General features: G+C 66.0%; 54 protein-coding genes and 1 tRNA gene (2 of these 55 running past the window's edge). 24 read left to right on the forward strand and 31 right to left on the reverse strand.

What is annotated here, in order from left to right:
* Both G6N18_RS12690 and G6N18_RS12700 read right to left on the reverse strand, forming a co-directional pair.
* On the reverse strand, positions 1–6,029 hold the 5' end (the start) of the coding sequence (locus G6N18_RS12690; protein WP_163689880.1) for a non-ribosomal peptide synthase/polyketide synthase. 23,998 nt of this gene lie to the left of the window's left edge; 6,029 of the gene's 30,027 nt are visible here — the first part of the coding sequence; it begins with the start codon at positions 6,027–6,029; the stop codon falls past the left edge of the window.
* A gap of 372 nt (positions 6,030–6,401) precedes the next feature.
* Positions 6,402–7,253 (reverse strand): class I SAM-dependent methyltransferase, encoded by an 852-nt coding sequence (locus tag G6N18_RS12700; RefSeq protein WP_234806185.1) that lies wholly within the window; start codon positions 7,251–7,253, stop codon positions 6,402–6,404.
* A 129-nt stretch (positions 7,254–7,382) separates the two neighbouring features.
* Here G6N18_RS12700 and G6N18_RS12705 point away from each other — a divergent pair, with 129 nt between their 5' ends.
* Positions 7,383–7,886 carry a DUF2505 domain-containing protein gene (locus G6N18_RS12705; RefSeq protein ID WP_067224311.1) on the forward strand — a complete coding sequence of 168 codons (504 nt, stop codon included), beginning with the start codon at positions 7,383–7,385 and terminating at the stop codon, positions 7,884–7,886.
* A 13-nt stretch (positions 7,887–7,899) separates the two neighbouring features.
* On the opposite strand, the gene G6N18_RS12710 is transcribed toward G6N18_RS12705, so the two are convergent.
* The 5 genes from G6N18_RS12710 to G6N18_RS12730 form a co-directional block, all read right to left on the reverse strand.
* Complete coding sequence (locus tag G6N18_RS12710; RefSeq protein WP_083003090.1) at positions 7,900–8,754, reverse strand: phytanoyl-CoA dioxygenase family protein; 855 nt, start codon at positions 8,752–8,754, stop codon at positions 7,900–7,902.
* 148 nt (positions 8,755–8,902) lie between these two features.
* Complete coding sequence (locus G6N18_RS12715) at positions 8,903–10,120, reverse strand: NAD(P)/FAD-dependent oxidoreductase (protein WP_083003088.1); 1,218 nt, start codon at positions 10,118–10,120, stop codon at positions 8,903–8,905.
* Between the two features lie 4 nt (positions 10,121–10,124).
* Positions 10,125–10,313 (reverse strand): ferredoxin, encoded by a 189-nt coding sequence (locus G6N18_RS12720; protein WP_083003085.1) that lies wholly within the window; start codon positions 10,311–10,313, stop codon positions 10,125–10,127.
* Between the two features lie 37 nt (positions 10,314–10,350).
* Entirely contained in the window at positions 10,351–11,280 is a 930-nt protein-coding gene (locus G6N18_RS12725; protein ID WP_083003083.1) for a metal-dependent hydrolase, read from the reverse strand.
* Positions 11,281–12,168: 888 nt separating this feature from the next.
* Positions 12,169–12,516: a hypothetical protein gene (locus G6N18_RS12730; protein ID WP_083003081.1), complete on the reverse strand. Its 348-nt coding sequence runs from the start codon at positions 12,514–12,516 to the stop codon at positions 12,169–12,171.
* 566 nt (positions 12,517–13,082) lie between these two features.
* Here G6N18_RS12730 and G6N18_RS12735 point away from each other — a divergent pair.
* The 4 genes from G6N18_RS12735 (at position 13,083) to G6N18_RS12750 (ending at position 19,629) form a co-directional block, all read left to right on the forward strand.
* Positions 13,083–14,261 (forward strand): hypothetical protein, encoded by a 1,179-nt coding sequence (locus tag G6N18_RS12735; protein ID WP_133052465.1) that lies wholly within the window; start codon positions 13,083–13,085, stop codon positions 14,259–14,261.
* 1 nt (position 14,262) lies between these two features.
* A complete protein-coding gene (locus G6N18_RS12740; RefSeq protein ID WP_083003060.1) occupies positions 14,263–15,444 on the forward strand; it encodes an SNIPE associated domain-containing protein in 1,182 nt (393 codons plus the stop codon).
* Positions 15,445–15,462: 18 nt separating this feature from the next.
* Positions 15,463–18,549, forward strand: a complete 3,087-nt coding sequence (locus G6N18_RS12745; RefSeq protein WP_133052464.1) for an ATP-binding protein — start codon at positions 15,463–15,465, stop codon at positions 18,547–18,549.
* Positions 18,550–18,684: 135 nt separating this feature from the next.
* Positions 18,685–19,629, forward strand: coding sequence for a toll/interleukin-1 receptor domain-containing protein (locus tag G6N18_RS12750; protein ID WP_083003054.1), 945 nt, complete (start codon positions 18,685–18,687; stop codon positions 19,627–19,629).
* Between the two features lie 15 nt (positions 19,630–19,644).
* Here G6N18_RS12750 and G6N18_RS12755 read toward each other — a convergent pair whose 3' ends face one another.
* From G6N18_RS12755 to G6N18_RS12770, 4 genes are all read right to left on the reverse strand, one after another.
* Positions 19,645–20,511, reverse strand: a complete 867-nt coding sequence (locus G6N18_RS12755) for a hypothetical protein (RefSeq protein WP_083003050.1) — start codon at positions 20,509–20,511, stop codon at positions 19,645–19,647.
* Positions 20,512–20,876: 365 nt separating this feature from the next.
* Entirely contained in the window at positions 20,877–21,107 is a 231-nt protein-coding gene (locus tag G6N18_RS12760) for a hypothetical protein (protein WP_083003046.1), read from the reverse strand.
* A 54-nt stretch (positions 21,108–21,161) separates the two neighbouring features.
* Positions 21,162–21,419 carry a hypothetical protein gene (locus G6N18_RS12765; protein ID WP_083003043.1) on the reverse strand — a complete coding sequence of 86 codons (258 nt, stop codon included), beginning with the start codon at positions 21,417–21,419 and terminating at the stop codon, positions 21,162–21,164.
* Positions 21,420–21,637: 218 nt separating this feature from the next.
* A tRNA-Tyr gene (locus tag G6N18_RS12770) sits at positions 21,638–21,723 on the reverse strand.
* A 117-nt stretch (positions 21,724–21,840) separates the two neighbouring features.
* Here G6N18_RS12770 and G6N18_RS12775 point away from each other — a divergent pair.
* The 8 genes from G6N18_RS12775 (at position 21,841) to G6N18_RS12810 (ending at position 28,372) form a co-directional block, all read left to right on the forward strand.
* A complete protein-coding gene (locus tag G6N18_RS12775) occupies positions 21,841–22,332 on the forward strand; it encodes a YajQ family cyclic di-GMP-binding protein (protein WP_083003039.1) in 492 nt (163 codons plus the stop codon).
* A gap of 215 nt (positions 22,333–22,547) precedes the next feature.
* The gene (locus G6N18_RS12780) at positions 22,548–23,372 is read left to right on the forward strand and encodes an ABC transporter permease (RefSeq protein WP_083003036.1); all 825 of its coding nucleotides are present in this window, start codon (positions 22,548–22,550) and stop codon (positions 23,370–23,372) included.
* Positions 23,351–24,139: an ABC transporter ATP-binding protein gene (locus tag G6N18_RS12785; protein WP_109749483.1), complete on the forward strand. Its 789-nt coding sequence runs from the start codon at positions 23,351–23,353 to the stop codon at positions 24,137–24,139. The genes G6N18_RS12780 and G6N18_RS12785 overlap by 22 nt, the downstream gene beginning before the upstream one ends.
* Before the next feature lie 18 nt (positions 24,140–24,157).
* The gene (locus tag G6N18_RS12790; RefSeq protein ID WP_083003029.1) at positions 24,158–24,868 is read left to right on the forward strand and encodes an ABC transporter substrate-binding protein; all 711 of its coding nucleotides are present in this window, start codon (positions 24,158–24,160) and stop codon (positions 24,866–24,868) included.
* Positions 24,865–25,128 carry a hypothetical protein gene (locus tag G6N18_RS12795; protein ID WP_083003026.1) on the forward strand — a complete coding sequence of 88 codons (264 nt, stop codon included), beginning with the start codon at positions 24,865–24,867 and terminating at the stop codon, positions 25,126–25,128. Before G6N18_RS12790 ends, G6N18_RS12795 begins: the two co-directional genes overlap by 4 nt.
* Positions 25,125–26,078 carry an asparaginase gene (locus G6N18_RS12800; protein WP_083003023.1) on the forward strand — a complete coding sequence of 318 codons (954 nt, stop codon included), beginning with the start codon at positions 25,125–25,127 and terminating at the stop codon, positions 26,076–26,078. Before G6N18_RS12795 ends, G6N18_RS12800 begins: the two co-directional genes overlap by 4 nt.
* Positions 26,075–27,289 carry a M20 family metallopeptidase gene (locus G6N18_RS12805; RefSeq protein ID WP_083003019.1) on the forward strand — a complete coding sequence of 405 codons (1,215 nt, stop codon included), beginning with the start codon at positions 26,075–26,077 and terminating at the stop codon, positions 27,287–27,289. The genes G6N18_RS12800 and G6N18_RS12805 overlap by 4 nt, the downstream gene beginning before the upstream one ends.
* Positions 27,290–27,346: 57 nt before the next feature.
* Positions 27,347–28,372: an NAD(P)H-dependent glycerol-3-phosphate dehydrogenase gene (locus tag G6N18_RS12810; protein ID WP_067224211.1), complete on the forward strand. Its 1,026-nt coding sequence runs from the start codon at positions 27,347–27,349 to the stop codon at positions 28,370–28,372.
* A 4-nt stretch (positions 28,373–28,376) separates the two neighbouring features.
* Here the strand turns inward: G6N18_RS12810 and G6N18_RS12815 are convergent, their stop codons facing one another.
* A complete protein-coding gene (locus G6N18_RS12815; protein WP_083003231.1) occupies positions 28,377–28,955 on the reverse strand; it encodes a hypothetical protein in 579 nt (192 codons plus the stop codon).
* Positions 28,956–29,092: 137 nt separating this feature from the next.
* Between G6N18_RS12815 and G6N18_RS12820 the strand changes: the two genes are divergently transcribed.
* Positions 29,093–30,265 (forward strand): flavin-containing monooxygenase, encoded by a 1,173-nt coding sequence (locus G6N18_RS12820; protein ID WP_083003016.1) that lies wholly within the window; start codon positions 29,093–29,095, stop codon positions 30,263–30,265.
* On the opposite strand, the gene G6N18_RS12825 is transcribed toward G6N18_RS12820, so the two are convergent.
* From G6N18_RS12825 to grcC1, 3 genes are all read right to left on the reverse strand, one after another.
* Positions 30,233–31,297 (reverse strand): response regulator transcription factor, encoded by a 1,065-nt coding sequence (locus G6N18_RS12825; RefSeq protein WP_083003012.1) that lies wholly within the window; start codon positions 31,295–31,297, stop codon positions 30,233–30,235. The genes G6N18_RS12820 and G6N18_RS12825 overlap by 33 nt on opposite strands.
* 110 nt (positions 31,298–31,407) lie before the next feature.
* A complete protein-coding gene (gene htpX, locus G6N18_RS12830; RefSeq protein ID WP_067224204.1) occupies positions 31,408–32,292 on the reverse strand; it encodes a zinc metalloprotease HtpX in 885 nt (294 codons plus the stop codon).
* Between the two features lie 68 nt (positions 32,293–32,360).
* Positions 32,361–33,368 (reverse strand): nonaprenyl/(2E,6E)-farnesyl/geranylgeranyl diphosphat synthase, encoded by a 1,008-nt coding sequence (gene grcC1 / locus G6N18_RS12835; RefSeq protein ID WP_179962304.1) that lies wholly within the window; start codon positions 33,366–33,368, stop codon positions 32,361–32,363.
* Between the two features lie 21 nt (positions 33,369–33,389).
* On the opposite strand from grcC1, the gene menJ reads away from it, so the two are divergent.
* The gene (menJ, locus tag G6N18_RS12840; protein WP_083003008.1) at positions 33,390–34,610 is read left to right on the forward strand and encodes a menaquinone reductase MenJ; all 1,221 of its coding nucleotides are present in this window, start codon (positions 33,390–33,392) and stop codon (positions 34,608–34,610) included.
* Here menJ and G6N18_RS12845 read toward each other — a convergent pair.
* The gene (locus G6N18_RS12845; protein WP_083003005.1) at positions 34,603–34,815 is read right to left on the reverse strand and encodes a hypothetical protein; all 213 of its coding nucleotides are present in this window, start codon (positions 34,813–34,815) and stop codon (positions 34,603–34,605) included. The genes menJ and G6N18_RS12845 overlap by 8 nt on opposite strands.
* A 20-nt stretch (positions 34,816–34,835) precedes the next feature.
* Here G6N18_RS12845 and G6N18_RS12850 point away from each other — a divergent pair, with 20 nt between their 5' ends.
* Together G6N18_RS12850 and G6N18_RS12855 are read left to right on the forward strand one after the other, a co-directional pair.
* Positions 34,836–35,276, forward strand: a complete 441-nt coding sequence (locus G6N18_RS12850) for a GAF domain-containing protein (RefSeq protein ID WP_109749482.1) — start codon at positions 34,836–34,838, stop codon at positions 35,274–35,276.
* A gap of 106 nt (positions 35,277–35,382) precedes the next feature.
* A complete protein-coding gene (locus tag G6N18_RS12855; RefSeq protein WP_133052463.1) occupies positions 35,383–35,625 on the forward strand; it encodes a hypothetical protein in 243 nt (80 codons plus the stop codon).
* Here G6N18_RS12855 and G6N18_RS12860 read toward each other — a convergent pair.
* The 4 genes from G6N18_RS12860 to G6N18_RS12875 form a co-directional block, all read right to left on the reverse strand.
* Positions 35,622–36,677 carry an alpha/beta hydrolase fold domain-containing protein gene (locus G6N18_RS12860; protein ID WP_083003002.1) on the reverse strand — a complete coding sequence of 352 codons (1,056 nt, stop codon included), beginning with the start codon at positions 36,675–36,677 and terminating at the stop codon, positions 35,622–35,624. The genes G6N18_RS12855 and G6N18_RS12860 overlap by 4 nt on opposite strands.
* 46 nt (positions 36,678–36,723) lie before the next feature.
* Entirely contained in the window at positions 36,724–38,505 is a 1,782-nt protein-coding gene (locus tag G6N18_RS12865; protein WP_083002998.1) for a hydroxysqualene dehydroxylase, read from the reverse strand.
* 122 nt (positions 38,506–38,627) lie between these two features.
* Positions 38,628–39,320 (reverse strand): demethylmenaquinone methyltransferase, encoded by a 693-nt coding sequence (locus G6N18_RS12870; protein WP_067224187.1) that lies wholly within the window; start codon positions 39,318–39,320, stop codon positions 38,628–38,630.
* 43 nt (positions 39,321–39,363) lie between these two features.
* Positions 39,364–40,494 carry a glycosyltransferase family 4 protein gene (locus G6N18_RS12875; RefSeq protein ID WP_083002995.1) on the reverse strand — a complete coding sequence of 377 codons (1,131 nt, stop codon included), beginning with the start codon at positions 40,492–40,494 and terminating at the stop codon, positions 39,364–39,366.
* A gap of 132 nt (positions 40,495–40,626) precedes the next feature.
* Here G6N18_RS12875 and G6N18_RS12880 point away from each other — a divergent pair, with 132 nt between their 5' ends.
* On the forward strand, positions 40,627–41,298 hold the full coding sequence (locus G6N18_RS12880; protein WP_067224181.1) for a DsbA family protein: 672 nt from the start codon (positions 40,627–40,629) through the stop codon (positions 41,296–41,298).
* A gap of 15 nt (positions 41,299–41,313) precedes the next feature.
* Here the strand turns inward: G6N18_RS12880 and G6N18_RS12885 are convergent, their stop codons facing one another.
* The 3 genes from G6N18_RS12885 to G6N18_RS12895 form a co-directional block, all read right to left on the reverse strand.
* Entirely contained in the window at positions 41,314–41,799 is a 486-nt protein-coding gene (locus G6N18_RS12885; RefSeq protein WP_083003226.1) for a DUF3592 domain-containing protein, read from the reverse strand.
* Positions 41,800–41,897: 98 nt separating this feature from the next.
* The gene (gene menD / locus G6N18_RS12890) at positions 41,898–43,553 is read right to left on the reverse strand and encodes a 2-succinyl-5-enolpyruvyl-6-hydroxy-3-cyclohexene-1-carboxylic-acid synthase (RefSeq protein ID WP_083003223.1); all 1,656 of its coding nucleotides are present in this window, start codon (positions 43,551–43,553) and stop codon (positions 41,898–41,900) included.
* 2 nt (positions 43,554–43,555) lie between these two features.
* Positions 43,556–44,338, reverse strand: coding sequence for an alpha/beta fold hydrolase (locus G6N18_RS12895; RefSeq protein WP_083002992.1), 783 nt, complete (start codon positions 44,336–44,338; stop codon positions 43,556–43,558).
* A gap of 150 nt (positions 44,339–44,488) precedes the next feature.
* Between G6N18_RS12895 and G6N18_RS12900 the strand changes: the two genes are divergently transcribed.
* Together G6N18_RS12900 and G6N18_RS12905 are read left to right on the forward strand one after the other, a co-directional pair.
* A complete protein-coding gene (locus G6N18_RS12900) occupies positions 44,489–45,667 on the forward strand; it encodes an FAD-binding domain (RefSeq protein ID WP_083002990.1) in 1,179 nt (392 codons plus the stop codon).
* Positions 45,664–46,176: a MarR family winged helix-turn-helix transcriptional regulator gene (locus G6N18_RS12905; RefSeq protein WP_067224173.1), complete on the forward strand. Its 513-nt coding sequence runs from the start codon at positions 45,664–45,666 to the stop codon at positions 46,174–46,176. The genes G6N18_RS12900 and G6N18_RS12905 overlap by 4 nt, the downstream gene beginning before the upstream one ends.
* On the opposite strand, the gene G6N18_RS12910 is transcribed toward G6N18_RS12905, so the two are convergent.
* From G6N18_RS12910 to G6N18_RS12920, 3 genes are read right to left on the reverse strand one after another with little or no spacing between them, the layout of a single operon-like run.
* Positions 46,160–46,660 (reverse strand): nitroreductase family deazaflavin-dependent oxidoreductase, encoded by a 501-nt coding sequence (locus G6N18_RS12910; RefSeq protein ID WP_083002987.1) that lies wholly within the window; start codon positions 46,658–46,660, stop codon positions 46,160–46,162. The genes G6N18_RS12905 and G6N18_RS12910 overlap by 17 nt on opposite strands.
* A 46-nt stretch (positions 46,661–46,706) precedes the next feature.
* A complete protein-coding gene (locus tag G6N18_RS12915; protein WP_083002984.1) occupies positions 46,707–47,435 on the reverse strand; it encodes a DJ-1/PfpI family protein in 729 nt (242 codons plus the stop codon).
* 9 nt (positions 47,436–47,444) lie between these two features.
* Complete coding sequence (locus G6N18_RS12920) at positions 47,445–48,422, reverse strand: GlxA family transcriptional regulator (protein ID WP_083003219.1); 978 nt, start codon at positions 48,420–48,422, stop codon at positions 47,445–47,447.
* Between the two features lie 184 nt (positions 48,423–48,606).
* Here G6N18_RS12920 and G6N18_RS12925 point away from each other — a divergent pair, with 184 nt between their 5' ends.
* The 3 genes from G6N18_RS12925 (at position 48,607) to G6N18_RS12935 (ending at position 52,424) form a co-directional block, all read left to right on the forward strand.
* The gene (locus tag G6N18_RS12925) at positions 48,607–49,239 is read left to right on the forward strand and encodes a TetR/AcrR family transcriptional regulator (protein ID WP_083002981.1); all 633 of its coding nucleotides are present in this window, start codon (positions 48,607–48,609) and stop codon (positions 49,237–49,239) included.
* 62 nt (positions 49,240–49,301) lie between these two features.
* Entirely contained in the window at positions 49,302–50,372 is a 1,071-nt protein-coding gene (locus G6N18_RS12930; protein ID WP_083002978.1) for an oxygenase MpaB family protein, read from the forward strand.
* 24 nt (positions 50,373–50,396) lie between these two features.
* Positions 50,397–52,424 (forward strand): NADPH-dependent 2,4-dienoyl-CoA reductase, encoded by a 2,028-nt coding sequence (locus G6N18_RS12935; protein WP_083002975.1) that lies wholly within the window; start codon positions 50,397–50,399, stop codon positions 52,422–52,424.
* A gap of 5 nt (positions 52,425–52,429) precedes the next feature.
* Here the strand turns inward: G6N18_RS12935 and G6N18_RS12940 are convergent, their stop codons facing one another.
* Genes G6N18_RS12940 through G6N18_RS12950 form a run of 3 tightly spaced genes read right to left on the reverse strand, consistent with a single transcriptional unit; the run spans position 52,430 to position 54,986 of the window.
* Complete coding sequence (locus G6N18_RS12940; protein ID WP_067224154.1) at positions 52,430–53,017, reverse strand: TetR/AcrR family transcriptional regulator; 588 nt, start codon at positions 53,015–53,017, stop codon at positions 52,430–52,432.
* 9 nt (positions 53,018–53,026) lie between these two features.
* Positions 53,027–53,977 carry an oxygenase MpaB family protein gene (locus G6N18_RS12945; RefSeq protein ID WP_083002972.1) on the reverse strand — a complete coding sequence of 317 codons (951 nt, stop codon included), beginning with the start codon at positions 53,975–53,977 and terminating at the stop codon, positions 53,027–53,029.
* Between the two features lie 43 nt (positions 53,978–54,020).
* Complete coding sequence (locus tag G6N18_RS12950; RefSeq protein WP_083002968.1) at positions 54,021–54,986, reverse strand: o-succinylbenzoate synthase; 966 nt, start codon at positions 54,984–54,986, stop codon at positions 54,021–54,023.
* Between the two features lie 79 nt (positions 54,987–55,065).
* Here G6N18_RS12950 and G6N18_RS12955 point away from each other — a divergent pair, with 79 nt between their 5' ends.
* Positions 55,066–55,557: a TspO/MBR family protein gene (locus G6N18_RS12955; protein ID WP_083003216.1), complete on the forward strand. Its 492-nt coding sequence runs from the start codon at positions 55,066–55,068 to the stop codon at positions 55,555–55,557.
* A 55-nt stretch (positions 55,558–55,612) separates the two neighbouring features.
* Here G6N18_RS12955 and G6N18_RS12960 read toward each other — a convergent pair whose 3' ends face one another.
* The gene (locus tag G6N18_RS12960; protein WP_083002965.1) at positions 55,613–57,178 is read right to left on the reverse strand and encodes a long-chain-fatty-acid--CoA ligase; all 1,566 of its coding nucleotides are present in this window, start codon (positions 57,176–57,178) and stop codon (positions 55,613–55,615) included.
* Positions 57,179–57,207: 29 nt separating this feature from the next.
* Positions 57,208–57,280 carry the 3' portion of a YhgE/Pip domain-containing protein gene (locus tag G6N18_RS12965; RefSeq protein ID WP_234806183.1) on the reverse strand. 1,232 nt of this gene lie beyond the right edge of the window, so only the last 73 of its 1,305 coding nucleotides appear in the window; its start codon lies beyond the right edge, outside the window; it ends in the stop codon at positions 57,208–57,210.

Below are 57,280 nucleotides of genomic sequence, written 5' to 3' on the forward strand. Positions count from 1 at the left end.
GCCAACACCGCCTCAACCGCGTCGGAGGGCGCCGAGTACTGCTGCGAGTTCTGGTAGTCGGGGATGGGCAGCGCGCGGGTATCGAGCTTGCCGTTGACGGTCAACGGCAGCGTGTCGAGAACGACGACCGCCGTCGGCACCATATACGCCGGTAGTCTGTCGGCCAGCGCGGGGCGCAGGCTTGCTGGATCTACGCTCCCGCTTGCGGTTTCGGTGATATAGCCCACCAGGCGTCTGATACCGGGCTGGTCTTCGCGGGCGACGACGACCGCTTGCTCGACGCCGTCGAGGGCCGCGAGGGCGGTCTGGATCTCACCGAGTTCGATGCGATAGCCGCGGATCTTGACCTGCTCGTCGGCGCGGCCGAGATACTGCAGCTGGTCGTCCGGACCCCAGCACACCAAATCGCCGGTGCGATACATACGCGTGCCGGGAGGCCCGAACGGGCAGGCGATGAACCGCCCGCCGGTGAGCCCGGACCGGCCGAGGTAGCCGACACCCACGCCTAGTCCGGCGACGTACAGCTCGCCGACCACCCCGACCGGCACCTGGCGCAGCCACCCGTCGAGCACGAACAGCGCAGCGGTCGGCACCGGTGCACCGATCGGCGCCGACCCGGCCCCTGCCTGCAGAGGTGTACTCATCGAAGCGTAAACCGTTGTCTCGGTGGGACCATAGGCATTGACCACCACCCGTCCGGGCGCCCACTGGTCCACCACATCGGCCGGGCACGCTTCGCCACCGAGCAGCACCGCGACGGATTCCAAGCCCTGCGGGCTCAGCGCCGCCACCGCGGATGGAGTCTGGGTGAGCACATTGACCTGTTCGCGCATCAGCAGCGCGTGGAAGTCTTCCGGTGAACCGGTTACCTCTTCGGGCACCACCACCAGCCGGCCGCCACCGAGCAGCGCAGCCCAGATCTCCCATACCGAGAAGTCGAAACCGTAGGAGTGGCACTGCGTCCACACCTGTGCCGCAGGCAGTCCCGGCGGCGTGGACGCGGCGAGATGAGCCAGGTTCTGGTGGGTGATGCCCACCGCCTTGGGAGTTCCGGTGGTGCCCGAGGTGTAGATGACGTAGGCGAGGTCGTCGGGCGCCGGTGACGGCTGGGCCAAGCCGGTTTGGGCGTCCACACCGTGGTCGGCGACATCGATGACCGTGAGGTCGTGGCCGTCGAAGCGTGGCCGCAAACAGGCGGCGGTGAGGGCGGCGACCGGCGCGGCATCGGTGAGCATGAATTCCACACGGGTATCGGGATGCGCCGGGTCGATCGCCAGATAGGCGGCCCCTGTTTTGAGCACCGCCAGCATCGCCATGACCGCCTCGGCGGAACGCTCCAACAGCAGGGCCACCTTCTGACCGGGACGCGCTCCCCCGGCAGAGAGCAAGCGCGCCAGTCGATCAGACGCTTCGTCGAGCTCGCGGTAAGTCCACGAATCCCCTAGGCAACTGACCGCCACCGACTCGGGATGACGCTCCACCTGCTCGGCGATCAACTCTGGGATCGTCACCCTCCGCAACGTGGTGTCAGTCAGCACCGCGCGGTTGCCGATCTCGTCCAGCCGGGCGAGCTCCTCGGCCTCGAGCATGCCGATCGACGACACGCGTGCCGCCGGTTCGGCCGTCATGGCCGTCAACACGCGCTCGAACCGCTCGAGCAACGTGGTGATGGTGTCGGGGTCGAAGACGTCGCTGCGGAACTCCACGGATCCCGAGATTCCGGCCGGCTCAGCGGTTTCCGTCCACTGCTCGGACAGCGAGAAGGACAGATCCATGCGGGCGGTGTGGGTGTGCACGGGAACCTGAGCGACCTCCAGACCGCCCACGGCCAACCGGGCGGCTGGATCGCCGGTGTGCCCGGGTAGGTTCTGCCACGCCAACAGCACCTGCACCAGAGGGTGATGGGTCAGGCTGCGGGCCGGGTTGAGGCGATCGACCAGTACCTCGAAGGGCACATCCTCGTGTTCATAGGCCTCGATGCTGCGCCGGCGTACTTGGGCCAGAAGCTCGTCCACCGTGGGATCGCCGGCCAGATCGACGCGCAACACCAACGTGTTGACGAAGAATCCCACCAGATCGTCGAGGGCTGGATCGGTGCGACCGGCGATCGGAAAGCCCATCGCGACATCGGGATTACCGCTCAGCCGTGACAACAACACGGCCAATCCGGCTTGGACCACCATGAAGCTGGTTGCGTTGGATGCGGCGGCCAACTGACGTACCCGCTGCTGCAACTCGGCCGGCCAGTCCACCCGCACCGTCGCTCCCTGCTGGTCGGCCACGGCGGGATAAGGCCGATCAGTCGGAAGCTGAAGCCGCTCCGGCATGCCCGCCAAAGCGTCACGCCAGTAGGCCAGCTGCGCGGCGATCGGGCTGTGGCCGTCGTCGATATCGCCGAACTGCATGCGCTGCCACAACGCATAGTCGATGTACTGCACAACCAACTCAGACCACTCGGGAGCCAGCCCCCGTCGTCGCGCTTCATATGCCTGGCCCAGGTCGCGTGCCAGCGGCGTCACCGACCAGCCGTCGAAAGCGATGTGGTGCACCACGATACCGAGTAGATGCTGTTGTGGGCCGACGGCGTAGATCTGGGCACGCAGCGGAATCTCAGCCGACAGATCGAACGGGTATCCGGCCAGCCCCGTCAATTCGCCGAGCGCATCGCGCTCCGACATCGTTTCCACGTGGGCGCCGCGGCGTCGCCACATTCCGGCACGGGCCGACAGCACCAGTTGGCTTGGCACACCGTCGGTTTGCGGATAGATGGTGCGCAGCACTTCGTGGCGCGCGATGACGTCGTCAAGGGCGGCGCTCAGCGCCTCGACATCGAGCGGGCCGCTGATCCGAAGCGCGGTCGGCATGTTGTAGGCGCCACCCTGCAATTGGTCTAGGAACCACAGCCGACTCTGGGCGAACGACAATGGGATCACCGCCGGCCGCTGGACGGCAAGCAGAGGGGCACGCCGATCCCCATCGCTCTTGACGTGGGCTGCCAGCAGGGCGACCGTGGGCGCATCGAACAGCGTGCGCACGGTCAGATGGGCATCGACGGATCTGGCGATCGTGCCGATCACGCGCATGGCCGACAGCGAGTCTCCGCCGAGGTCGAAGAACGAGTCGTCGATGCCGACGCGCTCGAGACCCAGTACGTGGGCGAAGATGCCGGTCAGGATCTCCTCGATGTGGTTGGTCGGGGCGCGGTAGTGATCGACACCGACGTATTCGGGGGCTGGCAGGGCGCGGGTGTCGAGTTTGCCGTTGACCGTGACCGGCAGCGCGTCGAGCACCACCACCGCCGCGGGCACCATGTAGGGCGGCAGCCGGTCGGCCAGCGCTTCGCGGGCCTGGGCCGCATCGATGCCACCGGTGACGTATCCGACCAGCCGCTTGTCGCCGGGGCGGTCTTCGCGGGCGATGACGACCGATTGCTGCACTCCGGCCAGTTCGGCCAGCGCGGCCTGGACTTCGCCGAGTTCGATGCGGTAGCCGCGGATCTTGACCTGCTCGTCGGCGCGCCCGAAATACCGCAACTGCCCGTCAGGGGCCCAGCACACCAGATCACCGGTGCGATACATCCGCTGCCCGGGTCCGCCGAACGGGCACGCCACGAACCGTGCCGCGGTCAAACTTGTTCGGCGCCAATACCCGACACCGACACCGCGGCCCGCGACATACAACTCGCCGACCACCCCGAACGGCACCGGCCGCAACCACCCGTCGAGCACGAACAACGCCGACTCAGCCGCCGGCGAGCCGATCGGCGGCGCGCCCGAACCCGCCTCCAGCGGCGCACTCCTGGACGCGCAGATGGACGTCTCGGTGGGACCGTAGCCATTGATCATCACCCGCCCGGGCGCCCACCGATCCACCAACTCGGCGGGGCAGGCTTCACCGGCCACCAACAACGCCATCGAGTCCAGGCCCTCCGCCGGAAGCGTTCCGAGCGCCGAGGGGGTTTGGCTCAGCACGCTGACGTTTTCGGCGGCCAAGAGCGCGTTCAGGTCTCGGGGTGAGCCCGCCACCTCCTCGGGCACGATCACCAGCCGGCCGCCGTGCAGCAATGCGCGCCAGATCTCTTCGGCGGAGGCGTCAAAGCCGTAGGAGTGCCACTGGGCCCACGCCCGCGGAGGCAGGTGCTCGTCGGGCGGAGCCAATAGTTGGGTGAGGTTACGGTGTGTGATCGCAACACCTTTGGGGGCGCCGGTAGTGCCGGAGGTGTAGATGATGTGGGCGATGTCGTCGGCGGCGGGTGGCGGTAGCGGTGTGGTGGGCTGGGTGTCGATGCGCGGATCGGCGACGTCGATGACCGGCAGTCCGCATCCCGCGAGGCGGGAACGCAACTCCGCCGTCGTGATCGCGGCGACAGGCGCAGCGTCACCGATGACGTATTCGATCCGCGCCGCAGGCGACGCCGGGTCGATCGGCAGATACGCCGCACCCGTCTTGAGCACCGCCAGAATCGAGACGATCGCCTCAGCAGATCGCGAAAACAGCAGCGCCACAATCTGTCCCGAGGTCACGCCGCGGGCCGCCAGCAGGTGTGCCAGCCGGTTCGACGCCTCGTCCACTTCGCGATAGGTCCACGAACGACCACCACACACCAGCGCTACCGCATCCGGCGTGCGTGCCACCTCGGTGGAGAAAAGTGCAGGAATGGACGACGGCATGAACCCCGGCCGGGTCAACACCGCACGGTGGCCACTTTCGTCGAGGCGCGCGGATTCACCGACCGAGAGGACGTCGACCGACGGCAGTCGCCGACCGGGATCGGCCGCCATCGTCGTCAACATCTGTTCCAGGCGTCCGGCCAGATCCGAGGGCGCGAAGTTCGCGAACGGTTGCCCGGCCCCCGCCGAGCAGAACGACTGCTGATCACCGACTCCGATGAAGAAGAAACCGAAGTGGCCAACCGGGCCGAACGTCGTGTATTTCGCCGTTGCGGGAACACCGCCGAGGCTCAGGGACAGTCGCGACGGAACGAAGTTGAGCACCACCCGGTTCGGCGCTTGCCGTAAGCCGCAGAGGTCGCCTTCGAGGGATTGGACGGGAAATCGCTGATGGCGCAGGGCTTCTCGGATTCGCGTGTCGACTTGTCGGCAGAAGTCGGCGACCGGCTCATGCGGCGCCGTATTCAGCACGAGCGGGACCACTCCGGCGATCATCCCCGGAAGCGTCTTCGATTCTGCGTCCACCCGCCTGCTGACCGGAAAGTCGAGTACCACCGAGTCGCCGGTGCCGCATCCGCGCACCAGAAGGGCGCAAGCCGCAGTGAGCACCGACGGCCGGCGAACGCCCAGCGCCTTGGCCAAGGCTTTGACGCGGCCCGCGACCGCCGGGTCCAGGTGGACCGGCGGCGACGGCCAATGGTCGCCGGGCCCGCTCGCCGTTTGAGGTGTTCGATACTCCAGCGCGTTTTCCGACGGAAGGATTTCCCTCCAGTACGCGGCGTCGTCCAGATAGTCGGTGGACGCCTCATACTCCACCTCGCTGGTTACGAGATCGCGCAGAGAGCCGAAGAATGCGGGCGAGGCGGCGGTGCCGGCGACAAGCGCAGAGTAGATCGCGGCGATGCGCCGGCCGACCAGCCCCATGCTCATTCCGTCGATGACGATGTGGTGGCAGCAGGCGAACCAGTAGTACTCATCCGGGCGGGTTCGGAACAGCGCGAACTTCATCAGCTTGCCGTCGAACGGCATCGGTGTCCGTTCGATCGATGTCGCTATCTCACGAGCTTCCTGCGCCGCGCGCTCGGAGCCGGTCAGGTCGTAGCGAGCCAGCTCGACGTCGGAGTAGTCGATCGCCCGCTGGAAAACCTGGCCGTCCCGCTCGAAGAAGGCGGCTCTGACCGGCTCGGCCTCCTGCAGCCCCCGTCTGATCGCCTCTTCGAACAAGTCGGGCTCTATGGCGCCGCCGATTTTCACGAACATGCCGAGCTGCCACTCGGTGCCGGAGTGGCCCGACTCCTGGGCAAGCCAAATGTCGAGTTGTCGCCGTGTCAGCGGCAGTCCCTGGTGGTCAAGCTCCATGCGAGCCCCCCGTCCAGAGGGATGTAGAAAGGAGGCCGATCAGGCCCCGTGCGCTGCGAGCTTCATGCGCTTCCAGCCAGCCGGGACCTCGGCGAATGCCGGCCACGGGCTGTGCCGCCCTCGTCGTTGAGCAAGACGAGGCAACCGCCGCTCTCGTCGTCGAAAGGAATGACGACCATCGGTTCTCCCAACCCCCGAGATGAGTGAAACCGTCCTGACGCTAACCCAGTCACATGGGCCGTTCCGCGGTTTCGGCAAAAAATTATCGCTTGCGTCAGAAACGTTGATCAGCGCGTTTGTGGCAACGCGGGCTACCGGGGCGACATCGGCGTGAGGGCGCTCCCCGTGGTCCTGATGTGCCAGGTCAGACGGTCAGAAAGCGTAGCGGAAGAGCCGATCGTAGTTTCGGGCAGCGGGGATTGCTCGCTGCATCCGGTAGAGCAGGCGTGGGCCGCGGAGCGGGATCTTCTCGAACCCCGCGATGACTGAGCGGTCGCCGATGAGGTGCAGCCGGTTGTCCCAGCGGGTGATCTCGCCGCCGTCCCGGGTGCCCCATTTGATGATTCCGGATCTGGACAGCCGCGGCCCCCACGGCGACAGCAGGTCAGCGAGGAGTTCTCCGATATCGAAGCGATCGAGCAGCCGGTGCAGCAGGCTCTTGACCTCCTCCGGTGTCAGATACATCAAGACGCCCTCGGCGACAATCAGGACGGGACCGCCGACGGGAAGCTGGTCGAGCCAACCGCGGTCGGTGATCGACGATCCGATCATCCGATAGTTGCCCGATTCTGGGTAAAGCTGTCGACGCAACGCAATGACTTGCGGGAAGTCGACGTCGAACCATTTTACTGCTGGTGGAACCGTCAAACGCATTGCCCGGCTGTGTAATCCGCATCCCAGGTGCAACACCGTGGCGTCTGGGTGCCCGGTCATGTAGTCGGTGATCAACACGTCGAATTGGGCGCCGCGCAGGGCCACACCGAACTGATTGATCGCCGGGCGTACGGCTCGATGGACGCGCTCCCAGTCGTATTCGATGCGCGCGACGTCATGTGCGGCAAAGTGATCGCCCAGGATGGGGCGGTCCAATCGGCTCTCGCACGAGCGAAGGTAGAGCATGCACAGCAGCGTCCACTCGACCGATCCCCAGCGCACGCCGGTGAAGTCGACCTTGCCGCGAGAGCCGGCCGGGTCCCCCGGTTCCGGCGCTGTTGGATCCGTCACGACTTCCTCCAACTGCGCATCCGCCACGACCTGCGTGCTGCGCGGTCAGCCTAGCGGCTTGTGTCGACAACGGACGGCGCTTGCGCCGAAGGGGCGTCCGTCACCGGGCACAGGCATAACGTGGCTGCCGTGCCACGGTCATTCGACTTCTCGGTCGAATCCTCCGCCACCGTCGAACAGATACATTCGGCGTTCTGCGCGGAGGAGTACTGGCGTTCGCGGCTGGCGGCGTTCGGCGGGTTCGGAAGGTTGGAATCGCTGGCCGTCGGCGCTGATGGCTCGGTCGACATCGAAGTCGTTCAAGATCTGGATCGTGACGGGTTGCCGGGGCTGGTCGCCAGATTCTTTCCCAAGAGCTGGCGAGTGGTGCAGCACGAGACGTGGAGCCCGGCCGACGATGGCGTCGTGCGTGGGCAGGTCAGCGTCGCGACGAGCGGAGCGCCGGGGTCGGGGCTCGGCAAGATCCTGCTGTCACCTACCCCGGCCGGCTCACGGCTGAAGTGCACCGCGACCGTGGAGTTCAAGGTGCCGTTGGTCGGCGGCAAGATCGAAGCCGTCATGGGACGTCTTCTGGTCCAACAGATCTCTGCAATCCAGCGCTTCACCACGAAATGGATTGCGGCACAAAGCTGAACGGGACTGTGCGCTACGGCTGATCGAGCAGGCGCTGCGGGTGCAAGCCGTCGACGGCGCCGACGAACGGTGGATGGATGCTGTAGCCGATCATGCGCCGGATGTCGGCGGAGAGCGTCCGAGCAATGTCGCGTGGGACCGAAAGGGTGAAGGCCTCCATCGGTCGCAGCCACGGTTGGCAGTACTGGGCGGTGACCGCAAGCCGCGCGTGGGCGGTGGTGTTGGCGCCGCCGCCATGCCAGAGGGTGCCGACGAAGAAGACGCAGGAGCCGGCCGGCATGACGACGGGAAGCGCGGGATCGTCTGCGCCGGGCCGACGCCTGCCCCAGCGGTGGCTGCCCGGGTAGAGCACCGTGGCGCCGTTGTCGGCGGTGAAGTCATCGATCGCCCAGATCGTGGCGGCCGCCAAGGGCGGTCGCGGTCGCGGGATCGGATAGAAGCCGTCGTCATGGTGAGCCAGTTGGGCGGACTCGCCGGGTTGAATGTTGATGGCCTGCAGTGCCGACAGCAGGTAGTTGTCCATCAGCAGCCGATCGAGCACAGCCAGCACCCGCGGATGATCGACAAGCCGGTCGCAAACCCGCGTCCTGCTCAGCACGCTGTAGACGCGCTGGGTGCGCCGTCCCTCGAACGAATTGCGTCCGGGATGCGCGAGATGGGGTGCAACAGCGTCGCGGATGTGCTGACACTCGTCGGCGCTGAGCAGGTTCTTCCAGATGACGTAGCCGTCGTTGTCGAGGGCCGCCATGTCGGCGTCGACGATCGTGGGGTCGACCGAGGCGCCGCTGCTGGATGTCCACTTGTACCGGCGCGCCAAATCGCCCCTGAGGTCGTCGAGCGTGGTGACTGGCTCGTCGTCGATGCTCATCAGGAGCCCTCCTGGACCGGCACGTGGGGACTGGGCCGACCTATACGGAACATTGAACCTCGGTGGGCCGCCGGTCAAGGGGCCAGCCTTCGGCGGGTTGGACATCCAACGGGCGTTTTCTGAGCGGACGGTGTTCCTACAGAGGTCGCTAAACAGGCTGCGCCTGAAGGCTTGGCGGAAACGTGGTGCGCTCGGCGATAGCGCTCCGGTAGTCGGCCACCCGACCGGGGATGGTGCTGAGCACCGCGATCGTCGAGCCGCCCTTCCCATATGCGGCGACGAACTGTCGGTCGCGGACATCTCCCTCAATGACTTCGACGCGGTCATAACCGGTCGGCACACCGACCAACTGGAGCTTCACGTCGTATTGGTCGGACCAGAAGTACGGCACCGCGTCATACTCCTCGGCTTCGCCCGGTCCGACCAGCAGGTTCCGCGCAGCCGTGACACCCTGACGAGAGGCCTGATCCCAATGCTCAATGCGCAAATGTTGCTGGTACAGGGGGTGCCACCAGCGTGCGACATCGCCCGCGGCGACGACCCCTATCGCGCCTTCCGCGGCGCCGGTCGCGTCGCACACCACACCGTTGTCCACCGTGATTCCGGCGCCCTGCAGCCAATCGGTGGCGGGCTCCACGCCCAGGCCGATCAGAACCAGATCGGCTTTCACCTTTGAACCGTCGCTTAGTCGAACGGCCTTCACCTGCCTACTCCCGGCGAAGCCGTCGACCTTGACTCCGATTCGTACGTCGACGCCGTGGTCGCGATGCAAATCGGTCCAGCAGTTTCCCATTTCCTGGCCCAGTGCGGTCTGCAGTAGGGCACCGGCCCTAGAAAGCAGAGTCACCTTGTGCCCCAACGAGCACAGGCTCGCGGCGACTTCCGTGCCGATGAACCCTCCGCCGATCACGACGACGCGGGTGTGTTTGCGGAGTTGTGAGCGGATGGCCAGGCAATCATCGACCGTGCGTAGCGACATGACACCGAATGGCACTGGGCCGCCGGGCCATTCGCGAGCGTGCGCACCGCTCGCTATGACGAGTCCGTCGAACTTCAGGGATCGGTGTTGGTTGCCGTCGCGGACCTCAACGGTGTGCGACGTCATGTCCAGCCCGACAGCACGAGCGCTGCGCAGCGTGCGTACATCGAGTTCGTTCTGCGGCGCCATGTCGATGCCCGCACGGTGCACCTCACCGGTGAGCAGCTTCTTGGACAGAGCCGGTCGGTGGTAGGGGGCGTGCCATTCGGCGCCAACCATTGTCAGCTCGCCGTCGTAGCCTTCGACTCTCAGCGTCTGCGCCGCCATGGCGCCCGCGACTCCGCCCCCGACGACGACAACGTGCTTGAGCTGATGACTCGACGGCATCTGTTCAGTCCTTCACCGTGATCGCCTGGGTCGGGCAGGACACTTCAGCGCCGACCAGCTTCTTGCGCAGCTCTTCCCCGGGCTGCTCCTGCAGCAGGTGAAGGCCGTCGTCCCGCAGGTCGAACACCTCGCGGCAGATACTCATGCACACGCCGTTGCCGTCACAGGTATCTAGATCAACCACAACCTCCATCGAAAACTCCTATCCGATCGACTGCCTCACCATCGACTCAGCTGTGGGCTGCCTGGGCCGCCTTCGACCGTTCGTGCGCTTCGGCGCGCTCACGCGCGTCTCGCGCCGCCGGCGAGTACGCGAGGTAGTCCAGGGCCATCTCGGTGTTCGCCTCCGGGCCGGGATGATGGCTCGGACGCATATACCGAAGGGGCACCGTCACCAGGAAGTTCCAGGGGCTGGGCAACAGGTCCTTGCGGGCCGCTCGCCACCAGTCCCGCCACCGCCACTTCGCATCGATCGATTCGTCGCTGGTCATCAGATAACGGGCTCCCGCGATCCACCAGCCGACGAACAACGGTGCAGTCATCAACATCGAAAACGCTCGGATCCAGTAGCTTCCGGACACGTTCTGGTAGACGTCGAACACCAGTGAGCGATGCTCGACCTCCTCGGCGCCATGCCAGCGAAGCAGGTCGAGCATGACCGGGTCGGCGCCCGCCCGTTCCAGCCCCTTGTTCTGCAGTACCCATTGGCCCAACACCGCCGTGAAATGTTCGAGGGAGGCCACATCGGCCAGGCGCCGATAAAGCCACCACCTCTTCAACGGCGGCGGGAAGAATCTTGGGGGATCGCCCAACGTGACCGACAAAGTGCGACCCAGGCGGTCGGTATAGGTAGTCGTGTCGATGCCTTGCTCGGCCAGCCGGTCCAACACCACCTGGTGCGCCCACGCATGCCAAGACTCCTGCTGAATGAATGGCTTGATGGCCGCCTCCAGCTCCGGATCGTCGACGAGTGACGATGCTTCGAGGACAGCTTTGATGAAGTGCCGCTCCCCCTCCGGCAAGAGCAGATGCAGAACATTGATCATGTGTGTCGTGAACGGGTCGCCGGGCACCCAGTGCCGCGGCAGGTTCGACCAGTCGAATCGAACTTGGCGGCGATACGCCGGGTGTCCGTCGTGATGCATCTCCACCTCGGGCATCGCTGATCCTTCCCGGCGTCTTATGCCTACGCTGTTGTGGGCCCTTGGTCGCATGCCTTGGTCGCATGAAACGCTTCGCCGGAACGTCGTAGCCGGGCGGCGCTAGTCACCAGTTGCCTGCCGCCATGGCTCGTCCTCGACGCACCCGCATGCATTGTCAGTAGACAGACTGGTTTGTCTTTAAACCGGCGCCTCGCCGACATTGACGATATTGGCGCCGGCCCGGCAGGGGGCCGGCTAACGGGGGCCGTTGCGCGGCCTTTCGTTCCCAAATCCGTTCACAAGCCTTTGTTGCCGCATGTCAAGCCTGCGGCGGCCACGGGCATCGCAGAATCCCGGGCCGTCCAATGAAATGACACCGATGCAGGGCGGGTACGCGAATGCTCAGCGCGTCTTGGGCTCGAGCTGGAATCGCCCAGAGCGGTGACGATGTGTTGCCCGATCTCGGCGCTCTGAACAGGTCACCACAATCGAGGAAGGATCATGGCTTGTCGATTGCATCCCGGTCGAGTCGTTCCCGCAGTCTTGTTAGTCGGTGTGCTTGCCGGTGCCCCCGCTGCCGTAGCGGGGCAACAGAACCTCGCGACCATGCGGCCTGCCGCACAAAGTGATTGCCCGAACGCGCCGACACACGGTATCTGGTCCACGAACTGTCTACCGAGCGTGGATGTTCCGCCGGAGCACGTCGACCCCCGCGGACCCAACCAGCTGCCGACGCTGGATGGAATTCCATGTTCGCCCGGCGAGTGCATCGGCCGCGCCCAGACTCTCCCCTGACAGCGCGAGGATGCGTCACGCCGGCAAGCCGACGTCACCCACCGGTACCTTCTCGTCGGCGCCGCCGCAGACCTGCGGCAGAGTACTTCAGTCCGGTCGTGTGGGTGCTCCTCAGCAGAACTGCAAGTCGACGTTCCACTGTCCGTAGGCCCGACCCACACTGGGGTCATCGTTGGCCGGGCCGACACGGGGGTTGGTGTAGTAGATCGCGAACGGCCCGCCCAGCCCTTCATTGGCGTCATTGACCACACCATTGCCCGATGCGCCGGGATAGAACGTCTCCCAGGTGATGGACCGCGGCTGCGGTGGGGAGGACGGCGTACATGCGGCTTGGACCTGTTCGTAGACGGCGTACACCGCCTCCTCGGCACTGGCCAGATCTCCGGTGTCGGCATGGGCCATGGGAGCGAGCAGGAGTCCGGCGGCGGTGAGAGCAAACAACGGGGCGGGGTGCTTCATGGCGCTGTCCTTCGTAGGAGTAGAAGCCCACTGCCTTTACGTCCGCGTTAATTATCACACGTGGGTGTCAATTGCAAGGCCTTTCAGCAGATGAAGATCACCGATGGTAACGCTGTGAAACTGCAGGCAATTTGCTTGAAGCTGCGGCCCCGCGCGAAGGCGCAGAGAAGCGTCGCCACTGCCATCGTGTTCGACACAGCGGCTCCTGCGAGCCGGCCAAAGAAGAGGCCGGCGGTCGGCGACACCTCCGCGGTCGTACGCTTGCAACAAGCGTGATCTCGATGCCGTCGACAGTGAGTTGCGGCTCTTGGCTACTGTCCGCCAGTTGATCCGCGAGAATGGCGTTCACCCATCGAGCCGCCAGATCGACCAACTTCTCGATGAACGTGCGGTCATATTCTGCGGGCTAGGGCCTTGGCATTCGCTGGAGTGCGCTAAGTCGCCACAATCTTGTTGGGCTCGTAAGTAAAATCCGCCAAGTGGGGAGACGACGGGGGTTCTTTGCGGAGTTACAGCATCAGCAGCGACTGGCTGAACAGCGGCAACGAAGGCAACACGCGGCCGCGGTGAGGTCCTACAACCATGCCGTCGAAGAGCAGATTCGTGCGCAGATCGCGTACGACCAAGCGGTGTTCGAAGCGGAGATGGCGGCTGACCGTCAACGGTGGGCAGCTGAGCAAGCCGCGAGGGACGCCAAGATCCGTGCGGCGCGAGCGGACGCTGAGGCGCGTACCGCACAAGCCATCGATGCCTTTGAACAGATCGACTCGCTTCTAGCAGCCACCCTCGACGTCGACGACTACGTTGATGTCGACTCGCTGAAGCAGACGGCTGTCCATCCTCCCTTTCCGCGAGAAGAGCTGAAACAACCATCAGCACAGCCTGCGTTGGAAGCCCCGCCGCCGGAACCGCAGTTCGTGGCCCCGCCAGCCCCCACCGGTCTGTCGAAGATGTTCAAAGGTGGGAAGTACTCAGACGAGTACGCCCAGGCGCATGCCGCCTGGACAGAGAAGCAACAGCAGTGGGCGCATTACGTCAAACACGAACTGCCAGCCAAGCATGCGAAGCTCCTTGAGGAGCATGCGGCAGCAGAAGAGGAACGCGCAAGACAACTCGCCGAAGCTTTGGCCGATTACAAGGCTGAGTGTGCAGAGCGAGAACGCGCGGCAGCCGAAGCCAACGAGCGGCTTGAAGTCTTCAAGACGGCTCTCGCAGCTGGCGATCCCGAGGCCATCAACGAGTACATCGGAATCGTCTTGAGCAACTCTGCGTACCCGGAGGCATTCGAGCCTGGCTATGAATGGGAGTTCCATGCCGACCTGCGCGAGCTGGAGATCGTTGTGATCATCCCAGCGCCGTCGGACGTGCCGAACATCAAGGCGTACAAGTACATCGAGAAGACCGGCGAGATCCGCGAAACGCCCTGTACTCAAAAGGAACAGCGCGACAGGTACAACGGCGCCATGGCCGCAATAGCCATCCGAACGTTCCACGAGATATTCGAAAGCGACCGAGCGGGCCGTATTCAAACTATCTCTCTAACCGTTCAAACCGAAACATTAAATCCAGCAACAGGTTTGAACGAAGCATTTCCACTCATTGCTGCGGCTGCCGACCGCGAAGAATTCTCTGGATTCGACTTGCGAAATGTAGACCCGGCCCAGACGCTAGCTCACATGCGAGCTCAGGTGTCTAAGAACGCGTTTGCGTTGAAGCCAATCAGCACTGCTCGCGGAGTTCGTTGATATGCAGCCCGACAACGCAAGCGGCGCAGTCGCAGACATTCCGCTCGAAGACCTCCGCGAACGCTACGAAGATGCGCTGGCTGAGATCGATCTCTTGAAGCGCGATATCGAGGCGCTGCATGACATTGGCATCTACAACTATCGGCATCCGCTCGAAAACGCTGTCGCCTACCAAGATGGGCTGGATTCGATCAGGGCGGACATCAAGAAGTTCATTGCCGAAGGACGGGCGATCGAGGCGTCCACGCGCTTCACATTCGACAACTCTTTGGCCAAAGGCCGCAAGATGACCGCAGAACTCGCAAAGCTCATGCTGCGTGCCTATAACGCCGAGGCCGAAAACTGCGTACGCTACGTGAAAGCCGGCAATCTGCCGTCCGCTGAGAAACGCCTGACCGGAGCCGCAACTTCCATCGCGCGTTACGCATCGATGATGGAAATGCACATCAATCCCGAGTATCACGCCCTACGGCTCCGCGAACTTGAATTGACCGCTGATTATCAGATGAAGGTCCAAGAAGAGCGCGAGGCAGCTCGCGAGGAGCGAGCACGGCTTCGCGAGGAACAGCAGGCCGAACGAGAACTCCGCGCCGAACGCGAACGCCTCGAAAAGGAACGCGCCCACTATGCGAACGTCCTCGCAGCGTTGTCAGACAGCAGCGCCGACCAAGACCGCCGAGAAATCGAAGGCAAGATCGCCGAGATCGACGGGCGGATTGCCGAAAACGACTACCGCACTGCGAATATCCGCGCCGGATACGTGTATGTAATCAGCAATGTGGGATCCTTCGGCCCCAACATTGTCAAGATCGGACTGACGAGGCGGCTTGAGCCGATGGATCGAGTTCGCGAACTAGGTGACGCCTCAGTGCCTTTCGGGTTCGACGTGCACGCCCTGTTCTTCTCAGACAACGCGGTCAGCGTGGAAGCAGAACTGCACCGCCGCTTCGCCCACGCGCGGGTCAACAGGGTGAACCTCCGTCGCGAGTACTTCTACGCCACACCGGCCGAAGTCAAAGCGGCCTTAGTCGAAGTGGCCGGCAACCTCCTCGAATTCACAGAAGCTGCCGAGGCTGAGCAGTATCACGCTAGTGAGTTGGTTCGTGCTGGTGAACGGGGAGCCGAGGGAATCTCGGCCGACAGGATTGACACGGCGATACAGCAAGCTGTCTTAGGCGAATAGCACAGGTGTCGTAGAAGCGTGGTTCTTGAAGAACTCAGTACCCAGGCGGTCCTAGCCCTTGGTTCGAAAATCGCCGGGCCAGACACCAAAGATAAGCTGCTCAAAGCAGCACGCTCACATTCCCAGGCCCCAAAGCTGAAGTGGCAACACCGATTCCGTTTGGCGAAATTGGTTAGCTCCTCTGATGCTGTTGACGCCATGCTGGACGATTCCGGACCGGGCGCGGCCACCTTGTCGGCAATGATCGCTGGAGAAGTCTTCAAGGAGCAAGAAACGGTTAGGTCGACCGTTCTCGCGGCGATTCTCATTGATGTGTTGCCAGAATGCTTGCCGACCGCGGAAGCAAGGACACTCGCGGCATACAGGCTTCGCGTCATCGGTCAGAAGATCGACGGGGTGAGTCAGCAAGTCGGAGAGGTAGCCGACGACGTACGCGAAGTAGGCGGCGGCGTAACGCAGGCCAACCAGACACTCACAGAACTCCGTGATCTAGTCATTGGCCGGGAAAAAGGGGGGCAGCCTGACCCAGACGTGCTGATCAACGGGCCCCTCAGTGCCCTCGGCCTCGAGGAGGAGTACACCGCAATTCGTGCTCTCGAAGCTACTGACCCACGGGCGGCCGCTGCGCGATTGACCCATGTCATATCGCGGGTCGAGACCGCTGGACACGCGAACCAGACGGGGCCCTTCAAGAAACAACGGGCTGAACTACTGTCCAGGGCGGGCGATCCAGGTGCCGCCGATGCGTGGCTGGTGGTGGTAGATGAACGTCTAGCAACAGGCGGCATTCCGGCCCTCCACGAACCATTACAGGCTTGGCGATCGCTGGTGGTCCAGGGAGATTCGCCTAGCTGGCTAGAGGCACGTATAGCAAGCGTTACAACACTCGAAAATTGGCTTCTAGGCGACATTGACGCCACTAATTTCATAGAGCAGGCAGTCAAGGCTGATGACGCCGGCGATCCGGCCGCCATCAAGTGGCTAGTCCACGCCGCGGAAGCATGCCTCACGGACCAGTGCGAGTCTTCGATAGTCGGTGTTCGAGATCGATTAGTCACTGCGGCTGATCGATCCGACGATGCTGCCCTATCGGTTCGCCTCCTTCTCGCCGTAGCAGAGGCGACAGCGGACGAGGATCTATGGAGACGACTTCTTTCTGCCGCTAGTCCCACTGGCGGACGGTACGAAGCAGACGTGTCCGCGCTGATCCACGCGCGACGCGCGCGGAGTCTCTTTTGGTCTGGGCGACTGGCCGATGCACTCACTGAGTATCACAACGCCTACGAGAACGCCGCTCGCGCTCTCAATTGGGAGGATGCTGCAGAGTGGGCTAAAGCGGCGGTGCACGTCATGAACGCCGGCGACACAATCGTGTTAGACGAACTGCAAGCGTTGAGAGATCGCGAATCAGCGTTCCGCGCGGCAGGCGTCGGAAGCATGTTCCCGCTCTCTCTCGCCAACTTGCATCTTTCGGCGTTGGCGCACCTCACCGAATCCCAGGCCAATCAACGAGTCCGCGCGGCGCGGAGCAGCTTGCGTCGGTATCAAAATCACAGTCTGTTAAGTGGCGCGATAACCCACGAGATCGATGCACACGCTCTAACTGGACGATTCTGGGTGCAGCTTGGCGATGCTGATTCAGCGGTCGGGCACTTCATCATCGCTGGCGATTTGACTCAAGCCGCTTCTGCTGCTGCAGAACTCACCGTCTTCCACGACTGCTATGAGTACCTCAGTTCCGGACTGCATCGTCAGCGTGCCGTGGCTCTTCGTGTCGCCGCCGAGGAAGCCGACCTAATCCCCGATGATCAGGTCGCGCGGTGGGCTGCGATCGCACTGACCGAGGCCCGCAAGAAAGAGTCGACACTTTTCGGACCCGATACGTATGTCAACTCGTATAAGCTTATAGAGGGTCTAGCTTCTCGATTCCCCGTGGAGCTAGTCGACGAACTTCTCGCCGAAATTCGCCAAATTCTTCCGAGACCCAAACATATGTATACGACCGTGGACGACCAAGTAGCTCAAATTTTGATTAACCTTGGCGGATCCGGCGTCGGTTCCAGAGAAGTGGTCGCCAACTGCATCGCGATAGCGTTCGAAGAAGCTGACGATATCGCTGTAGACATCGTGTCGTACGCAAGGTCACTGTCAAATGTTCTGCGTCCAGTCCGGGATCGACTGCTTGCTCTCGTAGGCGACGCTACGCCTGCTCCTGGGCAGATCATGCAGTTGATGAACGCCACGATGGCGCTCGTTGAGATCGACGACAGATCGCCTGCCCTACTATCGTCAGCAGATGGCTTTCTGAGCCGGGCACTGAACCGTCCGCCGGCATATTCAAAGGGGTCTATGGCCAGGATCGCGTGGGTTGAAGAGCCCGCGATTATTGCCAAGTGCCTGCCCATCAACCGGCGTATCGAGCTTGCAAACGAGTACGTGCGGAGAGCCTTAGACACAAAAGACATGGAGGCCAATCGCGCTAGCTACGCGGTAGCGTTCGTAAACCTTGGCCCGCATCTTTCGAATGAGTTGCGAGACAGCATTTTCGACCAGCTTTTGCCACTCGCCGGTGAGCCCGCGCAACCCACGAACTTTGTTGATGCAATGCAGCAACGGTTTCGCAACCCTCTCGGCCGGTTGAGGGTCAGTGGGGATACAGGCAGGCTTCGGCGCCACGCACTCAAGGCTCTCGCCGTTCTCGCGACAGATGTCAGCCGTCAGCAAACCGTTTGGCGTACCGCACAGAAGTTGATCGTTTCAGGGCAACGCACCGACTCAGTGGCCGTGGCCTCGGTCGGCTACGAGCTTAGCAAAAGAGGGTTCGCCCCCGAACTTCCTTGGGAATCCATGGCTTACAGCGCGGATCGAGAGATGAGACAACTCGCTGCGGCGCTCATCCCCTTCTTGCCTACGGTCGACGACGAAGGCGTAAGCAATCTAGCTGCAGACGCAGACGCACACGTGCGATGGGAACTTGCGATTGCGTTGAAGAAGCTGACAGAACGTGACGATTTGGAAAGACACGAACGAGAGCGCATCGATGGATCGATTTCTCGACTGCGCGATGACCCAAGTTACCGAGTTCGCTCCGAGTTGCCACGTTGATATGCGCGAGCGCGTTCGGCCGTGGTGCATGTCGCAGCGGCGTATCGGCCTAGCGGGCCGCGCAACTTCTTATTCGTCAGGGTAAGAGTGGTGTTCCGCACCGTCGACAACCCTCTATGTCGCAGAATAGTGCCCGTGAGCGCCGACGTGCCCCGTGTGTTTATGTCCTATTCGCACGACGGCGAGGAGCATGAGGACTGGATTCTGAAGCTCGCCACCAGACTACGTGGCAACGGGGTTGACGTGTGTCTCGACCGATGGGATGTCACTCTGGGCGGCAACCTTTCGCTCTTTATGGAGCGTGCTGCCAGTGAGGATTACCGCGTAGTCGCCGTGGTGTCCGAAACCTACAGCCGCAAGTGCGACGACCGCAGCGGTGGTGCAGGAGTAGAGGCGCAGATGCTTTCGTCCAGGTTGTACGAACAGTTGGATTCCAATGCGGTCATCCCCATCATCAGAAACAACCCCGACGCTGCGCTGCCAGCGTTCCTCAGTGGTCGGCTCTATGAAGACTTTCGGGATTCCAGCGTTGAGGAGTCCGCGTACTTGCGGCTTCTCCGCGACATCCACGGTGTGGCCGTCGACGCTGTACCGCCACTGGGGCCCAATCCATTCGAAGGACGCACAGCCGTGGAGGCAGACCTGGCTATCAGGAACGCGCCTGGCCGTTGGCACAGCCCAGCGTCTCACGGCGATGTCGAATTCGTGTATTCACAGAACAGCGGCAAATGCAGGATCGGCAGTGGGACAGCGGAGTTCACACTGATGCTCCAGTCGTGGCCGAACGGTATACGCGCCTACAACGATCCAATTGCGAACGTCGCAGTCATCAATAGAGTGCGGGAGCGCACAGAGTTGTTGACGGATGTGTCCCAGTTCGACACGAGTAGCCGCGTAGCTCACGTCCAGATCGGCGACGCCCTTGTGCTGCATAACCGCCAAGGGTTCTGGGCGCTGGTATACGTCGACAAGGTGTACGCCCGTCAGGGCGACCTGAACCACGAATCAGTGATCGAGTTCCGATACGCGATACAACCCAACCGCACACCGGACCTGAGCGGATTCACTTTTCCCGAGTGAAGCCGTCCAGCGCAATCACCCGATCGTCCGGATGGACCTCGAACCAGTGGAACGCTGATCGCGGCGCAGTGGCATCCCTGGCAAGCTGCGCCCGCGAAGCTGGCGGCCCTCCAACGTGACAGGGTCGCCGGCCTCGAGCGCAGCGAGCAGCGCAGGGGAATGAGTGCCGGTCTCAACGACGGTGCGCGGCCGACTCGAGTGGGCGTTGAGTTGCGGGAGCGTTCGCGGGTCGATCTCGGCGCATTCCTTGCGCTCACGCTCAAACAGCGCCGCGTACAGGCCCGCCACAACAAGGCCGCGACCGCGGCCCCACCCATCACGCCGTGCCCTGACCATTCCTCCTGCCCCTCCATCGGTTCGGGCTGCCTGACTCGCCTTCTGCGTCGTGCGTGACGGCGGCGCCGGCAAATTCGTCTTGACCTGCTTCAACAACTGTGTGATGTGGGCCTGCAACAGTCGAAGCTCGCCCGAGAGCCTGATGCGCAACTTGGGGTCATCGGTGTCGGCGTACTGCTGCGACAGGTCGACCTTGCGGTCGACCGCGCACGCGATCATCTCTAGCACTGCCCGCTCCGCTGCTGTCCAGTCGCCTTGACCGTCGGCTGGCGGTAGTTCGCCGCGTTCGACCGCGTTCTCCACTGCTTCGCTGTTGAGTTCGGCCAGTAGTGCAACCGCTTCAGCCGAGTGCCCGCCGCCGCCGGCGCCGACAACGATCTTCGGCCCCGTTGTCGTCGAGCGTCGCCGCCGCGGCGCGGAAACTGTTTCACCGGAGCCGCTCCGCGCCCGGTGCGCCCGAAGCCGACACGCGGGCGAGCAGTAGGACGCATTTGACCGACCGATGAACTTGTTGCCGCAGTTCAGGCAGGACTTCTTGGCGGCCACTCACACCACCTCCGACGCCTGGTTTTCGCACCACCCGCGCACCTGGGCCGTTGAAACCGTTTCACGAACTCTGGCGCTATACGTACCGAGGTCGAAGATCACAGGGTGGTGCGGCACCCGGCAGCCCCCCGGTGGGGGGCTCCCGCCCCTAACCTTCGGTGTCGCCGAGGTGGCGGCGCGAGTAGCGGCGCTTGATGCCGAGCTTGCGCTGTACGGCTGCCGGATCTTTTGTGCGCCGGCCAGCGCCGCGGAGCTTGTGCGGCTTGCACATTGCACAGCCTCGCCATGATCGCGAAGGGTGGTGGTTAGGCACGTCGGCCTCCTGGCCGGTACTCCGCGCAAAGGCGAAGGGGTCGACTCTAGTACTAGATGGTCACCAATGTGGCCAGGGTGCCTATAACCTGAATCCCGATGCCGAGGCTGATATAGACGGGCCCGCGGATCTTCCTCCATCCGGTCGGCATGTCGAACTCGTAAAGCAGCCTTCCAGGGCCGATCTCCCATGTGCGGAAGTGCGCTGTACGGCAGATCCCGAACACCTGGAGGCCGGCACTCAGCAGGGTGTAGGCCACGATGAAGAGCGTGTTGTTCGTCATGGTTGCCGATTAGATCGAACGGGGGTGCAGCGTTCCCGTTTGCGCAGTTCATGGTTATGTCAGGGCTCCGATGAGTTCGTCGGTGTCGTGGGATCCGAATGTCGCCTGGATGTGCTCTGCGCTGCGCTTGTCGAGCGGTCGTCGCCGGCTGCGGATCGATGAGATGGCGGCGTTGTATCGCAGTGTGGCGTCGTCCGGTTGTGGTGTCGGCTCGGCGAGCAGTTCAGTGAACCAGTCGGGTCCGCGGGGTGGTGCTGCCGCAGCGGCGACGGCGCGGCAGTGCGCTTCTGAGATGCCGGCGTGTACTGGCACGTCGTGGTGCTGGCTGAAGCGGTGGGCGTGTGGCTCGAGGTTGGCGGGCAGGAATATCGCGAGGATGCGGTAGCGGCGGCTGCGATGGGCACTTGTTCCCCGACGATCTAGACGCGGTTGCGGACGCTTTCGACGCGACCGCGAAATCCACTGCGCACCAACTGCGGACTGGCGCCCGTTTACGCGTCGCAGGGTCAGAGCAAAATGGCGTCTGACCATGGTGGCAGGTGCAGGATTCGAACCTGCGTAGGCGTAAGCCGACGGATTTACAGTCCGCTCCCATTGGCCGCTCGGGCAACCTGCCTGGGTGCTGCACCGCGGGGTGACCCGGTTTGGTGCGACTTGCAGGGTACAACGAGGATGGGCCCAAGACGAAAACGGCACCAGACCATCAGCAGACCATCAAGGAGGAACGGATCCAATGGCGGATTCATCGTTCGACGTCGTGAGCAAGGTCGACCGCCAGGAGGTGGACAACGCGCTGAACCAGGCCGCCAAGGAGCTGGCCACCCGCTACGACTTCCGCGGCACCGACACGTCCATCGAGTGGCAGGGTGAGGAGACGGTCGTCATCACCAGCTCCACCGAGGAGCGCGTGAAGGCGGCCGTCGACGTGTTCAAGGAGAAGCTCGTCCGCCGCGACATCTCGATGAAGGCGTTCGACGCCGGCGATCCGCAGGCGTCGGGCAAGACCTACAAGGTGAGCGGCCAAATCAAGCAGGGCATCACCAGCGAGCAGGCGAAGAAGATCACCAAGCTGATCCGCGACGAGGGCCCCAAGGGCGTCAAGGCGCAGATCCAGGGCGACGAGATCCGCGTCAGCTCGAAGAAGCGCGACGATCTGCAGGCCGTCATCCAGCTGCTCAAGGGCGCGGACCTCGACGTCGCGCTGCAGTTCGTCAACTACCGCTGAACCGGGCGGCTTCGATCAATCTGATCGAAACTCTAGGGCGCGCCAGATGATGGCGCATTGCCGATAACCGCGCGCGTTTGCCCAGGTACGCGCCGCAACCTAACTGGCGCATTCCCTCGATTATCGCCGAGCCCTGATCGAGCGCGCACGCTCCGATCTTGATTTCCCTTTACCGTACGGCCATCGAAGGTCAACGGCGGTGAAGGGACAGGGCGATGGCGGCAGTGCCGACTCTTCGCGCTACAGGAACGCCGAGAACCGCCGGCGTTAGCCGACCGCCGCGCGGCTACTTCTTCGCGTTTCTCGCGGGCCTGAGTCTGCTCGGCGTCGTCGCGCTGTGGGCGCTGCTGGCCCGGTTGCAGATCTTCTCCCCCTCGCTACTTCCGTCTCCCGGCGACGTCGTCGCGGCCACCCGGGAGATGTACGCCCAGGGCACGCTGATCGCCGACGCAGCGGCCAGCTTCCGCCGCGCTCTCAGCGGGTTCCTGCTGGGCTCGACGCTGGCCATCGTCGCGGGCAGCCTGACCGGCCGCAGCCGCGTCGCGCGCGTGCTGCTCGAACCGACCATTCAAGTGGTCCGACCGATCCCGGCGATAGCGCTGGTCCCGCTGGCGATCCTGTGGTTCGGCATCGGTGAGGAATCCAAGCTCTTCCTCACCACACTCGGCGTGTTCTTTCCGGTCTGGGTGAACACCCATGCGGGCATCTCCTCCACCCGCGACGACTACCTGCGCGTCGCGGCCTGCCTCGGGGCACCGCGCCGTCAGGTCTTCACCTATGTCGTGCTGCCCGCCGCGCTGCCGTTCATCCTCACCGGACTGCGGCAAGGCATCGCGATGTCGTTGATCCTGATCGTCGCCTCCGAGCAGGCCGGGGTGACCGAGGGGCTCGGGTTCCGCCTCGACCAATCCCGCTTGTTCAGCCAACCGGACCGACTGTTCGCGTGCCTGATCGCGCTGGGCGTCGTCGGCGCACTGGCCGACCAACTGTTCCACCGCGGAACTCGTCGGTTCGTCCGATGGGCACGGGAACAGTCGTGACCGCGGCGGGCATCGAAATAACCGGATTGGCCGTCGAATACGCAGCCGGCAACCGGGTTCTCGGCGATCTCGACCTGACCATCGAACCCGGCGCCTTCCTCGCGGTGCTGGGCCCGTCCGGTTGCGGCAAGTCGACCCTGCTCAACTGCCTGGCGGGTTTCGTGACACCGACCGCCGGGCAGGTCTCTTTCAACGGCGCCCTGGTGACCGGTCCCGGCCGCGAACGCGGTGTCGTCTTCCAACGCGACGTGCTGTATCCGTGGACATCCGTCGCAGGAAACGTCGCGTTCGCCCTACGCGCCGCGAAAGTGCCTCGGGTGCAACGCCATCAGCGGATCATGGCGCTGCTCGACGCGGTGGGCTTGGCCCGAGACGTCGCCGACAAGCTCCCGCACGAATTGTCCGGCGGAATGCGTCAGCGAGTCGGCATCGCCCGGGCACTCGCCAACAGCCCACAGGTTCTGCTGATGGATGAGCCCTTCGGCGCGCTCGACGCGCTGACCCGCTCACAGATGCAGGACCTGATCATCGACCTCTGGGAGCAGACGGGAACCACCATCGTCTTCGTCACCCATGACGTCGATGAAGCCCTCCGCATCGCCTCGTCGATTGTCGTGATGACTTCCGACGGCGCGATCGCCGACCACCTCGTCAATCCTCTACCCCGACCGCGGCCGGCCAGCCGCGTCGCCGAATTCGCCGACTACGCACCGCTTCGCAGACAGCTGTACGACCTTCTGCGACCCGAGCCCAGCCCGATCGTCTAGCCGCTTACGGAGATACCGATGAAATTGCGACGCCTCCCCGCCGCGATGGCAGCCACCGCGCTTGCCGTAGCCGCGGCACTCACCGGCTGCAGCAGCGCCGAATCCGCCGACGCCGCCGACACTTTGACCGTCGGCTGGGTCGTCGATCCCTGCTGGTCGCAGGTCCCGGTCGCCGAGAAGCTCGGCTACTTCGCCGACTCCGGGGTCAGTATCAAGCTGGTGCCCTTCCCCACCGGCGCTGCCGCCCTCGAAGCGCTCGCAGGCGGTGCGGTCGACGTCGCGAACGGCGGCGACGTGCCGACATCGGCCGCCGCACTGAAGAATCCCGACCTCCGAATCATCGCCGACGGATCACGCTGGGCCGAAGGGCGTTTCGTGGCACGACGATCGGCGGGCATCACATCGATCGACGATCTGTCCGGACGCGCGATCGCGGTTCCGCTGGGCAGCAGCGCGCACTACTTCGCGACGAAGTTCCTCACCGAAGCCGACGTCGAGGCACAGTTGATACAGACCGGCCCCGCCGAAATCCCGACCGCGATAGGCAACGGCAGTGTCGACGCCGTCGCGGTGTTCCAGCCGGCGCTCGCCAAGTCCATCGCTGCGCTCGGCAACGACGCCGTCGAGTTGCAGGGCCGCGACAAGTACAGTCAGCACAGCCTTTACCTGACCGATGCCGAGACGCTGTCCACTCACCAAGGCGCACTGACCCGTTCCTGTCCGCGGTGAAGAAGGCCGACGCCCCGCTGACCAACCGTGAGCCCGCCGCACTGGCCGCGGTGGCCGAGGCGACCGGACTCGATGAGCAACTCGTCGAAGCCGTTGCCGGTGAGTTCCAGTTCCACACAGCGCTCGGCCCCGAACTGGCGGGCGATCTCGCTGATCGTGCGCGCTGGGCGCAGAGCATCGGCCGGGTACCAGCCGACGCCAGAATTCCCGACTACGACGCGCTCATCGTGCGTGCTCCCCTGGACGGCGACACCCGGTGAGCGACATCAGGCTGATCGGATTGGGCGGAACCATATCGATGCGCGAGACCGATTCCGGCGCAGTCCCTTTCCGCGGCGCAACTGCCCTGGCCAACCGGATCGACGGATTCGGCGGCGCGGAGGACCTGGCGTTGGTCGGCGGTTCCGAGGTCGACTTCGGGTTGATGGAACGGCTGGCGCTCCGGATCGGGACGCTGGTGGCCGAGGGAGTCGGCGGCGTTGTCGTGACAACCGGTACGGACTCGATCGAGGAGGTGTCGGCGTGGCTGGCCTATCGCGAATCCTGGCCGGTCCCGGTGGTCGTCACCGGGTCGATGATCGCCGGTGAGCGGCCCGACAGCGACGGCGTGGCGAACCTGGCCGATGCGCTGGCTGTCGCCTCCTCGGGAGCCGAGATCGACCCGGTGGTGGTGTTCGCCGGACGCATCTTCGCCGCAAGGGAGGTGCTCAAGGTTTCGGGGATCGCCCGCGACGCGTTCGATGCGCCTGGGCGTGGCGCGACCGGAGTGGTCGGCGGCGGGCACGTCGACTGGTTCCGCACGCCCCGTCGACAGCCGGCGCACGGCGCGCCGACCGGGGCGATCGAACCGGTGCCGCTGGTGATCACCGGTCTGGGCGACGACGGGGCAGTGCTCACGTTCGCCGGATCCGGGCGGGCCGCTGTCGTCGTCGCCGCGAACGGAGCCGGGAATCTTCCGCCCGGTGCGGCCGCGGCTGCGCGGCAACTGATCCAGAACGGAACGCTGGTGGTGATCACGACGCGGGCACCCGACGCGCGCGTTGCACCGCGGTACGGATATCCGGGCGGGGTCGCCACGCTGGCGGCCGGTGGCGCCATCCTCGCTTCCGGTCTGACGCCGCATCGGGCCCGGGTGCTCGTCACACTCGGGCTGTCCCAGGGCCGTGATCGCGACGGGCTCGAGGAGCTGATCGTAAGCGAAACGGCGTGACCCTCACCGCTGCGCCGGTCGACCGGACGGAGCTCGTGGAGCTGACGAGAACGTTGGTCGCCGCAGGCCAACCGTGGTGCGAGAACAGCCTCGACGGACCCGCTCGCCCACCGGAAGAGGTGCGCATCGCCGAGCCCGTGGCAGCGCTGCTGCGCGGGTGGGGTTTCACTGTTCGGTTGGCCGGGCGTCATCCGACTCGACAGAATGTCCTGGCGACCAAGCAGTTCGGGCCGGGTCCGACGCTGATGCTCAACGACCACCTCGACACCTACCCGTCGGGGCCGCCGAGCCGGTGGACAGTTTGCACCGAGAACCCCTACCGGGCAACGGAACTCGGGGGCCGCATCTATGCACGCGGCACCTCCGACACCCGCGCGAATCTCGCGACCCTCCTGACCGTCGCACGCCGAATCGTCGCCGCTCCCCCGCAGGCCGGGACGCTGTCGGTCGTGCTGACTGTGGACGAGGAAAGAAACGGCGTCGAGGGTGCCTGCTACCTGCTCGAGGAGCACGGCTTGCGGCCCGACGCGTCGATCACCGTGGAGCCGACTGCGTGGGCCTTGGGCGGGCGCGGCGGTATCGCGCTCGCGACGGCTCAGACCGGACATGCATTGTTCGACATCTCGGCGCGCGGCCGGTCCAGTCACATCTGGCGACCGGACACCGGGGTGAACCCGGCTCAGTTCCTGGCCGAGGCGATCACCGAGATCCGCCAGCGCCCGGTCGGCGACTGGCCGATCTCGGTGGTGGGTCTGTCGGCGGGCGAGGCGGGGATGGCCCAGTTCACCCCACTGGAGGCCCGTGCGAGGGTGGCTGCTGTCAACATCGGCCCAGGTGTTTCCGCGGGTGAACTGCTGCTCGCGTTCCAGCAGCGCGTCTGTCGGCTCGCGCCTGCGGGGATCGACACCGAGGTGACGTATGTGCCCGGCCCGACGTTCGTCGCCGGCACGGTCGAGATGGCGGCCGACGATCCACTCGTCGCAACGATCGACGAGGCATACCGCGAGGTCACCGGCGAAGCGGTGCGTCACTACACAAAGCCGGCGTTCAACGACACCATCCGGTTCCGGCACGCCGGGATACCGGCGGTGACATTCGGACCCGGTGAAGACGGCTGGGCGGTGTACGACGAGAGCATCTCCATCGACACGATGGTCATGGCGACGCTGGTGCTCGAACGGGCGGTCCGCAGCTATCTGACCGGACGATGACGGCGCACTTGATCAACTGCCAGTGAAAGGGCAACCGCCGGACCTACCCTGATCGGCATGGCACCTGCGAAGCGTGATCCCAAAGTCGTCGTTCTCGGTGGAGGCTCCTGGGGCACCACCGTGGCGTCCATCTGCGCGCGCCGCGGGCCGACGCTGCAGTGGGTGCGTTCCGCGGAGACCGCCGAGGACATCAACGACAACCACCGCAACTCGAAGTATCTCGGCAACGAGGTGGAGCTACCGCAGGACCTGAAAGCAACGACGGACTTCACCGAGGCGGCGACGGCCGCCGACGTCATCGTCATGGGCGTGCCGTCGCACGGCTTTCGCGGCGTACTCACCGAACTGGCCAAGGAGTTGCGGCCGTGGGTGCCGGTGGTCTCGCTGGTGAAGGGTCTGGAGCAGGGCACCAACCACCGGATGAGCCAGATCGTCGCCGAGGTGCTGCCGGGACATCCGGCCGGGATCCTGGCCGGGCCGAACATCGCGCGCGAGGTGGCCGAGGGGTACGCCGCCGCCGCGGTGCTCGCCATGCCCGACCCGCAACTCGCCGCGAATCTGGCGAACCTGTTCCGCACCAAGCGGTTTCGTACCTACACCACCGACGACGTGGTCGGCGTCGAGATGGCCGGGGCGTTGAAGAACGTCTACGCGATCGCGGTCGGCATGGGCTACTCGCTCGGCATCGGCGAGAACACCCGGGCAATGGTGATGGCCCGCGCGGTCCGCGAGATGTCCAAGCTCGGCGAGGCGACGGGCGGGCATCGCGACACGTTCGCCGGCCTGGCCGGCATGGGCGACCTGATCGTCACGTGCACCAGCCAGCGAAGCCGCAACCGCCACGTCGGCGAACAATTGGGCGCCGGCAAGCCGATCGACGAGATCATCTCATCGATGAACCAGGTCGCCGAGGGCGTCAAGGCTGCGAGCGTGATCATGGAATTCGCTGACCAGTACGGGATTTCGATGCCCATAGCGCGCGAGGTCGACGCCGTGGTCAACCACGGCGCCAGCGTCGAAGACGCCTACCGCGGCCTGATGGTCGAGAAACCCGGTCACGAGGTGCACGGCGCCGGTTTCTAGAGCCCTAGTTGAAGAACGGGTTGGTGCCCTCGGGCCGATCCAGCAGCGGATCCTTGCCGCCGTTGATGATGTGGCTGCCCGCGGGCGTCAACACGAACCCCGACTGATTGCGGCTGTCCGAGCACGTCGTCACGCCGCCTTCGCTGCCGCAGCTGACGGTCTGATAGCTGATCCGCGAGCCGGCGGGAAGCGTCTTGACCTCACCGACACTCGCGAATACGTCGGCCGTCGTCGCGGAAAACTGCGGCGCGCCCGGGCCACCGCTGACGAAGTTCGCACCGTTCGGTGCGCCCGGAATCGCGCCACTGCAGCCGTAGCCGCCGTTGCGCTGCAGCACGCATGTCAGCCCGTCCGGTGTCCTGAACGCATACCAGCGGCCGTCCATCACCGCGTACTCGGACAGCTTCACCGGCGCCAGCGCGTTGACGTTCGGCGGTGGTGGCGCCGGCGATGGTTCCGGTGGCTGCGCCGCGGCGATACCCGGCACACCGATTATGGCCGCCGCCGCGGACCCCGCGACACCGATCAGCACCCTGTTCAGCACGGTCCACACCCTAAGGGGTCCGACCGGGACTCGCAGCATACGGATCACATCGGCGCCCGAGGCGCAGGCGTTACCCGCCTCGATCGACACGAGCCGAAACCCCCCATCTGCGGGATGGCGTCAGCCGCGCCTTCGACCGACGCTGAATACCTGGCGAGGCTCACCCAGGAGGGGTCATGGCAACCGAGGACACCGTGCTGGTGGTCGGCAGCGGTCCGGCTGGGTTGTCGTGCGCCGCCGAACTGATTGCGCGCGGGGTGGACGCAACCGTCGTCGAACGCGGCACGCAGATCGGCGCCGCCTGGGCACACCGTTACGACGCACTGCGGTTCAACACCTGTCGCCGTAACTCGGCCCTGCCCGGCGCGCCTTTCCCACATAATTTCGGGCAGTTTCCGACCCGCGACCAGTACGTCGACTACCTGCAGACGTATGCCGCGTGCAGGGAGGTTCGCGTCCGGTTGGGCGTCGAGGTGAACCGGCTCGACCCGGCTCCCGACGGCGGTTGGGACGTCGTCACCAACCGAGGCGTCCAACGGGTCCGCCAGGTCGTGGTTGCGACCGGCATCTTCAACCGGCCCGCGCTTCCCGACTGGGCCGAGGGCCACGACTTCACCGGCCGTGTGGTGCACGCCGCGCAGTATCGCAACGCCAGCGCGTTCGCGGGCCAACGTGTGCTGGTCGCCGGCGCGGGCTCCACCGGGCTCGAGATCGCCTACGAGCTGAGCCGCTCGGGTTGTCCGGAGGTGTCGCTGGCGGTCCGCACCCCGCCGAACATCCTCCTGCGCGAGGTCGGTGGCTTGCCCGCCGACCTGCCGCTGCCGCTGTTTCTGCGGCTGCCCACCGGGCTCGTCGACAAGATGCTTCAGGCCATGCAGCGCCGCGTGATCGGTGATCTGAGCGGCTTCGGGCTCACCGCGCCTCGGGAGGGCCCTATCGCCGGGCTCAAACGCCGCGGCGCCGGCACGGCGATCGTCGACCGCGAAGTGATCGACGCGATCCGGGACCGCTCACTGCGTGTGGTGCCGGCCGTCGACCGGCTGGAACACCGCGCGGTGGTGCTCGTCGACGGCACCACGGTGCAGGTGGACAGCGTCATCGCGGCCACCGGATACAGGACCGGGCTGGACGCCATGGTGGGTCATCTCGACGTCCTCGACCAGCGCGGCATGCCGCGCGACGGATACGGCGGAGAGGTCTTGCCGGGATTGCGCTTCGTCGGCTACGTGTACCGGCCGGGTCTGACGAAGTTCGTCGGCGGGCTGGCCCGAAGGGTGGCCGACGACATCGCGCGGCAGTTGTCGGCTTCGAAGCCGCTAACGCCGGACGACGAGGTCCTGCGACAGTAGCGCGGCGAGCCCCGGGCGGCTGTTCACGCCGAGCTTGGCGAAGATCGCCTTGATGTGGCCCCGTAACGTCTCGGACGTGATCCACAGCGCAGCAGCGATGTCCCTGGTTGACATGCCGGTCAACAACAGTTGGGTGATCTCCTTTTCGCGACGGGTCAGTTGGTGAAGGTGAACGAGCAGAGGCGCGATGTCGGAGCGACGAGCCTGCTCCAAAACCACTGCAGTACGCCCTGTTCCGGAACCGTCGGGATCGAGACGGATTCCCCGCACCACCAGCCAGTCGCCGCTACGGCTCCTGGTGCGCGCCATCGCGGGCTCGCCGGCACCGTGCTCGGCGAGAACGCGCGCTTGGTGGGCCACCTCGTGCAGCACTATCGCGGTCTCCAGCCGTTCGTCGTCGACGGGGCCGAGCCATTCGGTGACCTGAGGAGTCGTCGACTCGACGGTGCCGTCATCGGCGAGTATCAGCAGTGCAGCCGGGCCGGGGGCGGTGGGGCCGGGTTGGCCCGCCAGCTGTAAGCAGGCGCGAATCCCGTTGCCCACGTGCGGGCATAGCCTGGCCATGACCGCGACCTCGTCGTCGGTGAAGAACGGATCGGTGGCGCGACGGGACAGGCAGAAATGTCCCCACGTCGCCGCACCGGAGCTGAACACGCCGCGCATTTCGTCGCCGTATCCGTTCGGCCGGTACACCTTCGACCAGCGTGCGCTGCGGCTGAGGTCTCCGTCGGTGGCCGCGCTCAGCGATGCCGCAGGCACCTCGCGGCGGGCGAGGTCGACGAACTTGTTGACGTCGTCTGTGGTGAGCTCACATTCGATCAACGCGAGATTTTGTGCGCGCGTGACATTTTCGGCGTGCACACCGGTGAGCAGCAGCGTGTCGGGGTCGGTGAGCAGCCACCCCGCGGCCTCATAAGCGATGGCGTTTCGCACCTCCGTGGCAACCGCCGCGAGAAGCTCGATGGGGTCCTGCGCACGCGCACAGATGCGGGTGACTCGTTCTTCCAGCCGGCCCAGCCGGCTCCCAGGCATCGCCCACCACCCTTCCGTACGTTCGACGCGACCCGTCCTTCTGTTCTACTCCGATCGTGCGATTGGGTGCGCAAATGATCGCTCAGCGACTGGTAGCGCGCCGAAATCACTCAGTAGTAGTGGCCCGGGCCGCGGCCCGCCATCGCCTCCAGTCGCGCGATCCGGTCCGGCATCGGCGGGTGCGTGGAGAACAGCTTGCCGATCTTCTCGCCCGCGCGGAACGGGTTGGCGATCATCAGGTGTGCCTGATCGGCCAGCTTGGGGTCCGGCGGTAGCGGCGCCTGCTCGACGCCGGCACTGATCTTGCGCAGCGCGCTGGCCAACGCGAGCGGATCGCCCGTCAACTCCGCACCCGACTGGTCGGCCTGGTACTCGCGCGACCGCGACACGGCCAGCCGGATCACCGTCGCCGCGATCGGGCCCAACAGCGAAACCAGCAGAATCGCAAAGGGATTCGCGCCGCCTTCACGGTTGCCGCCGAACAGGGTCGCGAAGTACGCGATGTTGGCCAGCGCGGTGATCACGGCGGCCATCGCACCGGCCACGCTCGAGATCAGGATGTCGCGGTTGTAAACGTGCGACAGTTCGTGGCCGAGCACCGCGCGTAGTTCCCGTTCGTTGAGGATCTGCAGGATGCCCGTCGTGCAGCACACCGCGGCGTTGCGCGGGTTGCGGCCCGTCGCGAACGCATTCGGTGCGGCGGTGTCACTGATGTACAGCCGCGGCATCGGCTGGCGCGCGGTGGTCGCCAACTCGCGCACGATGCGGTACATCACCGGGGCCTGCATCTCGGTGACCGGCTGGGCGTGCATCGCGCGCAGCGAGAGCTTGTCGCTGTTGAAGTACATGTAGGCGTTCATGCCGACGGCGAACAGCACCGCCAGGCCGATGAGCGCCGTGTTGCGGAACAGCGCCGCGATGAACACGATCAGCGCCGAGAACCCCACCAGCAGAGCGAACGTCTTGGCGGTGTTCGCGTGCGGATGCCAGGTCATCGCTTCCTCCTTCAGACCAAGAACTCCGCTGAGTCAACGCTTAGCCGGGCTCCGCAAGTTCCGCCGGTTCAGCCGTGCCGGTTCACGGTGTAGTCGACCAGCATCGCCAGGGCGTGGCGACCGGGCCCCTCGGGCAGGTTGGCGAGCTCCTCGCGGGCCTGCACCGCGTACTGCGCGACGGTCTGCTTGGCCTTCACCATCCCGGGCGAGGCACGCAACAGCCGCAGCGCCTCGGCGACGTCGTGGTCGTCCTGCACCGGCCCGGCCAGCAGTTCCCGCAACCGGTCGCCGTCGGGGCCCGTTTCGCGTAGCGCATAGAGCACGGGGAGGGTGTGCACGCCCTCGCGCAGGTCGGTGCCGGGCACCTTGCCGGATTCGTCGGGATCGCTGTCGATGTCGATTATGTCGTCGGAGATCTGGAACGCCGTGCCGACGATGCCGCCGAGGCGGCTCAACCGCTCGATCTGCTCCTCGCCGGCGCCGGAGAACGTCGCACCGAACCGGCCGGACGCCGCGATCAGGCATGCGGTCTTCTCGTAGACCACTTTGAGGTAGTGCTCGACGGAGTCGACGTGCTCAGCGGCGCCGCGGGTCTCGCGCATCTGGCCGGTCACCAACTGGGCGAAGGTGTCGGCGATGATGCGCACCGCCTCGGGCCCGAGCCGGCTGACGAGACGCGACGCCGTGGCGAACAGATAGTCGCCAGCCAGGATCGCGATGTTGTTGCCCCAGCGGGCGTTGGCGCTGTCGGCGCCGCGACGGACCTCCGCCTCGTCCATCACGTCGTCGTGGTACAGCGTCGCCAGGTGCACCAGCTCTATGACCGCGCCGGCGACGGTGACCTGCCACGCGTCGGGCTCGGGGCCCAGCTGCGCCGACAGCACCGTGAACAGCGGACGGAACCGCTTGCCACCCGCCTGGAACAGGTGCTGGACCGCGTCGGCCATCAGCTCGTCGGCTTTGCCCAGCTCAGTGGCCATCAAGTCCTCGATGCGGGCCACGCCGTCCCGGACATCCTGCGCAAAAGCGGGATCCCCGAAGTCGACCCCCGCCACCACGGTCGCTGGTGTCCTCACACTGCCAACATACTGGGAACCATGGACACACGAGCGGACGTGGTTGTCGTGGGGGCCGGACCCGCCGGTTCTGCCGCCGCCGCATGGGCATGTCGGGCCGGCCGCGATGTGCTCGTCATCGACTCCGCGCAGTTTCCGCGCGACAAGGCCTGCGGCGACGGGCTCACCCCGCGCGCAGTGCTGGAGATGCAACGGCTGGGCCTGGGTTCGTGGCTGGCCGGGCGGGTGCAGCACCGCGGCCTTCGGATGTCGGGGTTCGGCGCCGACGTCGAAGTCGAGTGGCCGGGCCCGTCGTTCCCCACGACGTCGAGCGCCGTGCCACGGACCGAACTCGACGACCGGATCCGCATGGTGGCGGCCGACGACGGTGCAAAAATGATGCTCGGCGTGAAAGCCGTTGGTGTGCGCCATGGTTCGTCGGGACGTGCGGAGGCGGTCGTGCTCGACTCGGGTGCCGAGATCGGGTGCGGTGAGTTGATCGTCGCCGACGGCGCGCGTTCGACGCTGGGTCGCCTGCTGGGCCGCGAGTGGCATCAGGAGACGGTCTACGGCGTGGCGGTCCGCGGGTACATCGCGACTCCGCGGGCAAGCGAGCCGTGGATCACGTCGCACCTGGAACTGCGCTCACCCGAGGGCAAGGTGCTGCCCGGATACGGCTGGATCTTCCCGCTCGGCAACGGCGAGGTGAACATCGGCGTCGGGGCGCTCGCCACCGCGAAGCGGCCGGCCGATGCGGCGCTGCGGCCGCTGATGTCGTACTACACCCGCCTGCGCCGCGAAGAGTGGGGCTTCGACGGGGAACCGCGCGCCGGGTTGTCGGCGCTGCTGCCGATGGGCGGCGCGGTGTCGGGCGTCGCCGGGCCGAACTGGATGCTGATCGGCGACGCCGCCGCATGCGTCAATCCGTTGAACGGCGAGGGCATCGACTACGGGCTCGAGACCGGGCGGCTGGCGGCCGAACTGCTGGGCACCGGCGATTTGACCGCGGCGTGGCCGGCGGTGCTCTCGGCGCATTACGCACGCGGGTTTTCCGTCGCGCGCAGGCTGGCCTTGTTGTTGACGTTCCCGCGGTTCCTGCCGTCGACGGGACCGCTCGCCATGCGGTCGGCGGCCTTGATGACCATCGCGGTCCGGGTGATGGGCAATTTCGTCACCGACGAGGACGAGGACTGGACCGCTCGGGTCTGGCGCGGCGCCGGCCTGCTGTCGCGGCGCATCGACGACCGCGCGCCCTTCAGTTAAAGCGCTCTTTGTTCGCGGCGGTGGAGACCGTGAGGCCCAACGCGATCAGCACGTCTGCGGCGGTGATGAACAGACCGAACCAGTACGCCCACCTCACCGTGGGATCCGGCTGCGAGGCGAAGTACATGATCAAGAAGATCGGCCCGACGATGCCGAAGACGAACATCATCGCCTGATACATCAGGTAACGCTTGAACGTCTCCATCGCAAGGCAGAATATCGCGGGTGGCTCAGGTGTACCGCGCTCCGATGCGGTCCCGCCGCGACGACATCGATCCGCAGGGGGCGGTAGATCGCGCGCTGGAGTCGGGTCTCGTCGGGTTCGGCGATACGGGTTTCGATGACCGGTCGGCTCGTCGAATCGCGCGGTTCGCGGACATCGAGGACGGGTCGTTCGTCTGGACCCGCGACGCGGACGGGCTGTTCTGGGTAGGCCGCATCGACGGTCCGTATCGCCGCGATGACGACGCGGATGCTGTCGCCGTCGACCTGGTACACGTGCGGCCATGCCGCTGGCTTGCCGAACCGATACTCCAATCGGACGTTCCCGCAGCCGTTCTCGCGACATTCGGCCGAGGTGGCCGCAACTTCCAGCAGACCCACAGCCCAGATGTCGGCAAGCAGACGGAACGGATCTGGAACACCCGCATCGGCCGAAACGTGTAGAGCCCGACTAACTGTAAGACAAGCTAGCGGATTTGTTCAGGGCCGGGTTGCGGGATTACGCTGGAACACAGAGGCGTTCAACTAGGCATCGGCGGAAGGAACCACGATGCTCGGTCTGACAGTTCGACTTGTACTCGCCATGATCGCTGTTGCGGCAGCGGCATTGACTTCCGCTGCCATCGCACCTGCCACGCCGCAGGGCCCGTGCGCCGATGTGCCTTTCGTCGGGCAGTGCACGCCGTGGCGCGATTCACCACGCAGTGCATCCTCCAATTCGAGGTTCGATCCGACCCTGCCCATCATCAAAAGCGACCCAGGCAATCCGCAACAGCCGACCGACTTCGGCTAGCCGAGCGATTTGGCGAATCCGCTGACGTCGCGGATGGATGCCTCGTAGACCTCGGGCAGGTAAGCGCCGAGTAGTAGATCGCCACCGTGGCAGGTGCCCGCCACCACGCGACCGACCGCGGGAACTCCCGCGCGGACCAGCCGCCGGTAGTAAGCCAGGCCTTCATCCCGAAGCGGATCCAGTTCGTTGACCGAAATAACGTGCGGTGGGAGGCCGTTGAGTTCATCATCGGTCGCTGCGGCCGCCCAGCAGGTGGCGTCGTCGGCATGGGAGCCGTCGGGATTGTAGATCGATCCGAGCAGCGCGAGTTGATGGCGGCTGACGAAGTATTCGTCGTTCTCCTCGAGCGACGGCAGGTCATCGCACTGCTCGAGCCAGCGGTTCGAGATGAATGGGCATTGCGCGTAGCAGCCGGCGATTTCGTGCATCCAGCCTTCGCGTTTGGCCTTGTGCGCGACCGTCAGTGTGAGGTTGCCGCCACCGGACTCACCGGACACGATCAGATGCGAGACACCGAGTTCGGTGCGGTTGGCCGCCACCCAGCGCACCGAGGCGGCGCAGTCGTTGAGGCCGGCCGGGAAAGGGTGCGGGCCGAGCTTGCCGCCGGAGTTTCGGAACTCCACGCCGACCACGACGAGCCCTGTAGCGGCAAGGTATTCGCGGATCTTGCGATAGCCGGCGTCGGCTGCGCTGCCCAGCGCCATTCCGCCGCCGTGCAGGTGCACGACCGCGGGTAGCGGGCTGTGAGCATCGTCGGGGCGGCTGATGAACAGGGTGACGTCGTTGGCGTCCGGGCCGGCGATCGTCGTCGTGGTCGTGGTGACTCCGGACGCGACGGGCAGGTTCGCGGTCAGCGCGTCGAGGATGGCGCCCATCCCCTCCTCGCTGATTGTCGCGAACGCGATGCGCTCCTCGAGTGGGGAGTCAAGAGTCAACGGTGCGGCGGGAAGCCTTCCGTCGAGGCCGAACGGTGCGAAAGCCTTGACCATTCGCGGATCTGAGCGGGGATCGGTGCCGAGGGTGTGGTCTGGGTCGATCAAGCGTCCGTGCATGGTCGAACGGTAGCGCGGCGCCCGGGCGCGCGACCGGGGTTTGTGACTACCGCCGGGTGGGCCAGCGCGTGTCGACGATGTCGAGCAGATGCGGCAGGCCGGCGCGGTAACGGGCCCGATCGGCATTCTTGAACGGCACCCACCACGGCGCCTGGAACAACTCGACGATCTTCACCATGTCGCCGTTGTAGCCCGACGCCTGCAGCACGCCGTTGGCGGCATAGCGGCCGCCCTCGTTGGCACCTTCCATGGTGGTGACGTTCTGGTCGGTCTTGATCCACTCGCCGGCCAGAAAGAGATTGTCGATGCCGGTGACCGCGGTCGGGCGACGGTTCCACGACCCGGGGTCCTGGATGAACAACGGTTCGTCGTTGCGCACATCCGGTGTGCCCGAGTCGATGATCGCGGGGTCCAGGAACCAGGAGTGCACCATGTCGTCGTCGACGACCTTGTCGGTGTCGTTCAGATGGGCCTTGATCTGTGCCCACGCTTCTTTGGCGATCTCCTGCGGGGTGCAGTCCCGCGCGCTTCTGCGGTTGAAGTTGCCCGGTGTGCTCCAGTCCGAAATGATCGCGGACAGACACTCTTTGACCGTGCCGTCGCCGTACTTCGTCAGGCTCTTCTTCCAGAACTGCTCTTCGCTGATCGACGTGATCGCCCAGCCGGAGTCGACGTAGTTGACGTGTCCCTTCGTCACGTCGACGCGCTCCTTGAGGTAGAACATCAGGCCGTTCATCCACTCGGTGCGCAGCAGCGCGATGTTGGCGAGCTGCGGGTCGGCCTCAAGCACATCGGGCGTCAGCACCGCGGCGAGTTTCTCGCACGGGATCGCCGAGACGTACCAGTCGGCGGTGACCTGTTGCGGCACACCGCTGGCGCTGACCACGGTCGCGCCCTGAATGTGCTTGCCGTCGGCGGTGAGCCGTGCGAGCGCCTGGCCGACGCGGAACGTCACGCCCTGTTCGCGTAGGTACTCCACCCAGGGGTCGAGCCACTGCGAGCTGGTCGGCCCGTTGAGCACCCGGTCGAAACCCTTGTTGTCGAAGTCGTTTCCGAGCAGAAGTATCGACCAGACCGATGCCTCACCGACCAGGCCGATCGAATGTGCGCTGGCGTCTTTGGATTTCGAGGCGGCGAGGTTGCGGATGATGCCGTCGGCGAGGTAGCGGTTGTATTCGGCGGACTTCTTGTTCGCGCCGATGTAGTCCTCCCACGTCATGTGCTCCCACTGGCCGAGTTTGCGTTCGGTGCAGCTGGTGACGTAGACGGCGAGTTTCTGTGCGGCGTAGACCGCTTCCAGCGGCGGCAGTCGAAACAGCGTCTCGAACACCGTGGCCACCGAGTCGATGAACGCCTTCGGGGTGATCGGATTCGGGATCATGGGCAGTGGGAACGGCAGCGGGATGGTCAGATCGTGCCGACCGAGCCCGGAATGCAGGTACGACGTCGCCCGCGTCAGGTTTTCCCAGGCGCCGTTGGCGTTGCCGGGGAACGGAACCCGTCGCATTGTGTCGGTGACGTTTCGATAGAAGCCGGGGAAGAACCGGAAGCCGTGCTCGGCGGGCAGCGGTGTCGGACCGGAGTTCGGTACCGGAATCGACCTTGCTTTACCGCCGAGCGCCTTGCGCTCGTACACCGTGACGGTGTAGCCGCGCTCGACGAGTTCGTGTGCCGCAGTCAGCCCCGCGATTCCGGCGCCGAAGACGGCGACCGACTTGCCGGGCGCCGCGCGAGCGGTCGGCGGTAACGCCATCAGGGCCGCCGCGGTGGCCGTGCCCATCACGAACGACCGGCGCGACAACCGTCGCGATTCGCCCCCACCCGACATCCCGCCACCGCCTTGTTCGCGGACCCTGTCGAGGCAACAAGTTAATGGTGATTCTCGTCACGGCACCGTACGACACGCCGAATGACACGGGTTTCGGCGGGACGAAGTTGTCGATTAAGTCGTCAGTGCAGCGGTTTGGTGGCCGCGTGCAACGCGACGATGCCGCCGGTCAGGTTGCGCCAGCGCACCGCCGACCAGCCGGCATCGGAGATCCGACGGGCCAGTTGCGCCTGGTCGGGCCAGGCCCGAATCGACTCGGCGAGGTAGACGTAGGCGTCCGGGTTCGACGACACCGCCCGGGCGATCCGCGGCAGCGCCTGCATCAGGTACTCCTTGTACGCCGTGGCGAACACGCGGCTGGTCGGCGTAGAGAACTCGCACACCACCAGCCGGCCGCCGGGGCGGGTGACGCGCGCCATCTCGCGAAGGCCCGCGGTGTGGTCGACGACGTTGCGCAGCCCGAAGCTGATCGTCACCGCGTCGAAAACGCCGTCTGCGAACGGCAGTCGCGTCGCGTCGCCTGCCACCTTCGGCACGTCGCGGGAGCCTCCCGCGGACAGCATGCCGACGGAGAAGTCCGCCGCCACACACCAGGCGCCCGAGGTGGCCAACTCGACCGTCGACACCGCGGTGCCCGCCGCGAGGTCGAGCACCTTGTCCCCCGGCCCGATGCGCAGCGCCTCGCGCGTGGCCCGCCGCCAGAACCGGTCCTGCCCCAGCGACATCACGGTGTTGGTCAGGTCGTAGCGCCGGGCCACCGCGTCGAACATCGACGCCACATCGTGTGGGTCCTTCGCCAAGGTTGCGCGGCTCATGCCGCCAACCGTAGCTGTGCCCCGTTGCGCCGGCGGAAGCTGGTCAGGCGGCGACGTGCCGGCGGCGCCGGCCGATCACGTCCTCGTAGTGGCCCAGGAGTTCGTCGCAGATCGTCGGCCAGGTCCGGTTGAGCACGCTGCGGCGCGCGGCCAGCGAATACCGTTGCCGCTCACAGATCAGATGATCGACGGACTGCGGCAGCCGATCCTCGAACTCGTCGACCGCCAGCAGCAGCCCCGTGCGGTAGGGGGCGACGAGGTCGCGTGGGCCGCCGGCGTTCGGCGCGATCACCGGCAGGCCCGACGCCATCGCCTCCTGCACGGCCTGGCAGAAGGTCTCGTGCTCGCCCGGATGCACGAACACATCCATGCTGGCGTACGCCCTCGCCAGCTCCCGGCCGTACAGCGCACCGGTGAAAACCGCTGTCGGCATGAGGTTTTGGAGCTTGGGCCGGTCGACGCCGTCGCCGACGATCACCAGTTGCAGGTCGTCGCGCGTCGCCAGGGTCGTCAGTCGCTCGACGTGTTTCTCCGGTGCCAGCCTGCCGACGAAGCCCACGAGCGGCCTGCCGTCGGGCGACCATTGTCGCCGCAGGTCGTCGTCGCGGGCCGAGGGCGCGAAGCCGGTGATGTCGACACCGCGCGCCCACTTGTGAACCCGCGGAACGCGGTGAGCCATCAGGTTTTCCATCGCCGCGGTCGACGGCGCCAGTGTGCGGTCGGCGCGGCTGTGCAGATGACGTGTCCACGCCCATGCGGCGCGGGCGGTGAAGCCGACGCCGTAGCTCTCGGCGAAACCCGCGACGTCGGTCTGGAATACGGCGACGGTCGGGACACCGAGGTGGCGCGCGGCGTGCAAACCGCCGTAGCCGAGCAACGCCGGCGAGGCCAAATGCACCACGTCGGGGCCGAATCCCCTTAGCACGCCGAGCATCCGGGGCCGTGGCACGCCGAGCGGTAGCGACGTGATCTTGGGAAACATCCGCGACGGCACCCGATGTACGCGGACGCCGTCGTGCACCCGGTCGGCGGGCGGTTCGCCGCGTGGGCTGTCGGGAGCGATGACCAGGGCTTCGTGTCCGGTGCGACGGAGATGCTCGATCACCCGCAGCACCGAGTTGGTGACGCCGTTGACATTCGGGAGGAACGACTCTGCGACGATTGCAACGCGCACGCCGAAATAATCTCAGCGAAGCGTGTCGCGAAGGTTGCCGTCAGGAAGATGGCATGCGAAGAACTCGTGCGTTCAACGGGAGCTGCGTAGCGTTGATGTCGAGTAACCTGCGCACAGGGAAGGGCGATTGACATGCGAATATCCCGAATCGCGGCGGTACTGGCGCTCTCCGCGCTGCTCGCCGCGGCGGGTTGCACCAAACACGTCGCCGGCACCGCGCAGCGCCATCCCGACCAACCCCCGCTGACGGTCAGCGAAGACGGTTACGGCGTCGTCGCCGGGTTCGCCGACGCACCGGTTCGGATCGAGATCTTCACCGAACCGCAGTGCACCCATTGCGCTGACCTGCAGGCTGATTTCGGTGACCAAATCGCCTACTACATCGGTGTCGGCCAGCTCGAGGTCACCTACCGCCCGCTGATCTTCCTCGACCAGGAGGCCGACGGTCATTCGGCGCGGGTGAGCAATGCGCTGTTCCTCGCCACCGAAGGCGGCGCGACAGGCACGCAGTTCCAACGCTTCGTCGAAGAGCTGTGGGCCAACCAGGATCCCGGCGGGTCAGGCCCCAGCGACGACGAGATGGCCGACATGGCCCGCTCGGCGGGTATGCCCGACGCCGTCGTCCAGCGGGTCGCCGGTGGCGGCTCGGCGGTGAACATCGTCGAGATGGACGAGAGCAACTTCGGGTACCTGTTCGACATCGACCCGCTCGCGACCGGTACGCCGACGGTCTACGACCTCGCCGCCGACGAGAGAATCGACATCTACGACAACGACTGGCTCGACAAGCTCATCCAGTCCTGATTTCTCGGCAGAAATTCACGTTCTGCGCGCAGAGATTCGGCGTTCGACGAGCGTCACGCCGGCCAGTGCGGCGGCGGCGATCACCCAGCCGACCACCGCGATCGAACTCGCCGGAATGATCGCCAACGCCGCGTTGCGATGCTGCACGCGAACGAGATCTGGGTTGTTGACGTCGTATTCGACGTAGATGTTCATTCCGGTCTCGAGCTCCGACGGATAGAGCACACCCAACTCCGGGCGGTACGTCACACGGTCGGGAGTGACGAACTCGATTGTCGACCGGCGCGGGCCGGCGCTGAGCACCGTCGCCTCGGCCACCCCGAGATGGCGTTCGATCTGCCGGTCATTGCGCCACGCGCCCAGCACCATCAACACCGACTGCAGCGTCACCAGGCAGCCGAGGATGACGATCCCGATGCGCACCCGACGGAACACCCGCTGCCGCCGCGTCTCGGTCGGGTCGGCCGTCAGCCGGGGAAGGAAACGACGCGTCCACCGGATCGGTTTCGTCCACCGGCCCGCGGCTACCGTCTCGCCCACAGCGGCCGTCTCGCTCACAGGGGCCGTGTCGTTCGCTGCGCTCACAGGGGCCGTCTCGCTCACAGGGCTGCCTTGATCGACGCGTGCAGCGCACGCAGCGACGACCGGTCGGCCTTCACCTCCAGCACCCGCATGCCGTCGTAGGGCTCGCCGAGCGCGTCGGCCAGATCGTCGACCTCGAGCTGTCGGCTCTCGACGTGATATGCCCGGCACAACGCGCCGACGTCGACGTCGTGCGGTGTGCCGAAAATCCGGGACGACACGTCGGAGAACCTCGGGTCGCCCTGCTCGAGCAGTTCGAAGATCCCGCCGCCGTTGTCGTTGGACACCACGATGGTCAGCTGGCGCGGCGTCGGCTCCGTCGGGCCGATCAACAGGCCCGAACTGTCGTGCACAAACGTCAGGTCGCCGAGCAGCGCGATCGTGCGCCTCGGACCGCTGCCCTCACCCGCCCACTCGTGCGCGAGGGCCGCCCCGATCGCCGTCGACACCGTGCCGTCGATACCAGCGACGCCGCGGTTCGAGCGCACCTTGACGCCGTGGGTGTCCATGCCGACCAGCGCGGCGTCGCGCACCGGGTTCGACGCCCCCAACACCAGCTGATCGCCGGGCCGAACCGCGTCGGCCACCGCCGCGGCCACGTGCAGGCCGGTCTTGAGCGGATGCGCCTTCAGTTGCGTACGGACCGCCGCCATCGCGTGCCGGTGCACCTCGGCGCAGCGGTCCAGCCAGGCCTGGTCCGGTGCGCCCGCGGTGACGGCGCGGGTGCCGGTGGCCTGAGAGTTCCCCGACACGTCGGGCCAGCGGGGACCGGTCGTGAGCGCATATACCGGCACCGACGGATCGGCCAGCAGCGCCGACACCGGTCGGTGCAGCGTCGGGCGGCCCAGCATGATGACCTGCTTCGGACGCACCAGCCGCAGCGCGAAGGGGTGCAGCGGGTTGTCGGCGGGCGGCGCCGTGGGCTCGGCGACGGTCGGCAGCGCCGCCAGGTTCGGATGCTCACCCGCGCCGTGGCCGGCGATCACGACGGTGTCGGGGGTCAGGTCGATGTCGAGCGGCTGGTCGAACGTCACCGGCGGGGTGTACGTCCACGGCTGTCCGCCCGGCCTGCCCTCCGGCACGAAAGCGGACTCCCTCGGCTCGCTGGCATCGGGCACAAGCGGCTCCCGCAGCGGGATGTCGAACTGCACGGGACCGGCGTTGGCGGTTCGAGAGCCTTTGGCGGCCACCAGAATTCGACACACCGCCGAGCGCCACTGGGCGTTCAGCTCGTCGAGGCGTTCAGGGGCGTCCTCGGCCAGCCCCAGGCTGATCGACGCCCGCACCTGCGTGCCGAAGTAACCGAGCTGCTCGAAGGTCTGGTTCGCGCCGGTGCCCAGCAACTCGTAGGGACGGTTGGCGCTGAGCACGACCAGCGGCACCCGCGCGTAGTTCGCCTCGACCACCGCCGGCCCCAGGTTCGCCACCGCTGTGCCCGACGTCATCGCGATACACACGGGCGCGCGCTCGGCGACCGCCAGCCCGATGGCCAGGAAACCCGCGGTGCGCTCGTCGATGCGCACATGCAGCCGAATCCGCCCGACGCGATCGGCATCCTGCAGCGCGAACGCGAGTGGCGCGTTGCGCGAACCGGGGCACAGCACGACGTCGCGTACGCCGCCGCGAATCAGTTCGTCGACGACCACGCGAGCCTGCGCGGTCGAGGGGTTCACCACTACAGCCTATCGGCGAGGAATTCCAGCGCCGCTTTGTTGACCGCGTCGGGTCGTTCGAGAAAGCCGAGGTGTCCGGTGTCCGCAATTTCCAGGAAACGGCCGTTGGGGATCGCATCGGCGACCTCGCGGCTCAGGTGCGGGGGCAGCACCAGGTCGTCGGAGAAGCCGATGACCAGCGTTGGCGCCGTAATACTTCGGTAAGACGGCAGGTGATTGCCCTGGGGGCTGATGCCGAGCTGTGTGCGGCCGCCGGGCGTCGACTTGGCGGGCCACATGATGAACATGTCGATCCAGTCGCGGACCTTGGCGTCATCGTTGAGCGTTGCCGGTGAAAAGCTCTCCAGCAGACGGATTTTCGCGTCGTACTTCGGCGGCAGCTTCAAACCGGACTCAATGAGTTCGCGCTCGGCGTTGCGGAAGAACTCGCGGGTGCGGTCTTCGCGGCCGCGGGTGGCCATCAGCACCGCCCGGTCAACGAGTTCGGGGCGCGCCACCATCAGCTCCTGGGCGATGAACGAGCCCATCGACACGGACACGATGCTCACCGGCGCCACGTCGAGCTTCTCGATCAGCGCCGCCGTGTCGGCCACCATCGTCTCCGTGGTGAAGCCGGTGGCGTTCTCGGTGGCGCCCACCCCGCGGTTGTCGAACGTGATGCAGCGAAAACCGGCGCGCTGGAACTCGGGCACCTGGTGCAAGTGCCAGGTTCGGCCTGCGCCGCCGTGACCGGCGATGAACAGGACTGGTGGACCGCTGCCGCGGTCGTCGAAGGCCAAATTCACCCCGACGACGGTACTGCACCGATCAGCATCCGCAGCGGCCCATGGGGGCCATACTTGCCGACCGCATATTGTGCATTTCGCACGAACTTTCTATGCTGGAGGCCCGTCGCCGCAGCTTCGGGTGCGTGAGGCGGTGCGAAGGAGGTTGTCGTGAAAGTCGCGATCAGCGGCGCGGGGGTGGCGGGTCCGGCGTTCGCACACTGGATGCTTCGCGCCGGCCATGAGGTGACCTTGATCGAGAAGGCGCCGAGATTTCACACCGGCGGTTATGTGATCGATTTCTGGGGTCTCGGCTATCGCATCGCGCAAAAGATGGGCATCGAGGAGGACGTCCTCGATGCCGGCTATCAGATTGAGGAACTTCGCGCCGTCTCGTCAGATGGGCGCGTCGCGGCGAGGTTAGACGTCGATCCGATCCGGCGGGCGACCGGCGGCCGGTACACCAGCCTGCCCCGCGGCGACCTGGCAGCAGCGATCTACCGCAGCGTCGAGGACCACATCGAAATGCTCTTTTCCGAGAGCATCTGCGCCATCGACGATCGCACCACCGGTGTGATGGTGGAATTCGAGCGGGAACGCGCGCGTGCGTTCGACATGGTCATCGGTGCGGACGGATTGCACTCCAACGTCCGGAACCTGGTGTTCGGGCCGGAGTCTGCTTATGTGCGCTATCTCGGCTGCCAAGTGGCCGCCTGCGTGCTCGACGGCTATCGACCGCGCGATGAGCTCGTATACGTGACGCACAACATGCCGGGCCGCCAGGTCGGAAGGTTCGCCCTCGACGGTGATCGCACATTGGTGCTGTTCGTCTTCCGTTCCTCGAATCCACAGGTTGCGCCCGACGCGGAGGCGAGCAAGAAGCTGCTGCGAGCGGAGTTCGCAGGCGGTGGCTGGGAATGCTCTCAGATTCTCGACGCCCTCGACGGCGTCGACGACATATATTTCGACGTCGTCAGCCAAATCCGAATGGACCAGTGGTCGGCGGGGCGCGTCGCCCTCATCGGTGACGCCGCAGCGTGCGTGTCGCTGCTGGCCGGTGAAGGTACCGGCCTGGCGATGGTGGAAGCGTATGTGCTGGCCGGCGAGCTGGCGCGGAGCCCGGAGAACCTCGGCAGGGCGTTCGCCGAATACGATGCTCGACTGCGTCGCTTCAATGGCCAGAAGCAAGCCGGAGCAACGAAATTCATCTCGTTCTTCGCTGCTCGAACCAGTTTCGGCGTGTGGCTGCGCAACATGGCGTTGCGGGCGATGAACTTTCGGCCCCTCGGAGATCTCGTCATGCAGCGCTCCGTTCGCGACGACATCGAGCTGCCCGAGTACGAGCTATGAACACCACGCCCGTCGGACCCACCGATCCGACCCGTCAGCCCGACGAATTCCTGACCGAACTCGAGCGAGCGACCCGGGGACTGCTCGACGTGAACGTGTTGGTGCTCGACCGCATGGAGAAACGCATCGGTCTCGCGCCGCTGCGCGCTCTGCAGGCGTTGGACCGGCTCGGTCCCAGTCGGGTCACCGAGTTGGGCGACGAACTCGGCATGCTGCCGTCCACCGCAAGCAGGCTCAGCGACCGACTCGCCGACGCTGGATACATCACTCGTCGGGTCGCACCGACCAACCGGCGCGCGACGCTGTTGGAGTTGACCGACAGCGGCCGCGCCGTGCTCGACGAGCTCATCGCCCTTCGTGTGCATGCGTTCGGCGAGGTGACGCGTCATATCAGCCAAACCGATTGCGCCGCGTTGATTCAAGGCGCACGCGCGTTCACTGCCGCGCACCGCAAACTATCCGAACGGTCGGAAACCGACGACCCTGATCGCCTCAGGCGAGTTCGGTGAACGCCACGACCGGAATCCGTCGCCCGCCCGCCAGCTTCTCGTAATCGGCGTAGTTCGGCACGAACTGCTTGGCCAGTCCGAACAGCCGGTCGCGTTCCGGGCCGGTGATCTCCTCGCCGACGAAGGTGCCGGTGTAGCCGCGGGTCGACAGCGTGACGCGCGGATGGGCCTTGACGTTGTGAAACCACGCGGGATGGCGGTCGCCGCCGTAGTTCGAGGCGATGACGATCACCCGGCCGCGGTCGGTGAAGTAGGTCAGCGGGGTGGTGCGCTTCTTGCCGGTCTTCGCGCCGGTGTGCGTGAGCAAGACCTCTGGCATCACCAGCGACATCGACATATGGCCGTTGGTCGCCTTGATGACCGCCCGGTCGATGCGCCAGCCGTACCGCCGCAGGAACCGACGCGCCGCGCCCGTGCCCATGAGTTTGGCGCCCGCACGGAACAACGGCGACGGCTGGGTCGGCTCCACCTCGGGAATCCCCACCCCCGCGACGCTAGCGCAGCTGGGATTTCGGCGCGCTACACATCGCTCAGCGACTGTTAGCGCGCCGAAACCGCCGTGTGCGTTTGATCGCGGCGCTCCACGCCAGCTGCGACGCGGCTTTGAGCTGGGCGGGCTTGATCAGATCGCGGCTCATCAGCGCGGCCGCGGCGGCCTTCGTCGCCGCCGAGGCCTTCGACATGTGTCCCGAGTCGAACGGCGGTTGCGGGTCGTACTCCATGGACAGCTGGATGGCCTTGGCCTTGGCCTCACCGCAGATCTGGCCGGCCAGCCACAACCCGAGATCGAGCCCGGCGGACACACCCGCTGCCGTGACAATGTGGTCGCTCTCGTGGACGATGCGTTGATCGCCGACGGGCGTGACGCCGAAGGTCTTCAGGAACGGCAGCGCCGCCCAGTGCGACGTGGCCCGTTTTCCGTCGAGCAGGCCGGCGGCCGCGAGGATCAACGCCCCGGAGCACACCGATGCGGTCCACGTCGCGCTCGGGTGCGCCTTCCGCACCCACGCCAGCAGCTTCTCGTCGCGGGCGTGCTCCATGGTGCTGAACCCGCCGGGGATCAGGATGATGTCGGGCGACGGCGTCTCGTCGAAGGTGTGCGTCGCACCGACCAGCAGCGCACCGGAGTCGGCGGCGACGGGGCCGGCCTCATGCCACAGGAACCGCACCTCGGTGTCGGGTAGGAAGCGCAGCGACTCGTAGGGTCCGATGAAGTCCAGGGCGGTGAAGCCCGGATACAGGACGATGGCAATCTGCATGTTTTCTCCTCAGGCGGTGTTGGATCCGCTCCTTGCGTGCGCGGAAGTCTTGCGATACTGGTCGGGCGAGATGCCCAGTCGGCGAACGAAATTGCGGCGTAGGGTCTCCGCGCTGCCGAAGCCGCACCTGGCGGCGATGACGGTAACGGTGTCGTCGGTCTCCTCGAGTTGGCGGCGTGCGGCCTCCGTACGGATGCGTTCGACGTAGGCGCCGGGAGCTTCGCCGACTTCGTCGGTGAAGACGCGGGTGAAGTGGCGCGGGCTCATCGCGGCGCGCCGGGCCAGTTCCGGAATGCTGTGCGTCGCACCGGGTTTACCCTCGATGGCTTCCTGCACCGCCCGGATCGGCGCCCGCTTGGCTCGCGGCATCCACACGGGCGCGGCGAACTGGGTCTGGCCGCCCGGCCTGCGCAGGTACATCACGAGCCATCGTGCGACCGTCTGGGCGGCGTCGGTTCCGTGGTCGTCCTCGACGAGCGACAGCGCCAGGTCGATTCCCGCCGTCACACCGGCGGCTGTCCACACGCGGTCGCTGCTGCGTACGAAGATCGGCTCGGGATCGACCGCGACGCTGGGGAATTCGTGCGCCATTCGGTCGGTGAACGCCCAGTGCGTCGTCGCCACACACCCATCGAGCAGGCCGGCCTGCGCGGCCAGGAACGCGCCCGTGCAGACGCTGACGACGCGGCGGGCGTCCTTCGCGACGGTCTGGACCCAACCGATGACGTCGGGGTCGCTGCGGGCCTCGTCGACGCCGTAGCCACCCGGCAGGATCACGGTGTCGACGGGCCGTCGGGCATCGGGTAGCGGATCCGCGGCGAATGTCAGACCCGTGCCGGTGCTGACCGATTCACCGTTTCGGCTGACGACGCTGACGGCGTAGCCCTCGCGGCCCTGGCCCTTCAGGTACATGGAGGCGCCGGTGAACACCTCGAACGGACCGACCAGGTCGAGGGCCTGGACGCCCGGATAGCCGAGGATGAGCACCGTTCGCACGGGTTCAGTGTCGACCAGTCACGGCGTGGCGTCTATGCCATGCATCCCACAGATTAGGACACCGCCCGGGAACTCCACCCCGTCGGATGGCGGCGAAACTACACGAAGGAAGTAAATTCCTACACTCGAACAGGAAAAAGCTTCACCTTTGAATGATTCGTGGTAGGTTCGCCTGATGGCGATAGTCAGTCGGCCCAAACGGCGCAGCCGCGCGGCGCATCTCGGTCCGGAGCGACGCCGGCCGCAGGTGCTCGATGCCGCCTTGGCCATCACGGTCGAACAGGGCGTGAGCCAGGTGACCATCGGCTCGATCGCCGAGCGGCTCAACGTCACGCGCCCGGTGGTCTATGCCTGCTTTTCCGATCGGGTTCAGATCATCACTGCGCTGTTGGAGCGTGAGACGGCCGCGTTGCGCGATGCGCTGGTCGAGTCGCTGCACTCCGCCCGCGGCGACGGACCGGAGGAGGCGTTCGTCGCCGGCTATCAGGCGCTGCTGCGGGTTGTGGTCGCTCGTCCACAGTCCTGGCGCTTCGTCTTCTTCGCCACCCCTGACCCGGCGGTGGCCAGCCGGTTCGTGCGCGTGCGCGCACAACTCGGGGAAGCCACGGCGGCGTGGCTGCGCCCGGTGCTGACGAAATGGTGGTCGATGACCGACGCCGAAGCCAAGCTGCCGATCCTGGTCGAGCTGCTGATGTCCTCCTGCGAGGCGGCCGTGCGGTCACTGCTCGAGGACGCCAACCAGTGGACCGCCGACGATCTCGGCGCACTGTACGGACGGATGATGAGCCACGCCTTCAGCGTGGCCTGAGCGCGCAGAACCCATTCGGGGCGGCTGGGCTGCCGCCACTCACTTCATGAAGGGAAAGATGCATGGCGACAACGACTTCGAACAAGCGCACGAGCGTTACCCCGCACGGCGACTACGGATTCTTCGGTCCCGACTCGGTGACCTGGAAGGTGTGGGGCTACCCGACGTCGTTGACGGTCGGGTTCCAGCGCGCGGTCGTCATCGAGGAACTCGACCCGAACCTGATCGCGGCGGTGGACACCACCCACGACATCTACAAGCGGCCCCGTACCCGCTACGACCGCACCCTGCACTACTTCGCCCTGGTGGCGTTCGGCGGATCCCGTGAAACCACCACTGCCTCAGACGTTCTGGTCAAGATCCACTCCAAGGCGATCGGCACCGAACCCTACGGCGGGGGACGCTACGACGCCAACGACCCCGACTCCCAACTGTGGATCCACCTGACCGCATGGCATTCGATCCTCTACGCCTATGAGAAGTACGGCCCCGGTCCGCTGTCGGCAGAGGAGGAGGCGCAGTACTGGCGCGAATGCGCCGTGGCGGCCGAGCTGCAGACCTGCTCGCCCGACGATGTGCCCAGGACCCGCGACGGAATCCGGGACTACTTCGACCAGATGCGGCCGCAGTTGGCGGCCAGCGACATCGCCGTGCAGGCGATGCGTCACCTTCTCGACGCCGAGGTGATGATGCCCAAAATGCCGCGGGCAGCCCGACCGGTGTCCTGGGTGGCCGCAAGAGTTCTTCGGGCTGGCACCATCGCCACGATGCCCCGCTGGATGCGTCGAGCAAGCGGATGCGACCAGCCCCGCATCGTCGACGCCGCCGTCCGGCCGGTCCTGTGGACCGCGTTCCGGCTGATCTCGCTCAGCCCCCGCGCCGAGCTCGCGGTGCTCAAGATCCTCTCGCCGATGACCCATCCCGTCGTGGCTCCCGTCAAACTCGGTGTGCCACCGGTCAATCCAGAGATCGTTTCGCCCGCAGAGGCGCAGAGCCGCTACGGCGTCGAGCCACCAGCGCGCGCTCATCGAGAACTGCGCGCCCGCCAGGCAGCGCGGGTCTTCGGCGAGGGCATCGAGCCCAGCGACGAAGGGCTCATCGAGTCCGAACCGATCCTGGGTTCCATGAGCTGAGCCGGAAGGGCACCGAAGGCATCGATGACCAACCCGTATCCGCACCTGCTCTCACCGTTGGACCTCGGCTTCACCACGCTGCGCAATCGCGTGGTGATGGGGTCGATGCACACCGGACTGGAGGATCGAGCACGTGACGTCGACCGCCTCGCAGCCTACTTCGCCGAGCGGGCCCGCGGTGGCGTGGGCCTCATCATCACCGGCGGGTACGCACCGAACCGCACGGGGTGGTTGCTGCCGTTCGCCGCGGCGATGACGTCGTCGACGGACGCCAGAAGGCACCGTCGCGTCACGTCGGCCGTACACGCCGAAGACGGCAAGATCCTGCTGCAGATCCTTCATGCCGGCCGCTACGCCTACCACCCGCTGTCCGTGTCGGCGTCATCGATCAAGGCGCCCATCAACCCGTTCCGGCCCAGGGCGCTGCGCGATGTCGAGGGCACGATCGCCGACTTCGTGCGCTGCGCGGTCCTGGCCCGCGAGGCCGGCTACGACGGCGTCGAGATCATGGGCAGCGAAGGCTATCTGCTCAACCAGTTCCTGGCGCCGCGTACCAACCGGCGCACCGACGGATGGGGCGGGACATCCGAAAACCGGCGCCGCATGCCAGTCGAGATTGTCCGCCGCACCCGTGAGGCGTTGGGCTCAGACTTCATCATCTGCTATCGGATGTCCCTGGCCGACTTCGTGCCTGACGGCCAGAGCTGGGACGAGATCGTCGCGCTGGCAACCGAAGTCGAGGCGGCGGGCGCGACGATCATCAACACCGGCATCGGATGGCATGAGTCGCGCGTGCCGACCATCGTCACCTCGGTACCCAACGCGGCGTTCGTCGACTACAGCAACGCGGTCGCCGCCCATGTATCGATCCCAGTCATGGCATCCAACCGCATCAACATGCCGCAGTCGGCCGAACAGATCCTCGCCGACGGTCGTGTCCAATTGATCTCGATGGCGCGTCCCCTGCTGAGCGACCCCGAGTGGGTACGCAAGGCGGCCTCGGATGCCGCCGACGAGATCAACACGTGCATCGCCTGCAATCAGGCGTGTCTGGACCACGCGTTCGCCCACCGAACGGCGTCGTGTCTGCTCAATCCGCGCGCGGGCCGCGAGACCACGTTGGTGCTGCATCCGGCGCGACGCCGGCGCCGCGTCGCGGTCGTCGGCGCCGGGCCCGCGGGACTGTCCGCGGCGGTGACCGCCGCCGGACGTGGACACGCCGTGACCCTTTTCGAGGCCGGCACCGCGATCGGCGGTCAATTCGAACTGGCCCGAAGGGTTCCCGGTAAAGAGGAGTTCGCCGAGACCATCCGCTACTACACGCGGATGCTCGACAAGCACGGTGTCGACGTGCGACTGGGCGTCCGGGCCACGGCCGACGCACTGACCAACTTCGACGTCATCACGCTCGCCACCGGCGTGGCACCACGCAGGCCCGACATCCGGGGCATCGACCACCCGAAGGTGCTGTCCTATCCCGACGTTCTGCTCGGTGCGCCAGTCGGTTCCCGTGTGGCGGTGATCGGGGCAGGAGGCATCGGGTTCGATGTGTGCGAATTCCTGGTGACCGACCAGTCGCCGACGCTCGACCTCAAAACGTGGAATGCCGAGTGGGGACTGCTGGAGCCCGGCCAGGGACCGCAGGAAGCACGCGGGGCGCTGACCGAACCGATGCCGCTGCCCGCCGCCCGCGAGGTGTACCTGTTACAGCGGACGAACAGCCCGCAGGGCAGGCGCCTGGGCAGGACGACCGGCTGGGTGCACCGCGCGTCGCTGAAGGCCAAAGGCGTCCAGCAGCTTTCCGGGGTCAACTACGAGCACATCGACGACGAGGGACTGCACGTCAGCTTCGGCTCGAACCACTCCGGCGCTCGAGTGCTCCACGTCGACAACGTCATCGTGTGCGCCGGCCAGGAAGCGGTTCGCGACCTCGTCGCCGCCCTCGAAGCTCTCGGCATCACACCGCATGTCATCGGCGGTGCCGCGGTGGCCGCCGAACTGGACGCCAAGCGCGCCATCCGCGAGGGCACCGAACTCGCCGCCCGTCTCTGAGCTGCTCACCACACCAGCGGCGCCAGGTGCTTCTGCGCGTAGGCCCGCACGGCGTCGTCGTCGGTGACGTCGAGTACCGGCGTGCGCACCTGCGCGAGCGAGCCAGCGAGGCGGATGTGCAGTTCGCTGACGGCCAGCAGGTCGTCGTCGGGCATCCTCGCGCCCGCGGCACGCAGCGCCTTGGCCATGGCCGCCGAGGCGCTCTCCAGGAACTCCTCGGCCTCGTCGGACATTCCCGACATCGCGGCCAGGCCGCTGTCGAGTTGTAGGAACCGGCGCATGATCGGCTCGCCGGTGAGCAACCGCAGGCCTTCGCAGAACGCTGCGACCGCGGCTTCCTTGGCGCCCGTGTCGATCCCGACGGTCTGCAGCCGCGCCATCGCGAAATCGAATGTCTGCCTGCCGAGTTCGGTGATCAGGGCGTCGCGGCTCGGGAACCGGCGGTAGAGCGTGCTGCGGCTGACGCCGGCCTGCCGCGCGATGACGTCCATGCTGGCTCGGCCCACACCGACCAGCGCGACCTCTTCGGCGGCGGCCTTGAGGATCGCCGCCTCCTGCTCGGTGCGGCTGTCGTTGTTGCGGAGCCGTCGCATGGTTGACGGCTAGACCGGGCAGCCAGTCGGGGGCGCGAACGAATCGAGGGCAACAGAGCGGTGCAGCCGAACCAACTTCTCGTACTCCAACCGGTTGCGCGCCAACGGAATCAACAACAGCTTGTCCGGCAGCACGCGCCAAGCGAGCTGCAACACCCGGGTGTAGAGCTCGAACTCCCTGTCATGCCGTGCCGTCCATTCGAAGCCGGTGAGCTCGCGGATGCCCGGATGAAGGATTCCGAACGAACACACCTTGACCACGCGGCCGGCGATCGGCCGCAGCAGCAGCCACGGCGGCGTCAAGGCAAGTCGCAGCGGCGGCGGGAGCAGCAAGGTGGGCAGCGGAAGCCGTGTGAGGTTGTCGGTGACCCGGCGCAGGAACGGGTTGGTGGCCAGCTCGGTTTCCACCATGGCGTCGTAGTACTGCACGGCGTCGGCGTACGTCGCGGGCAGTTTGGCGTTCTTTCCCGGCAGCTCGAGCGACCGGAACGCGTCGAGCAGCTGCTGGTAGGCGGCGTCCTTCTCGGCGTCGGTCAACGTGATGCCGGTGCAGGGCGTGAACGAGTTGAGCACCACGAACATGCCGCTCACCGCGATCCAGTTCCACAGCTTGGGATCCAGCGCGCTGTAGCGCACATCGGAAAAGACGCCACTGCCGCGTCCGCGTACGTCGCGGTGCAGCTGTTTGAGCCGGTCGGACTCGGCCACCCGGTCGGCGGGGTCGCCCCAGATCGCGAGAAAGGCCGAAAACCCGCTGCGCACACCACGGTCGGCGAAGTTCGCTTCGAAGCGCCCGGTCTTGTCAACGGCCGCAGCGACCGGCACCAGGGCCACCTCGTCGTAGGCCGCCGCCCCGAAGAAGCCGCCGAGCGTGCTGCCGGAGTGCTTACGGAATTCCGCCATCACCTTGGGGCGGACCTCGCCGCGCTGGATCGGCGATGCTGCGACGGTTTCGGTCATGGCGCCTCCACGGTGCGGTTGACACACAGAGTAGTGATTTGTGTCAACGTGTCAATGGATGGCAGGCGGTCACCCGGTCGATCCACCACTGTCGGCGCTCGGGCGGGGCGGCCAGCGCCTGCAGCCGGGCGGGATCCGGCACTACCGGCGCCACGGGCAGGTAGCCGCCGTCCAAAGCGACGGGCTCGGCGACGTCCTCGACGAACAATCTGCCGGTCCCCAGGCCGCAGGCGTGTCGCAGATCCGGCAGTGCGGCGGCGGCGAGCAACCCACGGCCGATACCGACCGCGGAGTCCAGTGCGCTCGACACCACGATCGGGATGTCGATCTGTGCCGCGATGTCGAGCATTCTGCGCACCCCGCCGAGCGGTGCGACTTTGAGCACCGCGACGTCGGCCGCCTTGGCCCGCACGACGTACAGCGGGTCGTCGGCCTTGCGGATGCTCTCGTCGGCGGCGATCGGTACGTCGACCCTCGTTCGCAATTCGGCGAGCTCGGCGACCGTCGCGCAGGGCTGTTCGAGATACTCCAGCGGGCCGTCGGCGGTCAGGGCGGCGGCCGCTTCGACGGCCTCGGCGACCTCCCACCGGGCGTTGGCGTCGACGCGGACCGTGGGAACCAGTGCCCGCACGGCGTTGACCCGCGCGACGTCGTCGGCCAACGACTGTCCGGGCTCGGCGACCTTCACCTTCGCGGTGCGGGCGCCGGGGAAGCGGGCCAGCACATCGGGCACGTCAGCGGCGTCGACGGCCGGGACGGTCGCGTTGATCGGGATGCGGTTTCTTCGTGCCGCGGGTGCTGGTTCGTAGGCGGCTTCGAGGGCCGAGGCCAACCAGTGCGCGGCTTCGGGCGGCTCGTATTCGAGGAACGCGCCGAACTCGCCCCAGCCCACTGGGCCGTCGATCAGCGCGACCTCGCGAACGGTGATGCCGCGGAAGCGAACTCGCATCGGAAGCGCCACAACGTGCAGGCGGTCGAGGATGTCGTCGAGATCCGGCACGCCCACCATAGTGCCGTGTCGAGGCCGATGTTTGAACCAAACCGCCCCCGGGCATGCTTAAGAAACTGAAATGAGTGTGAGGAGCGACGTGCGAATCCGAACCCTGATTCCGTCCGGTCTGGCCGTCACCGCCACGGCGGTCATCGGTGGGCTGGCGAGCCGGTCGGCGCAGTCCGCGTGGTACGCGACACTGCGCAAGCCGCCGTATCAGCCGCCGCGCCAGGCTTTTCCGATCGTGTGGCCGGCACTGTACGCCGACATCGCGGTGGTGTCGGCCTCGACGCTCGACGAGTTGGATCGCCGCGGGCAGTCCGAACAACGACGCCGCTACCTCGCGGCGCTGGCCGCCAACCTGGTGCTCAACGGGAGCTGGTCCTGGCTGTTCTTCAATCAGCACCGGCTGGCGACATCCGCCGTCGCGGCCGGTGCGTTGACCTTGAGCAGCGCCGACCTCACCCGTCGAGCGATCTCTGTGCAGGGCGGGCAGGCCGCTCCGCTCGCGCTGTACCCGCTGTGGTGCGCATTCGCCACCGCGCTGTCGACGCACATCTGGTTTCTGAATGCTAGACGCCGATTGTGAAACTGGCGACGCTTTTGTCGCTACAGCGTCGTCGGATGCACAATCGGGCGTTGGATTACACCGTCGCGCGGTCGCGGCCCTCCCAGTACGGCTTGCGCAGCTCCTTCTTGAGGACCTTTCCGGTCGGGTTGCGCGGCAGCTCGTCGGTGATGTCGACGGTCTTCGGGCACTTGTAGGCAGCGAGCCGCTCGCGGCACCAGGCGATGATCTCCTCGGGTGTGGCCTCACCCTCAAGCGAGACAACGGCTTTGACGACCTCACCCCACTTCTCGTCGGGCACGCCGATCACTGCGACGTCGCCAACCGCCGGATGCTCGGCGACGACACGCTCGACCTCGATCGAGTAGATGTTCTCCCCGCCGGAGATGATCATGTCCTTGAGCCGGTCCTCGACGAAGATGTAGCCGTCCTCGTCGATGCGGCCGATGTCACCGGTGCGGAACCAACCGTCGCTGGTGATCGCCTCCGCCGTCGCGTCCGGCTTGTTGTGGTAGCCCTTCATCAGCTGCGGTGTGCGGAACCATAATTCGCCCTGTTCACCCGTCGCCACGTCTTCCAACGTGTCCGGGTGCACCACGCGCACCTCGGCGCCCGGTATTACCCGTCCCGCGCTGACCATCCGGTCTTCGATCCCGGAGCGGTGGTCCTCGGGGAGCAACTGGCTGATCACACCGCACACCTCGGTCAGCCCGTACACCTGGATGAAATCGGTGTTGGGCCAGGCTTCCAACGCGGCCCGCAGCAACGGCAGCGGCATCGGCGACGCGCCGTAGACGTACGTCTTCAACGACCCGAACAGCTTGACCGCGTCCTCACCCGATTCCAGCACCTTGGCCAGCACCGCCGGCACCAGGAATGTGCGGTTCGCGCCCTTGAGGATGGCGCCCGCCAGCGACATCCCGTCGACCTCGCGGGTCATCACGGTCGGCACGCCGTCGTGAATTCCGAACTGCACGTAGGACGATCCGCCGACATGGAACAGCGGCATCGCCACCATGCTCTTGTCGCCCTCGTCGAAACCCCACCCGTTGTGGGCGTTGACGGTGTGCGCGATCAGGTTGGCGTGCGTCAGCTGCACACCCTTCGGACGCCCCGTCGTCCCCGACGAGTACATGACGATGACGACGTCGTCGGGCGCCACGTCGTCGCCGCGACCGACGGGTTTCGCCGCGGCGAGCATCGCCTCGTACTCGTCACCGTCCCCACCTTCGGGTGTGACCTCGACGATCTGCTCGACGTTCGCCAACTTGTCGCGGATCTTCTCGATCGGCGCCGTGAATTCGGACCCGGCGATCAGCAGCTTGGCGCCGGAGTCGTTGAGCACGTAGTCGAGTTCGTCGGCGGCCAGCCGGAAGTTGATGATCGCGTTGGCCGCTCCCAGCGACGCGGCGGCCAGCGTGAGCTCGACGCACGCCGGGTGGTTCTTGTCCAGGAACGCCACCACGTCGCCGCGGCTGACGCCCCGCTCCTTCAGCGCACCGGCGAGCCGGCGCACCCGGTCGTTCCACTCGGCCCACGTCCACGTGCGGTCGAGAAACGTCATCGCCTCGGCGTCGGGTTTGGTCTCGGCCCAGTGTGCGAGCCGTTCGTCGAGGAAGCGCGGGACAGGCAGGTCAGACATGCACCGAGCCTGCCACGACAAGGCGAAGGTCAGTCGGGATTGGCCGAGATCGACGCCTGCGCATCGGCGGGGGCGTGTTCGCGGCGCAGACCGCGCCGGTCG

It is taken from the genome of Mycolicibacterium celeriflavum (assembly GCF_010731795.1).
In the GTDB taxonomy this organism is placed as follows: domain Bacteria; phylum Actinomycetota; class Actinomycetes; order Mycobacteriales; family Mycobacteriaceae; genus Mycobacterium; species Mycobacterium celeriflavum.

Bases quoted from the DNA above. Each gene is read 5' to 3' on its own strand.
- G6N18_RS12710 (WP_083003090.1), bottom strand. From the start codon at position 8,754: ATGAGCATCGACGACGAGCCAGTCACCACGCTCGACGACCTCAGGGGC.
- G6N18_RS12715 (WP_083003088.1), bottom strand. From the start codon at position 10,120: ATGCCGTCGAGTCATCAGCTCAAGCACGTTGTCGTCGTCGGGGGCGGA.
- G6N18_RS12720 (WP_083003085.1), bottom strand. From the start codon at position 10,313: ATGGAGGTTGTGGTTGATCTAGATACCTGTGACGGCAACGGCGTGTGC.
- G6N18_RS12725 (WP_083003083.1), bottom strand. From the start codon at position 11,280: ATGCCCGAGGTGGAGATGCATCACGACGGACACCCGGCGTATCGCCGC.
- G6N18_RS12730 (WP_083003081.1), bottom strand. From the start codon at position 12,516: ATGAAGCACCCCGCCCCGTTGTTTGCTCTCACCGCCGCCGGACTCCTG.
- G6N18_RS12740 (WP_083003060.1), top strand. From the start codon at position 14,263: ATGCAGCCCGACAACGCAAGCGGCGCAGTCGCAGACATTCCGCTCGAA.
- G6N18_RS12760 (WP_083003046.1), bottom strand. From the start codon at position 21,107: ATGACGAACAACACGCTCTTCATCGTGGCCTACACCCTGCTGAGTGCC.
- G6N18_RS12775 (WP_083003039.1), top strand. From the start codon at position 21,841: ATGGCGGATTCATCGTTCGACGTCGTGAGCAAGGTCGACCGCCAGGAG.
- G6N18_RS12780 (WP_083003036.1), top strand. From the start codon at position 22,548: ATGGCGGCAGTGCCGACTCTTCGCGCTACAGGAACGCCGAGAACCGCC.
- G6N18_RS12785 (WP_109749483.1), top strand. From the start codon at position 23,351: ATGGGCACGGGAACAGTCGTGACCGCGGCGGGCATCGAAATAACCGGA.
- G6N18_RS12790 (WP_083003029.1), top strand. From the start codon at position 24,158: ATGAAATTGCGACGCCTCCCCGCCGCGATGGCAGCCACCGCGCTTGCC.
- G6N18_RS12810 (WP_067224211.1), top strand. From the start codon at position 27,347: ATGGCACCTGCGAAGCGTGATCCCAAAGTCGTCGTTCTCGGTGGAGGC.
- G6N18_RS12815 (WP_083003231.1), bottom strand. From the start codon at position 28,955: ATGCTGCGAGTCCCGGTCGGACCCCTTAGGGTGTGGACCGTGCTGAAC.
- G6N18_RS12820 (WP_083003016.1), top strand. From the start codon at position 29,093: ATGGCAACCGAGGACACCGTGCTGGTGGTCGGCAGCGGTCCGGCTGGG.
- G6N18_RS12825 (WP_083003012.1), bottom strand. From the start codon at position 31,297: ATGCCTGGGAGCCGGCTGGGCCGGCTGGAAGAACGAGTCACCCGCATC.
- htpX (WP_067224204.1), bottom strand. From the start codon at position 32,292: ATGACCTGGCATCCGCACGCGAACACCGCCAAGACGTTCGCTCTGCTG.
- menJ (WP_083003008.1), top strand. From the start codon at position 33,390: ATGGACACACGAGCGGACGTGGTTGTCGTGGGGGCCGGACCCGCCGGT.
- G6N18_RS12845 (WP_083003005.1), bottom strand. From the start codon at position 34,815: ATGGAGACGTTCAAGCGTTACCTGATGTATCAGGCGATGATGTTCGTC.
- G6N18_RS12855 (WP_133052463.1), top strand. From the start codon at position 35,383: ATGCTCGGTCTGACAGTTCGACTTGTACTCGCCATGATCGCTGTTGCG.
- G6N18_RS12860 (WP_083003002.1), bottom strand. From the start codon at position 36,677: ATGCACGGACGCTTGATCGACCCAGACCACACCCTCGGCACCGATCCC.
- G6N18_RS12865 (WP_083002998.1), bottom strand. From the start codon at position 38,505: ATGTCGGGTGGGGGCGAATCGCGACGGTTGTCGCGCCGGTCGTTCGTG.
- G6N18_RS12870 (WP_067224187.1), bottom strand. From the start codon at position 39,320: ATGAGCCGCGCAACCTTGGCGAAGGACCCACACGATGTGGCGTCGATG.
- G6N18_RS12880 (WP_067224181.1), top strand. From the start codon at position 40,627: ATGCGAATATCCCGAATCGCGGCGGTACTGGCGCTCTCCGCGCTGCTC.
- G6N18_RS12905 (WP_067224173.1), top strand. From the start codon at position 45,664: ATGAACACCACGCCCGTCGGACCCACCGATCCGACCCGTCAGCCCGAC.
- G6N18_RS12915 (WP_083002984.1), bottom strand. From the start codon at position 47,435: ATGCAGATTGCCATCGTCCTGTATCCGGGCTTCACCGCCCTGGACTTC.
- G6N18_RS12925 (WP_083002981.1), top strand. From the start codon at position 48,607: ATGGCGATAGTCAGTCGGCCCAAACGGCGCAGCCGCGCGGCGCATCTC.
- G6N18_RS12930 (WP_083002978.1), top strand. From the start codon at position 49,302: ATGGCGACAACGACTTCGAACAAGCGCACGAGCGTTACCCCGCACGGC.
- G6N18_RS12935 (WP_083002975.1), top strand. From the start codon at position 50,397: ATGACCAACCCGTATCCGCACCTGCTCTCACCGTTGGACCTCGGCTTC.
- G6N18_RS12940 (WP_067224154.1), bottom strand. From the start codon at position 53,017: ATGCGACGGCTCCGCAACAACGACAGCCGCACCGAGCAGGAGGCGGCG.
- G6N18_RS12945 (WP_083002972.1), bottom strand. From the start codon at position 53,977: ATGACCGAAACCGTCGCAGCATCGCCGATCCAGCGCGGCGAGGTCCGC.
- G6N18_RS12950 (WP_083002968.1), bottom strand. From the start codon at position 54,986: ATGGTGGGCGTGCCGGATCTCGACGACATCCTCGACCGCCTGCACGTT.
- G6N18_RS12960 (WP_083002965.1), bottom strand. From the start codon at position 57,178: ATGTCTGACCTGCCTGTCCCGCGCTTCCTCGACGAACGGCTCGCACAC.